Annotated in this window: 49 protein-coding genes (2 of these 49 cut by a window edge); 33 read left to right on the top strand and 16 right to left on the bottom strand. The window is 40.5% G+C overall.

Translation table 11 applies throughout. From position 1 onward, the window contains the following. Positions 1 to 1,904, bottom strand: partial view of an acetate--CoA ligase gene (gene acs, locus BMW53_RS08175; RefSeq protein WP_038562663.1) — the 5' portion only. Its footprint begins 19 nt before the window's first position; 1,904 of the gene's 1,923 nt are visible here — the first part of the coding sequence; the start codon lies at positions 1,902 to 1,904; its stop codon lies off the left edge, out of view. Between the two features lie 628 nt (positions 1,905 to 2,532). Here acs and BMW53_RS08165 point away from each other — a divergent pair. The 5 genes from BMW53_RS08165 to BMW53_RS08145 all read left to right on the top strand — a co-directional run bounded on the left by BMW53_RS08165 (position 2,533) and on the right by BMW53_RS08145 (position 8,968). Then, the gene (locus BMW53_RS08165; RefSeq protein WP_038562658.1) at positions 2,533 to 3,453 is read left to right on the top strand and encodes a phosphate acyltransferase; all 921 of its coding nucleotides are present in this window, start codon (positions 2,533 to 2,535) and stop codon (positions 3,451 to 3,453) included. Between the two features lie 8 nt (positions 3,454 to 3,461). Next, positions 3,462 to 4,544, top strand: coding sequence for a butyrate kinase (gene buk, locus BMW53_RS08160; RefSeq protein ID WP_038562656.1), 1,083 nt, complete (start codon positions 3,462 to 3,464; stop codon positions 4,542 to 4,544). Positions 4,545 to 4,960: 416 nt separating this feature from the next. Continuing rightward, positions 4,961 to 6,040, top strand: a complete 1,080-nt coding sequence (locus BMW53_RS08155; protein WP_038562653.1) for a mannose-1-phosphate guanylyltransferase — start codon at positions 4,961 to 4,963, stop codon at positions 6,038 to 6,040. 80 nt (positions 6,041 to 6,120) lie between these two features. After that, on the top strand, positions 6,121 to 7,422 hold the full coding sequence (fucP, locus tag BMW53_RS08150) for an L-fucose:H+ symporter permease (protein ID WP_038562651.1): 1,302 nt from the start codon (positions 6,121 to 6,123) through the stop codon (positions 7,420 to 7,422). A 289-nt stretch (positions 7,423 to 7,711) separates the two neighbouring features. After that, positions 7,712 to 8,968 (top strand): cation:proton antiporter domain-containing protein, encoded by a 1,257-nt coding sequence (locus BMW53_RS08145; protein ID WP_038562649.1) that lies wholly within the window; start codon positions 7,712 to 7,714, stop codon positions 8,966 to 8,968. 54 nt (positions 8,969 to 9,022) lie between these two features. On the opposite strand, the gene BMW53_RS08140 is transcribed toward BMW53_RS08145, so the two are convergent. From BMW53_RS08140 to BMW53_RS08115, 6 genes are all read right to left on the bottom strand, one after another. Then, positions 9,023 to 9,883: a sigma-70 family RNA polymerase sigma factor gene (locus tag BMW53_RS08140; RefSeq protein WP_038562646.1), complete on the bottom strand. Its 861-nt coding sequence runs from the start codon at positions 9,881 to 9,883 to the stop codon at positions 9,023 to 9,025. 112 nt (positions 9,884 to 9,995) lie between these two features. Next, positions 9,996 to 11,435, bottom strand: a complete 1,440-nt coding sequence (locus tag BMW53_RS08135; RefSeq protein ID WP_038562643.1) for a Do family serine endopeptidase — start codon at positions 11,433 to 11,435, stop codon at positions 9,996 to 9,998. A 238-nt stretch (positions 11,436 to 11,673) separates the two neighbouring features. Then, positions 11,674 to 12,255, bottom strand: a complete 582-nt coding sequence (locus BMW53_RS08130; protein ID WP_038562640.1) for an LOG family protein — start codon at positions 12,253 to 12,255, stop codon at positions 11,674 to 11,676. 141 nt (positions 12,256 to 12,396) lie between these two features. After that, complete coding sequence (gene gyrB / locus BMW53_RS08125; RefSeq protein WP_038562637.1) at positions 12,397 to 14,367, bottom strand: DNA topoisomerase (ATP-hydrolyzing) subunit B; 1,971 nt, start codon at positions 14,365 to 14,367, stop codon at positions 12,397 to 12,399. A gap of 346 nt (positions 14,368 to 14,713) precedes the next feature. Then, positions 14,714 to 16,486, bottom strand: a complete 1,773-nt coding sequence (locus tag BMW53_RS08120; RefSeq protein WP_139178062.1) for a TonB-dependent receptor — start codon at positions 16,484 to 16,486, stop codon at positions 14,714 to 14,716. An 11-nt stretch (positions 16,487 to 16,497) separates the two neighbouring features. Next, positions 16,498 to 19,569, bottom strand: coding sequence for a tetratricopeptide repeat protein (locus BMW53_RS08115; RefSeq protein WP_038562632.1), 3,072 nt, complete (start codon positions 19,567 to 19,569; stop codon positions 16,498 to 16,500). 205 nt (positions 19,570 to 19,774) lie between these two features. Here BMW53_RS08115 and BMW53_RS08110 point away from each other — a divergent pair, with 205 nt between their 5' ends. Next, positions 19,775 to 20,497 carry a cell division ATP-binding protein FtsE gene (locus BMW53_RS08110; protein WP_038562630.1) on the top strand — a complete coding sequence of 241 codons (723 nt, stop codon included), beginning with the start codon at positions 19,775 to 19,777 and terminating at the stop codon, positions 20,495 to 20,497. 155 nt (positions 20,498 to 20,652) lie between these two features. On the opposite strand, the gene BMW53_RS08105 is transcribed toward BMW53_RS08110, so the two are convergent. Continuing rightward, complete coding sequence (locus BMW53_RS08105) at positions 20,653 to 21,756, bottom strand: glycosyltransferase (RefSeq protein WP_038562628.1); 1,104 nt, start codon at positions 21,754 to 21,756, stop codon at positions 20,653 to 20,655. 185 nt (positions 21,757 to 21,941) lie between these two features. Between BMW53_RS08105 and murB the strand changes: the two genes are divergently transcribed. The 17 genes from murB (at position 21,942) to BMW53_RS20755 (ending at position 41,030) form a co-directional block, all read left to right on the top strand. Then, on the top strand, positions 21,942 to 22,958 hold the full coding sequence (gene murB, locus BMW53_RS08100) for a UDP-N-acetylmuramate dehydrogenase (protein ID WP_038562626.1): 1,017 nt from the start codon (positions 21,942 to 21,944) through the stop codon (positions 22,956 to 22,958). Between the two features lie 812 nt (positions 22,959 to 23,770). Next, positions 23,771 to 25,789, top strand: coding sequence for a thioredoxin domain-containing protein (locus BMW53_RS08090; RefSeq protein WP_038565567.1), 2,019 nt, complete (start codon positions 23,771 to 23,773; stop codon positions 25,787 to 25,789). After that, positions 25,786 to 26,832 carry an NAD(P)/FAD-dependent oxidoreductase gene (locus BMW53_RS08085; protein ID WP_038562621.1) on the top strand — a complete coding sequence of 349 codons (1,047 nt, stop codon included), beginning with the start codon at positions 25,786 to 25,788 and terminating at the stop codon, positions 26,830 to 26,832. Before BMW53_RS08090 ends, BMW53_RS08085 begins: the two co-directional genes overlap by 4 nt. Before the next feature lie 553 nt (positions 26,833 to 27,385). Then, positions 27,386 to 29,320, top strand: coding sequence for a tetratricopeptide repeat-containing sensor histidine kinase (locus BMW53_RS08080; protein WP_139178060.1), 1,935 nt, complete (start codon positions 27,386 to 27,388; stop codon positions 29,318 to 29,320). Positions 29,321 to 29,358: 38 nt separating this feature from the next. Next, positions 29,359 to 31,272: a tetratricopeptide repeat-containing sensor histidine kinase gene (locus BMW53_RS08075; RefSeq protein ID WP_038562618.1), complete on the top strand. Its 1,914-nt coding sequence runs from the start codon at positions 29,359 to 29,361 to the stop codon at positions 31,270 to 31,272. After that, complete coding sequence (locus tag BMW53_RS08070) at positions 31,265 to 32,014, top strand: LytR/AlgR family response regulator transcription factor (protein ID WP_051568070.1); 750 nt, start codon at positions 31,265 to 31,267, stop codon at positions 32,012 to 32,014. Before BMW53_RS08075 ends, BMW53_RS08070 begins: the two co-directional genes overlap by 8 nt. A 132-nt stretch (positions 32,015 to 32,146) precedes the next feature. Continuing rightward, positions 32,147 to 32,500: a LytR/AlgR family response regulator transcription factor gene (locus tag BMW53_RS08065; RefSeq protein ID WP_051568069.1), complete on the top strand. Its 354-nt coding sequence runs from the start codon at positions 32,147 to 32,149 to the stop codon at positions 32,498 to 32,500. An 80-nt stretch (positions 32,501 to 32,580) separates the two neighbouring features. Then, complete coding sequence (locus BMW53_RS08060) at positions 32,581 to 34,296, top strand: OmpA family protein (RefSeq protein WP_051568068.1); 1,716 nt, start codon at positions 32,581 to 32,583, stop codon at positions 34,294 to 34,296. 45 nt (positions 34,297 to 34,341) lie between these two features. Next, positions 34,342 to 34,809 carry a hypothetical protein gene (locus tag BMW53_RS08055; RefSeq protein WP_139178059.1) on the top strand — a complete coding sequence of 156 codons (468 nt, stop codon included), beginning with the start codon at positions 34,342 to 34,344 and terminating at the stop codon, positions 34,807 to 34,809. A gap of 91 nt (positions 34,810 to 34,900) precedes the next feature. Then, complete coding sequence (locus BMW53_RS08050; RefSeq protein ID WP_038562614.1) at positions 34,901 to 35,821, top strand: hypothetical protein; 921 nt, start codon at positions 34,901 to 34,903, stop codon at positions 35,819 to 35,821. 214 nt (positions 35,822 to 36,035) lie between these two features. Next, positions 36,036 to 36,380, top strand: coding sequence for a DUF805 domain-containing protein (locus BMW53_RS08045; RefSeq protein WP_038562612.1), 345 nt, complete (start codon positions 36,036 to 36,038; stop codon positions 36,378 to 36,380). Positions 36,381 to 36,392: 12 nt separating this feature from the next. Continuing rightward, entirely contained in the window at positions 36,393 to 36,884 is a 492-nt protein-coding gene (locus tag BMW53_RS08040; RefSeq protein ID WP_038562610.1) for a DUF3592 domain-containing protein, read from the top strand. A gap of 51 nt (positions 36,885 to 36,935) precedes the next feature. Beyond that, positions 36,936 to 37,706 (top strand): TIGR00266 family protein, encoded by a 771-nt coding sequence (locus tag BMW53_RS08035; protein WP_139178058.1) that lies wholly within the window; start codon positions 36,936 to 36,938, stop codon positions 37,704 to 37,706. 98 nt (positions 37,707 to 37,804) lie between these two features. After that, the gene (locus BMW53_RS08030) at positions 37,805 to 38,320 is read left to right on the top strand and encodes a hypothetical protein (protein WP_038562606.1); all 516 of its coding nucleotides are present in this window, start codon (positions 37,805 to 37,807) and stop codon (positions 38,318 to 38,320) included. 126 nt (positions 38,321 to 38,446) lie between these two features. After that, entirely contained in the window at positions 38,447 to 39,517 is a 1,071-nt protein-coding gene (locus BMW53_RS08025) for a hypothetical protein (protein WP_038562604.1), read from the top strand. Positions 39,518 to 39,663: 146 nt separating this feature from the next. Continuing rightward, positions 39,664 to 40,530 (top strand): DUF3078 domain-containing protein, encoded by an 867-nt coding sequence (locus BMW53_RS08020; protein ID WP_038565556.1) that lies wholly within the window; start codon positions 39,664 to 39,666, stop codon positions 40,528 to 40,530. Between the two features lie 110 nt (positions 40,531 to 40,640). Next, positions 40,641 to 41,030, top strand: a complete 390-nt coding sequence (locus BMW53_RS20755) for a hypothetical protein (protein ID WP_038562602.1) — start codon at positions 40,641 to 40,643, stop codon at positions 41,028 to 41,030. Positions 41,031 to 41,039: 9 nt separating this feature from the next. Here the strand turns inward: BMW53_RS20755 and BMW53_RS08015 are convergent, their stop codons facing one another. Then, positions 41,040 to 41,942: an EamA family transporter gene (locus tag BMW53_RS08015; protein WP_038562600.1), complete on the bottom strand. Its 903-nt coding sequence runs from the start codon at positions 41,940 to 41,942 to the stop codon at positions 41,040 to 41,042. Positions 41,943 to 42,099: 157 nt separating this feature from the next. Between BMW53_RS08015 and BMW53_RS08010 the strand changes: the two genes are divergently transcribed. The 4 genes from BMW53_RS08010 (at position 42,100) to BMW53_RS07995 (ending at position 43,793) form a co-directional block, all read left to right on the top strand. Continuing rightward, entirely contained in the window at positions 42,100 to 42,327 is a 228-nt protein-coding gene (locus BMW53_RS08010) for a DUF6132 family protein (protein WP_038562598.1), read from the top strand. Further along, positions 42,317 to 42,616, top strand: a complete 300-nt coding sequence (gene trxA / locus BMW53_RS08005; protein ID WP_038562596.1) for a thioredoxin — start codon at positions 42,317 to 42,319, stop codon at positions 42,614 to 42,616. The genes BMW53_RS08010 and trxA overlap by 11 nt, the downstream gene beginning before the upstream one ends. An 8-nt stretch (positions 42,617 to 42,624) precedes the next feature. Continuing rightward, the gene (locus BMW53_RS08000; RefSeq protein ID WP_038562592.1) at positions 42,625 to 43,365 is read left to right on the top strand and encodes a class I SAM-dependent methyltransferase; all 741 of its coding nucleotides are present in this window, start codon (positions 42,625 to 42,627) and stop codon (positions 43,363 to 43,365) included. Positions 43,366 to 43,442: 77 nt separating this feature from the next. Further along, positions 43,443 to 43,793: an arsenate reductase family protein gene (locus BMW53_RS07995; RefSeq protein ID WP_038562589.1), complete on the top strand. Its 351-nt coding sequence runs from the start codon at positions 43,443 to 43,445 to the stop codon at positions 43,791 to 43,793. A gap of 720 nt (positions 43,794 to 44,513) precedes the next feature. Here the strand turns inward: BMW53_RS07995 and BMW53_RS07990 are convergent. Both BMW53_RS07990 and BMW53_RS07985 read right to left on the bottom strand, forming a co-directional pair. Next, positions 44,514 to 46,835 (bottom strand): M1 family metallopeptidase, encoded by a 2,322-nt coding sequence (locus BMW53_RS07990; RefSeq protein ID WP_038562586.1) that lies wholly within the window; start codon positions 46,833 to 46,835, stop codon positions 44,514 to 44,516. Between the two features lie 145 nt (positions 46,836 to 46,980). Continuing rightward, positions 46,981 to 47,559 (bottom strand): HupE/UreJ family protein, encoded by a 579-nt coding sequence (locus tag BMW53_RS07985; protein WP_038565553.1) that lies wholly within the window; start codon positions 47,557 to 47,559, stop codon positions 46,981 to 46,983. Between the two features lie 35 nt (positions 47,560 to 47,594). Here BMW53_RS07985 and BMW53_RS07980 point away from each other — a divergent pair, with 35 nt between their 5' ends. The 3 genes from BMW53_RS07980 to BMW53_RS07970 all read left to right on the top strand — a co-directional run bounded on the left by BMW53_RS07980 (position 47,595) and on the right by BMW53_RS07970 (position 48,917). Further along, entirely contained in the window at positions 47,595 to 48,104 is a 510-nt protein-coding gene (locus BMW53_RS07980; protein WP_038562582.1) for a DUF6702 family protein, read from the top strand. Positions 48,105 to 48,187: 83 nt separating this feature from the next. Further along, positions 48,188 to 48,568: a hypothetical protein gene (locus BMW53_RS07975; RefSeq protein ID WP_038562579.1), complete on the top strand. Its 381-nt coding sequence runs from the start codon at positions 48,188 to 48,190 to the stop codon at positions 48,566 to 48,568. Position 48,569: 1 nt separating this feature from the next. Beyond that, entirely contained in the window at positions 48,570 to 48,917 is a 348-nt protein-coding gene (locus BMW53_RS07970) for a translation initiation factor (RefSeq protein WP_038562576.1), read from the top strand. Positions 48,918 to 49,376: 459 nt separating this feature from the next. On the opposite strand, the gene rplS is transcribed toward BMW53_RS07970, so the two are convergent. The 5 genes from rplS to BMW53_RS07945 form a co-directional block, all read right to left on the bottom strand. Then, positions 49,377 to 49,724 carry a 50S ribosomal protein L19 gene (gene rplS, locus BMW53_RS07965; RefSeq protein WP_038562573.1) on the bottom strand — a complete coding sequence of 116 codons (348 nt, stop codon included), beginning with the start codon at positions 49,722 to 49,724 and terminating at the stop codon, positions 49,377 to 49,379. A 163-nt stretch (positions 49,725 to 49,887) separates the two neighbouring features. Beyond that, positions 49,888 to 51,576, bottom strand: coding sequence for a dipeptidase (locus BMW53_RS07960; RefSeq protein ID WP_038565551.1), 1,689 nt, complete (start codon positions 51,574 to 51,576; stop codon positions 49,888 to 49,890). 78 nt (positions 51,577 to 51,654) lie between these two features. Then, complete coding sequence (locus BMW53_RS07955) at positions 51,655 to 52,836, bottom strand: aminotransferase class V-fold PLP-dependent enzyme (RefSeq protein WP_038562571.1); 1,182 nt, start codon at positions 52,834 to 52,836, stop codon at positions 51,655 to 51,657. 354 nt (positions 52,837 to 53,190) lie between these two features. Further along, positions 53,191 to 54,264 carry an anhydro-N-acetylmuramic acid kinase gene (locus BMW53_RS07950; RefSeq protein ID WP_051568195.1) on the bottom strand — a complete coding sequence of 358 codons (1,074 nt, stop codon included), beginning with the start codon at positions 54,262 to 54,264 and terminating at the stop codon, positions 53,191 to 53,193. Positions 54,265 to 54,279: 15 nt separating this feature from the next. Continuing rightward, positions 54,280 to 55,977, bottom strand: coding sequence for a M23 family metallopeptidase (locus tag BMW53_RS07945; protein ID WP_051568066.1), 1,698 nt, complete (start codon positions 55,975 to 55,977; stop codon positions 54,280 to 54,282). Between the two features lie 341 nt (positions 55,978 to 56,318). Between BMW53_RS07945 and BMW53_RS07940 the strand changes: the two genes are divergently transcribed. The 3 genes from BMW53_RS07940 to rny form a co-directional block, all read left to right on the top strand. Next, on the top strand, positions 56,319 to 56,612 hold the full coding sequence (locus BMW53_RS07940; protein WP_038562568.1) for a coiled-coil domain-containing protein: 294 nt from the start codon (positions 56,319 to 56,321) through the stop codon (positions 56,610 to 56,612). Positions 56,613 to 56,616: 4 nt separating this feature from the next. Next, positions 56,617 to 56,919, top strand: coding sequence for a cell division protein ZapA (locus BMW53_RS07935; RefSeq protein WP_038562565.1), 303 nt, complete (start codon positions 56,617 to 56,619; stop codon positions 56,917 to 56,919). Between the two features lie 94 nt (positions 56,920 to 57,013). After that, positions 57,014 to 57,671 carry the start of a ribonuclease Y gene (rny, locus tag BMW53_RS07930; protein ID WP_038562562.1) on the top strand. Its footprint extends 896 nt past the window's final position, so the window shows 658 of its 1,554 coding nt (coding positions 1-658); the start codon lies at positions 57,014 to 57,016; its stop codon lies off the right edge, out of view.

Genomic DNA, 57,671 nt, shown 5'->3' with positions numbered 1-57,671 from the left:
TTTGCTCCGTCGATAATTTCTTCAACAACGCCCGGATCAAGTAAAGTAGAGGTGTCGCCAAGGTTGGTCGCATCGCCTTCTCCGATTTTCCGCAAAATGCGTCGCATAATTTTTCCCGACCTTGTTTTGGGAAGACCGCTAACGATCTGAATTTTATCGGGTTTGGCAATCGGTCCGATAAACTTATTTACAGTAGCCTTTATTTCGGCTTCAATATTATCCAGTTCAGCATCGGTCATATCTTCGCAAATAACGTAAGCGTAAATACCGGCTCCTTTAATTTCGTGCGGATAACCAACCACAGCCGATTCAACTACTTTGGGGTGCTGGTTAATGGCATCTTCCACTTCGGCAGTACCAATACGGTGGCCGGAAACATTAATAACATCGTCGATACGGCCAATAATGCGGTAGTAACCTTCTTCGTCGCGTTTGGCACCATCGCCGGTCAGATAATAGCCGGGGAAGGATGCAAAGTAAGTTTGGTAGCATCGTTGATGATCGCCCCAGGTGGTGCGTATCATGCCCGGCCAGGGATGTTTAATGCAAAGAATTCCTTCAACGCTGTTGCCTTTCAGTTCGTTTCCTTCGTGATCAAGCAACACCGGCTGAATTCCGGGTAGCGGTAAGGTTGCCAATGAAGGTTTTGTTGGTGTAATGCCTGCCAGCGGTGTGATCATTATTCCTCCGGTTTCGGTTTGCCACCAGGTATCAACAATGGGGCATCGGCCTTTTCCAATCAGGTCGTGGTACCAGCGCCAGGCTTCTTCGTTGATGGGTTCTCCAACCGTACCCAGCACTTTTAGTGAGCTCAGATCGTGTTTAGTTACCCACTCGTCGCCTTGTGCCACCAATGCACGAATTGCAGTGGGAGCGGTGTAGAATTGGTTGATTTTATATTTATCCACGATTTCCCAGAAACGTCCTGCATCGGGCCAGGTTGGAACACCTTCGAACATAACGGAAGTAGCTCCGGTTAACAGCGGGCCATAAACAATGTACGAGTGCCCGGTTACCCAGCCAATATCGGCGGTACACCAGTAAATATCGCCATCGTTGTATTGAAATACATTTTTAAAGGTGTATTCGGCATAAACCATGTAGCCGGCGGTGGTGTGTACCACTCCTTTTGGTTTTCCGGTTGAGCCCGATGTATAAAGGATAAACAGCACATCTTCGGAATCCATTGTTTCTGCCTGGTTTTCGCAATCTACATCGGCAATCAAATCGTTCCACCAGATATCTCTTCCTTCTGTCCATTGAATTTCTTCTTCGGTGCGTTTTAAAACAACAGTAGTTTCTACCGATGGACATTTTTCCACTGCTTCGTCGGCAATACTTTTTAGCGGTATTGATTTTGTTCCTCGGAATCCGCCGTCGGAAGTAATTACCACTTTGGCTTCGGCATCGTTAATACGGTCGGCTAGTGCGGTTGCCGAAAATCCGGCAAACACAATGGAGTGAATGGCGCCAATCCGGGCACAGGCCAGCATGGCAATGGCCAGCTCGGGAACCATGGGCAGATACAGTGCTACGCGGTCGCCTTTCTTAACACCGATCTTTTTTAATCCGTTGGCAAATTGTTTTACTTTTTCAAACAACTCGCCATAGGTCAGTTTTATCTCCCGTTCTTTTGGGTCGTTGGGTTCCCAAATAATTGCAACCTGGTCTTTTCGCATAAACATGTTACGCTCAAAAATATTCTCGGTAATGTTCAGTTTGCCATTTACAAACCAATTTACATCGGGGGCACCATCCCCCTCAAATTTGTAATCAATAACCTGGTCCCATTTTTTTCGCCAATAATGGCTTTCAGCTATTTTTCCCCAGAAATTATCGGGGTCAGCCACACTTTCTTTGTACTTCTGAAAGTACTCGGCTAAACTTGTGATTTTATTTTCCATCGCAGCTATATTTTGGTTAATTACTAAAATGAATCGAGTATTGTGTTGGCCCTGCAACAATTGCAGGAGCCCTTAATAAATGCCTTGTGCACGGTATTTCCCAGGTAAAAATGTGTTTTTGCTTTTTGCAGGAAGATTTGCTTCGGATGATAGGTCGAAGAAAATCGGATATGCGAAGTATGGACGATTTGAAATCAAGTTGAACATGTATAAACAACTTAATATTACATTGTTTGAAAATAGTATAAAATCTCTTTTGACAGAAAGATTTTGATATATTGTAAAACACCATATTATTGTTTGAATAACATTGATTTACATTTGATTAAGACCGGGATTTTCCCTACTTTTAAAAGAATACACTCTGTTTAAACACATATATATTTTGTCTGGTTCATAATCTGTAGAATTGAAAAAAATAATAAGCACAGATTTTTGGGAGTAGTGAAAAAAGAAAATGCCAAGTTTTTAGGGCTAAATAATTTCATATTCATATCAAATTGTAAATTGCTGAATACTAATTCTAAGTTTAAAATTTTTAGAGGTGGTTTACAACATAAAAATTGCTGAGAAAAGTTATCGCTTGAGAACTTCAGGCGTTGTATTTTCGGGCTAAAATTGCTAAACAATGGGTATAAACAATTTTACAGAACTTCTGGAAGTTGTAAAAAATCAACCTCCGAAACGTGTTGTGGCGGTTAACGGTGTAGATACCAGCACACTGGAAGCCATGCACGATGCTGTTCAACTGGGATTTGTAATTCCTATAATAACCGGCGACAGAACAATTATTGAAGAGTCGTGCAAAAAGCTGGGGATTGATAGCTCGGATTATCAGATCTATGATGCCAAATCAATCCACGAGGCTACCGACAAAGCCGTAGAACTTATTCATGAAAACAAAGCCGATGTTTTGATGAAAGGAATGATATCCACCGATAAGTTCATGCGTGCATTATTACGAAAGGAGAACAATCTTATTCCGGCAAAAGGTACTTTAAGCCATGTTTCGGTAATGCACAATCCGAATTACCATAAACTGCTTGTTTTTGGCGATGCGGCCGTGTTGCCTTACCCCGATCTGAAACAAAAGATTTTAATGACCAATTACCTCATTTGTGCGGCAAAATCGCTGGGTATAGAACAACCAAAAGTTGCGGTAATTGCACCTACCGAGCAAATCATTATCTCTATTCAGTCGTGTATGGATGGCGCCACAATAGCCAAAATGTCGGAGCACGGCCAAATCGAAGGAGGTTTGGTTGACGGCCCAATGGCACTCGATGTGGCAATTAACGCCGAGTCGGCCGAAGTAAAAGGTTTTACCTCGCCTGTCGCCGGCGATGCCGATTGTTTGCTGTTCCCGAATATTGATGCGGCCAACGTTTTTTATAAAACAAATTCGAAACTGGCTAAAGCCGAAATGGCGGGAATAATTGCCGGAGCAAAAGTGCCTGCAGTGGTATCATCACGCGGCGATAGTAGAAAAACAAAGTTGAATTCTGTAGCACTTGCATCAATTGTAAGTTACCAGAGAAGTAATATCTAAATTATTTTATGCATCAGGTTCTTGCCATAAATCCGGGGTCTACCTCCACAAAATTTGCTGTTTATAACGAAAAAGAATGTGTTTTTTCAAAAACCATCCGCCATCCGCTTGAGCAACTGCTCCGCTATAAGAATATTGTCGATCAGTTTGCTTTCCGAAAGGGGCTAATTATTGAGGCTTTGGTTGAAGAAGGAATTGAAGTAGATGCTATAAAATACATCATCGGCCGGGGCGGGCTGACTTATCCTTTGGAATCGGGCGTTTACCGGGTAAATAATTTAATGCTCGAACATTTGCGCGAAGGTATAATGGGGCATCATGCCAGTAATTTAGGCGGGATGCTGGCCGATTATATTGCTTTGCAGATTCCAAATGCCAAAGCTTTTATTGCCGATCCGGTTGTTACCGATGAAATGGATGAGGTGGCACGATTTTCAGGCCATCCAAGGTTTCAACGGCAGTCGATTTTTCATGCGTTAAACCAAAAAGCTACAGCACGTTTTCATGCTAAAAAAATGGCAAAGAACTACACCGAAATGCGGCTGATAATTGCTCACCTGGGCGGTGGTATTTCTGTAGGAGCGCATAAAAACGGCCGTGTTGTCGATGTAAACAATGGGCTCGACGGGGAAGGAGCTTTTAGCCCCGAACGATCGGGAACTTTGCCGGTTGGTCAGTTAATCGATCTCTGTTTTAACGGAAAATTATCGCAGGAGCAAATTCGCAGAATGGTTGTTGGCGAAGGTGGTTATGTAGCGTATCTGGGCACAAACGATGCACTGGAAGTGGAGAAACGCGTGGAAAAAGGTGATGAAAAAGCAAAGTTGGTTCAGGAAGCTTTGTTCTATCAGGTGGCAAAAATGATTGGTGAAATGGCTGTTGTACTCGAAGGAAAAGTTGACGGAATATTATTAACCGGAGGTTTGGCTTACGATAAACAACTAGAGACCTACATCCGAAATCGGACAGCATTTATTTCAGAAGTGTTTGTTTATCCTGGTGAAGATGAACTGGAAGCTTTGGCCATGAACGCATTCCGTGTTGCCAATGGCGAAATTGAGGCAAGAGAATACAATCCGGTGATAAAATAAACCACTATGCACTGGAAGTACATAGGTTTAAGATTGAATGAAATTCAAAGAAGAATAATTGACAAAGCAGACATGAGTATTGAGTAATGAGTAGAGAGAAAAACTAAAATCAGTCTCAATACTCAAATCTCTGTACTCAAATCTACTTCCTTTTATAATAGAAAGTTATAGAAACTAAAGTAGCTACAATAAAATTGCAGGGTTTTAACCATTAACTAGAAAATAAACAGTCATCACAAATCCGTGAAAATTTTCTGAAATTAAAACCTCCATCTTGCCGTGGCTTATCGGGGCAATTTATTACATTGCAAATCAAAAAAAATCGGAGCATAAAAGGAGTCGGAGTATGCGTCAATACCCGCAAACTGATTTGGCTTATTTTATCCGGTAATTTGGCAAACTACAAATAAAACTATATGAAAGATTTGTACACCCTAATCATGGCGGGAGGCTCGGGAACACGATTCTGGCCACGCAGTAAAACGGTAAAACCAAAACAGTACCTGAATATTTTTGGCGACAAATCGCTTCTTCAGGACACCATTGAACGATTTGCAACCTTCACTAAAAAAGAAAATATCTACATTGTATCAAGTGCAACGCAGGCAAAAGTGCTGGAAGAGCAAACTCCGATGCTGCCTAAAGAAAACCTGATTTACGAGCCGATTGGCAGAAATACCTTGCCCTGTATTGGTTTGGCAGCGATGTATGCCGAGCGCGAAAATCCGGATGGCGTGATGGTTGTTTCACCTTCCGATCATTTAATTACCAATAATACGTTGTTTAAAGATACTGTTTTGGCTGCCGCTAAAATTGCCAGCGAGCGTGATGGTATTGTTACGCTTGGAATTACGCCAACCTATCCGGCAACGGGGTACGGTTATGTACAAACCGCCGAAGACATTACCGGCAACGAAAAAATAAAGCAGTTTAAAGTGAAACGTTTTGTGGAAAAGCCGGATGAAGCCACTGCTGCCGGTTACCTGAAACAAGGCGGTTTTTACTGGAACAGCGGATTATTTGTTTTCAAAGTATCGGTTTTCCTGAAAGCGGTTGAAGAGTTTGCCCCGGACTTGTATGCCGATTTGCGTAAAATTCAGGCTGATTTGGGCAATCCTTCCTATCCGGAGACGCTAGATACCATTTACCGCGCAGTTGAAAGTATTTCGGTTGATTACGGCATTATGGAGCACGCCAAAAATATTTACCTGGTTGAAGGAAATTTCGATTGGAATGATCTGGGAAGCTGGGAATCGGTATATCAAACCGATAAAAAGGATGAAAATGGCAATGCCGGAATGGGTGAGGCCATATTTTTAGATGCTAAAAACTCCTATGTGTCAACCGACGAAGGTTTGGTTGCTGTGGTTGGGCTCGACGATGTAATTGTTGTACGCGACGGAAATACAACCTTGGTATGCAAACGCGATAATGCCGAGGATATAAAAAAAATTGTTGAACAACTTAAAGCTAATAATAAGTCAGAGTATCTATAAAAGCTCGGTTTCTGTAATCTTACCGGGCAGTTTGCTAAAACTGTACTAACTACCAATATTTTAGTAAAACTATTAAACCAATGAATAAAACTAAAGCAATTGTTGTGGACAAGAAAATTCTTGTTCCGTTTATACTTATAACCAGTTTATTTGCCCTTTGGGGATTTGCCAATGATTTGACCAACCCGATGGTGGCCGCATTTCAAACGGTAATGGAAATTTCCAATGCAAAAGCTGCTATGGTGCAGTTTGCATTTTATGGCGGATATGCTACTATGGCCATTCCGGCGGCGTTAATTATAAAACGATATTCTTATAAAACCGGAATTATTATTGGCCTTGCTTTGTATGCTATTGGTGCCTTGTTATTCTTTCCGGCTGCGCAGTACGAAATTTTTGGATTCTTCCTGATGTCGCTTTACATTCTTACTTTTGGTTTGGCTTTTCTGGAAACCACAGCCAATCCATATATTCTATCGATGGGTGATCCGGCAACAGCAACGCGTCGTTTAAACCTGGCACAATCGTTTAATCCAATGGGATCGATTTTGGGAATGTTTGTGGCTTCAAAACTAATTCTGTCGTCGTTAGAATCGGATAAGCGGGATGCTGCCGGAAACCTGATCTTCGATACTTTAAACGCAGCCGAAAAAGCAGCTATTCGTACAAACGATCTTGCTGTAATTCGCAATCCGTATGTAATTCTGGGTTTTTTTGTAATTGTAATGCTAATAATTATAGCTGTTTCAAAAATGCCGAAACGCGAAAGTGCAGATCATGAAATTCATCCGTGGCATTCGGCAAAACGGTTATTCCGGAATAAAATATATAGGGAAGGTGTAATTGCACAGGTGTTCTACGTGGGTGCACAAATAATGTGCTGGACTTTCATTATTCAGTATGCCGATAATCTGGGTATTCCAAAAGCTCAGGCTCAGAATTTCAATATTGTTGCCATGGCAATTTTTATAGCAAGCCGATTTATAAGTACCTTTTTAATGAAGTACCTGAACGCCCGTTATATGTTATTGCTTTTTGCCATAGGAGGAATGTGTACAACGGCTGGCGTAGTTTTAATTCAGGGAATGATGGGATTGTATTTGCTGGTGGCTACGTCGGCCTTTATGTCGCTAATGTTTCCAACCATATACGGAATTGCGCTGGAAGACGTTGGCGATGATGCAACGCTTGGTGCCGCTGGTTTGGTAATGGCAATTGTGGGCGGAGCTTTAATGCCGCCACTGCAGGGGTTAATTATCGACCAGGGGACTATCGGACCGCTTCCGGCGGTTAACTTTTCGTTTATTTTGCCTTTTATCTGCTTTGTGGTAATTGCAATTTATGGCAAAAGAACATATAACGCATTTAAAACGGTTCATTAAGAATAGAGTATAAACGCTACTGAAAAATTTAAAAATATCCATGAATCGATTTAGCAGTATAAAAAAAGTAAATGTGTCGAATGCTATATGGTCGGAAGTTTTTAACAGCATGCGCGATATTGGAAGTATTGATTAGGAATTTACTTTCATGGGAATATAATTTTTGAATCTACACCATCAGTATTTACTGAGTATGAAGTGTTTCTAACTGAAAGATAAGAGCCTCTGTTTTTCATAAAAACAATTGCATTATCCAACTGTTTGTGTATCTTAAAACAAAGTTTTCTCTATGAGTGCATACCTCTTTTTGATTGGCCTTTGTGTCATCATAATATTTTCCTTTTTCACAAATATGTTTTCGCGGAAAACCAACGTGCCCAGCGTGTTAATTTTAATATTACTGGGGGTTGGAGTGCAGCAGTTAATGACCTACTTTGAAATGGAGCCCGATTATTTCTGGGCACTCGAAGTGTTAGGAATTGTTGGGTTGATAATGATTGTGCTGGAAGCCGCTCTTGATCTGGAGTTGAAGAAAGAGAACTGGCCACTTATATGGAAATCGTTTACCATCGCTTCGTTATCGCTCGGATTAACAGCCGTTTCTATCGCATTTCTTATTCAGTTTTTTATTCCCGAAATTAATTTTTTGCCGGCATTGGTTTACGCGTTGCCGCTGTCAATAATGAGTAGTGCAATCATTATTCCAAGTGTTGCCAACCTTACAAAATACAAGCGGGAGTTTTTAATTTACGAAAGTACTTTCTCCGATATTTTGGGCATTATGGTATTTTACATGATTGTGGAAAACCTGAATGTTGAAGGGATGCGTCAGCTTAGTTTTGCCATCGGAAGTAATATTGTGCTTACGTTGGTAATTTCGGTGGCACTGTGTTATGGTTTGCTGTATATCATTCAAAATATAAAAGGCGACGCAAAATTCTTCTTGTTTCTGGCGGTACTGGTTTTACTGTATGCCGTGGGGAAAATGTTTCACTTATCATCATTGATAATTATTTTAATGTTCGGCTTATTGCTGCGTAATTATAAAGTTTTGCTTTTCGGAAGACTACGGGAGTGGTTGAACGACGCAAAAATAGATGGACTTTTCGATCAGTTTAAAATGATTACTTCAGAAACCGCCTTTTTGGTGCGTACTTTTTTCTTCGTTGTTTTTGGGATGACCTTGCCGCTGGCATCGTTATTTAGCTGGAAAGTTTGGCTGATCAGTGTTATATTTCTGGCAGTTACTTATATTTTTCGTTTTGGCTTATTTTACGTAATCGAACGAAAAGATACGCTGCCGCAAACCTTTATAGCGCCAAAAGGATTAATTACAGTACTGTTATTCTTTGCCATACCCGAATCGTTACGGGCCGAAAAATTTGAAGGCGCAGTATTGTTTGTTGTTATTATTGCCACCAGTTTAATTATGGCGTGGGCTTTAATTGCAAGCAAAAGTACGAATAGTAAGAATGGGGAAGAGGAAGACGTAACAAAAAGCGATGAGGGGGATAAGCCTGATTTTATTGAAATGTCGATTGACTAAATTCTAAAATAAAAAAGGTTGCCATTTTGTAATGACAACCTTTCTTTTTTCTTCTTAGCCCAGATATGATTTTAATAATTTGCTACGCGATGTATGTCTTAATCGTCTGATAGCCTTTTCTTTTATCTGCCTTACCCTTTCGCGGGTTAATCCAAATCGTTCACCGATTTCCTCTAATGTCATTTCCTGGCACCCTATGCCAAAAAACAGTTTAATGATGTCACTTTCTCGCTCAGTCAAAGTAGCTAATGCGCGGAAAATTTCTCTAGCCAAAGATTCGTTGATAAGGCTTTTGTCGGCATTTGGCGAATCGTTGTTCACCAGTACATCCAACAGACTGTTGTCTTCACCATCAACAAATGGTGCATCAACCGATACATGTCTTCCCGATACTCTTAACGTATCAGCAACCTTATCAGCAGGCAGCTCCAGTGTTTCGGCTAACTCTTCAGGCGACGGTTTACGTTCGTGTTCTTGCTCAAATTTCGAATAAGCCTTATTGATCTTATTCAGCGAACCTACCTGGTTCAGAGGCAAACGAACGATACGCGACTGCTCAGCAAGCGCTTGAAGAATTGATTGGCGAATCCACCATACTGCGTAAGAAATGAACTTAAAACCGCGGGTTTCGTCGAATTTTTCGGCTGCTTTAATCAAACCAAGGTTTCCTTCGTTAATTAAATCGGGTAAGCTAAGTCCCTGGTTTTGGTACTGCTTTGCCACCGATACAACAAATCGAAGGTTTGCTCTTGTTAATTTCTCCAAAGCCGCCTGATCGCCTTTTTTAATCCGCTGTGCTAACTCCACTTCCTCCTCTACAGTAATCAGCTCTTCTTTACCAATTTCCTGCAAATACTTATCTAAAGAGGCACTTTCACGGTTAGTGATTGACTTGGTGATCTTTAGTTGTCTCATATATAATCCTTAAAAAATCGTGCAAATATAGAACATTAATATCTAATGATAAAGGAGAAAGCTCATCGTATCTTGTAATTAATACAAAGTTAAAGGTTATGTTGGTTGAATGTTAACGTTCAACGCCAAAAACATAGTATGCTGATTCCCCATTGGGATAAACACCTTCAACCAGAATTCCTCCTCTCGCATTTCCAACTTCTCTCTTAAAATCTGATACTTCGTAAATAGGTTTTTTGTTTACCGAGGTAATAATAAACCCTTTTTCGAGACCAGCATCTTTAAGTTTTCCTTTCTCAAGATTGGTAATCATGATGCCGTTTCTGATTCCCAAATCCTGTTTAACATTGTTACTCACTGTTTCAAACTCGGCACCCAGTACGGTTATATTGTCGCGTACTATTTCGGTGTCGCCATGTTTGTTACGCAAGGTAACGGTAAATTGTTTCTTTTCATTGTCTCTAATTACAACAATATCAACATTGTCGCCCGGACGGTACTGACTAACTTTTTCCTGTAGCTCGGCTGCTGTTTTTACTTTATCTCCATCAACGCTGATGATTACATCTTCCTCTTTTATGCCGGCTTCGTTGGCAGCTCCGTTCTCAACGACTCCACCTATATAAACACCTTCCACCTTGTCAAGGTTCAGTTCTTCAGCAATTTCTGCGTTAACATCGCCAATGTTTACACCGAGTAATGCACGTTGTACCTCTCCGAATTCTTTTAAGTCTTCAACAACTTTTTTTACAATAGAAACAGGCACCGCAAAAGAATATCCGGTGTATGACCCGGTACGCGAGGCAATTGCAGTGTTAATTCCAACCAAATTACCTTGCTGATTAACCAATGCTCCTCCGCTGTTTCCGGGGTTTACTGCCGCATCGGTTTGAATAAACGACTCGATTCGGTACTGATCCTGGTTGATTCCCAGGTTTCGTCCCTGCGAGCTAATAATACCTGCGGTTACTGTTGATGTAAGGTTAAACGGGTTACCAACGGCCAAAACCCATTCGCCAAGTTTTAAATTATCAGAATTACCATAAGTTAAATAAGGCAAATCTTCAGCATCTACTTTTAACAGGGCGATATCGGTTGATGGATCGGTACCAACCAAACGGGCTTCAAACTCGCGTTTGTCGTTCAAAATAACTTTAATATCCTGTGCATCTTCAATAACGTGGTTATTGGTAATTATGTATCCGTCTTCCGACATAATTACGCCGGATCCAAATCCTTGACGTACTTGAGGCTGTTGTCGTTGCAAGCCAAAAAATTCATCTAAAAACGGATTACCGCTCGACCATTGGCCTGTACGAACTGATTTGGTGGCAATATGAACTACCGAATGAATTGATTTTTCGGCGGCAAAAGTTAAATCGGGTAACTGTTGTTCACTGTCGGCGGGGTAATCAACAAATCGTGCTGCTTGTTCTTCTTTTACGGTTACAACTTGTGGCTTGTCGAAAAAAGTGCTGTAAGCCCAAACTCCTACAAATGCACCTGCTATAACAAGTAAAAATGTCAGCGAAATTCTTCCTACTCTTTTCATAACTTAAAAATTTTTAAACGTTCTTGTTTTCTATGGGATATAAGAACGCAAATTTATTGCCACTGTTTTGCTTGCCTGCCGGTGATTGCCGCTATTTTGCATAATTTAACACCCAATTACCGCTTGTGTTAAAAAGTGAAAATAAAATCGGTGTCAACTGTAACTATGTCAGTATGGCTTGACAGAACTTGCAAACAATACGACAATTTATCGCATTAATAATTACAGCTACTGACAATTATTTTTCGGGGACCTTAAACCATTTCGAATCGAGCTCTACTTCCTCGTAATTTTCGATGTATTTCATCGCTTCTTCAGGCGTTTCTGCCACAAAATATAATTGTCGGTAAATATCTTTTGCAAATAATTCGACATACGAGAGCTCAAATTGTTTAAAAAGGTGGTCGAAAAAATTATTTGTGTTTACAAAAACAATTGGTTTGTGGTGGTAGGAGAGTTGCCGAAGTGTAATAACTTCCAGTATTTCTTCGAGTGTACCGAAGCCGCCCGGCAATGCAATGAAAGCATCCGACATATCGCGCATTTGTGCTTTTCGCTCCATCATATCGGTGGTAATTATTACTTCGTGCGAGTTATTGGAGGCCAGCGACCTGCCAATCATTCGTTCGGGAATAATACCTACCGTTTTTGCACCTGCTTTGCTGGCAGCAATGGTAGCTGCCTCCATCAGTCCAACATTGGCACCTCCATTAATAAGGTTATGGCCGCCTTTGCCAATTAACTCGCCCAGGTTTTGTGCGGCCTCAAAGTATTTATCGTTTATGGCATTGCTCGATGAGCAGAAAACACAGATGTTCATTTAATTTTAGATATAAGTAGTGAGTAATTAGTACTGAGAAAAGAAAACCGGGCATTGCCCGGTTTTCTAAATATCGTGAATGAAATTTTAGCGTGTAAGTAGCTGTGTAGTACTACTCATTGCTGAAATCTCAAATCTTATTTACGCATCAATATTTGCGTAGGTAGCGTGGTCTTCAATAAACTTACGACGCGGTGGTACATCATCGCCCATAAGCATGGAGAAAATATGGTCAGCTTCGGCAGCATTTTCAATCGTTACCTGTTGCAGTGTACGTTGCTCAGGATTCATGGTAGTTGACCAAAGCTGCTCGGCATTCATCTCTCCCAAACCTTTGTAACGCTGCGTGTGAACGGCACTTTCGTTACCATCGGCCCATTCATCAATGAGTTGCAGACGTTGTTTGTCTGACCATGCATATGCTTCTCTCTTTCCTTTTTTTATCAGGTAAAGTGGTGGAGCTGCAATATAAAGGTGACCTTTTTTAATCAGGTCGTTCATATAACGGAAAAAGAAAGTCATAATAAGTGTTGCAATGTGGCTACCGTCCACGTCGGCATCGGTCATAATCACAATCTTGTGATACCTTAATTTTTCCATGTTTAACGCTTTCGAATCTTCTTCGGTACCAATGGTAACTCCTAAAGCGGTAAAAATATTTTTGATCTCTTCGTTTTCGAAGATCTTGTGCTGCATGGCTTTTTCCACGTTCAGGATTTTACCACGCAACGGAAGAATGGCTTGTGTTCTGCGGTCGCGGCCTTGTTTGGCGGTACCACCTGCCGAGTCTCCCTCGACAAGGAATACTTCGCATTGTGCAGGATCTTTTTCCGAGCAGTCGCTCAACTTACCCGGCAAACCACCACCTGAAAGTGCGTTTTTACGTTGTACCATTTCGCGGGCTTTACGCGCCGCGTGACGCGCCTGAGCTGCCAAAATTACTTTTTGCACAATCTGCTTGGCTGCCTTCGGATTTTCTTCCAGGTAGTTTTGCAGGGCTTCGCTGGTTGCCTGGTCAACTGATAAACTAACCTCGGAGTTACCTAATTTAGTTTTTGTCTGACCTTCGAACTGAGGCTCCTGAACTTTTACCGAAATAATTGCAGTTAATCCTTCGCGGAAATCGTCTCCACTGATGTCAAATTTCAGTTTTTGGAGCATTCCGCTTTGGTCGGCATAGTTTTTCAAGGTACGTGTTAAACCACGTCTAAAACCGGTTAAATGCGTTCCTCCTTCAATCGTATTAATATTGTTAACGTACGAGTGAATATTTTCAGAGAATGAAGTGTTGTACTGTAGTGCAATTTCTACCGGAATATTATTTTTCTCGGTGGTAATGTGTACTACTTCCTCAATCAGTTTTTCACGGGTACCGTCAAGGTATTCAACAAATTCTTTTAACCCTGCTTCCGAGAAGTAATTTTCTGATTTGAAAGAACCATCTTCTTCAATAACACGTTCGTCTATAATTCGAAGTTTTATTCCTGCATTCAGAAAAGCCAGCTCGCGCAAACGTGCTGCCAGAATTTCGTACTTGTATTCGGTAGTTAGGAAAATGCTGTTGTCCGGCACAAAAGTTACAAAGGTTCCTGTTTTGTCGGTCTTTCCAATAATTTGAACATCGCCTTGTGGTTTTCCCTTGGCATATTCCTGTACATAAATTTTTCCGTCGCGGTGCACTTCAGCTTTCAGGTAAGTAGAAAGTGCGTTAACACACGATACACCTACACCGTGCAGACCACCCGAAACTTTGTACGAATCTTTATCGAATTTACCACCGGCGTGCAAAACGGTCATTACAACCTCCAGCGCCGATTTATTTTCTTTTGAATGTCTTTCGGTGGGAATACCGCGTCCATCATCTTTTACCGTGATGGAATTATTTTCATGAATGATAACTTCGATGTTGTTACAGTAACCGGCCAGCGCCTCGTCGATCGAGTTATCGACCACCTCGTAAACCAGGTGGTGTAACCCTTTTTCGTTGGTGTCGCCAATGTACATCGACGGCCTTTTTCTTACTGCTTCCAAACCTTCAAGCACCTGGATACTATCTGCTCCGTAGTTTCCATTGCCGTTGCTTTGGACTCCATTTTTTTCAATTTCGCTCATCTCTCTTTGTTAAAATTAAATCCTCTAAAATAAAATAGTTTCCCTCGCAAAAAATTCTTTAAAACCTTTCGAAGAAAACTAGTTGATTTTCAAGCTTTTATCTCGTTCTAAAAGTGATCTGATAATCACGTCACAAATATATAAAAAATGGGCAGAAAACCGCTGCTTTTACTGTGTTAAAAGACCTTATTTTTTAACAAGATATTAACCTCAAAATGAGCATGAAGCAGCCGGTTTTTATTTTGGAGAAAATCATGTTGGAAATACGGTAATTTGTACTCTGATTTTTCCACGAAAAAAGGGAAGCTGACGCCTCCCTTTTACCGAATTGATTGATTAATGCCAATTAGAACGAATAACTTATACCGGCCAGCATATTAAAGCTTTGTACCGGGTACCCGAACCAGCGTTGATATTTTTGAAAACCAAAATTGTTGAGCTGTGCAAACACCGAAAATTGATTAGTTATCTGGTAGTTTCCTTTTACGTTTAGATCGAAAGCGGTGTCAAGGCTATTCGATCTTCTAATAGGAAGGTCTTCTGGAATGTCTGTTGCCGGTTGTTCAATCAATAACGCTTTTCTTTCTCCCATTAAAAATATATCGGCCGACAAACTAAGTTGGTCGTTTACTTTGTAGCCAATATTTAAGTTCGCATCCCATTGCGGAAGGTTCCAGGCTTCTTCCTGCTCGTCGAGTTTGTAACTGTAGTAATTTACCGATGCAGTTAAATCAACTTTGTCTGACGAGGCGTGAAATACTTCGGCATTTAACTTCAATCGATTCATGTTGTCGTACAACGGCTTAAAAGTGTTGTCCATAACAAGTTGCACCGGATAGGCTAACGATTCTCCAATTGGTGCATAGCTTAAATAGTAAAACGGCTGATTATCGATCATGGCATATTCTGCTGAAATTTTAAAGTTGGTCTTTTTCGAGAACTTACCATCGAAACCGCCATAAAAGCGGAACTTTTGGAACGAATTCATTACATCGTGCTCCGGATCGACAAATGGATTTTCGTAAGCTATTTTTGAATAATGATTGCTGATGTAGTCGCCGTCAATTCCGGCGTACAGATTTATTAACTCCGGAACCGGTGCCCAGTTGGCACGTACGTTTGGAGAGATTTTAGCTTCGGTATCCTTATCTGAAACTATGGCGAAAAAAGTATTTACGCCCAGCGTAATGTTTGCGGTTTCGTTGCCAACAAACCAGGCCGGTTTAGCGTGTATAATTATTTGCGAACGTTTGCCGGTGGTTGAGTCGGTTTGCAGGAAAATGTCGCTGGCCTGTGTGTATAAAACGCCACCTTCAAGCAGTCCAACGCCGGTAACCATTGGTTGTTGTACATCCAGCACAAAGTTGGCGTAATGCTCGCGCTGATCGGTTTTGGTACCAAAATAATGGTAGGAAAAATCAAATCCAATAGTTGCATCATCGTATTCAGCAGTCGGGTTTTTCAAACCAATATTGATACCGCCTTTTGCAAACGACTGTTTGGTATCGAAATAATTTATGGTTTGGCCGTCTTCCAGCAGTGGATCAGGAATGGCCATTAAAGGATAGCCGTAATAGTTAAATGCATCGTGTTTAAAGTCCAGATTCACTGAAAGCACATTGTCCTGAAACGTGTGTTTTACAAACAGATCAACCTCGTTCTTCATAAACGGTGCATCCACTTTGTCGCCTCCCTCAAGTTTAATATCGTCAAACGACGACAGGTGCATGGAGTGAATTCCAAACAACGAATTCCTGGAGTTTTGATTATTAAAGAAAACCTCGCCGTAAGGGCGGAAAGTTGTTCCCAGTCCGGCACGAACCAAGCCGTAGCCGTTGTCTTCCTTCTTCGAAGTTTCAACGATGGCTGCTTTTAACGGATTCACCGAAAAGGTGCTAAAAACCGGCTTACTGTTAATGTTGTAGTTAAAGGTTGGTTTCTGATGCTCCGTTTCATCAATTGTCGGCATGCTGTTTAGTTTGTTGGCATCCGAAATGGTTGGTTTGTATGCTTTGGTTACCTCAACTTCCTTGGTAAGCGTGGTATCTTGTTGGGCCTGTGAAAATACGGCAGTGCCAAGTAAAAGTAGTGTAAAAATATATCGTGCTGTTTTGAACATGTTGTGCATTTTTAGTTTTGTTTAATTTCCATTTGGAACGAACTATCGACTGCATTTTGCTGTTGCTGCGCCTCTTTTGCCAGAATTACATCAAGGCGTTGCTGTGCTTCGGCTTTTATTCCGTCGTTGTCGTCGTTATAGTTTTCAGCCAGGCTTTTCAATGTATGTTTTGCCTGAAACTGGTCGCCACCATCTTCGTAAATGCTGGCCAGCAACAAAAAGGATTTACCCAGCCAATAGGTGTATGGTGTGCCTTTGTCGATGAAATCAACAATTTCGTCCTCGGCTTTTGCCCTGTTATTGTCGCGGTAATAAATTTCGGCCAGCAGGTATTTGGCTTCGGCGCCTTGTTCCAGTTTGGTGTCTTTTGCCACGTCGCGTAAAGGGCTGATTGCTGAACTTAAATTGCCCAGTTCGTAATTCGATTTTCCAATGGCATAATCGGTTTCTTTTTTCAGTGCTTCGTTGGCTACATCCGATTTATTTACTTTTTCGGCAGCCACAATTACTGCCTGGTAATTTTGATTGATCAACTGGCAGCGCATTTGTCCGGTGTTTGCACGAAGCGAATTCCATTTACCGGTTGATTTTTCTTCCAGACGGTTAAACAGATCGAGTGCGGTATCGTAGTCGCCGGCGTTGTAGGTCAACTCCGATGCGCGTGCAAGCGCCTGTTCGGTAAAAATATTATCGGGTTGATTGGCTATAAACGAATAGTGTGAATTGGCTTCTCCGTAGTTGCCTTCTTTGTATTTTATTTCTGCCAGATAGAAATGCGCATTGGTTGCGTAAGCTCCGTTTGGATATTGATTCAGGTACTGCTGAAGTTGTACGTTGGCATCCTCGTTTCCGGCCATATAAACACGTTCTGCAGCCGAGTAGGTAAGTTGGTCTTGTTCCGATGCGCTAATGTTGACATCGCCACCCAATTGTTTCACGTACGCAAAATAAGCATCCACATCGTTCAGTTCCACATAACAGTTTTTAATCCCCTGAAGTGCAGAATTGGCCTCGGGTGTTCCTTTGTAGTTTTCGGCTACTTCTTTGTACTGGTTAAGGGCTTTGTTAAAGTCGCCGTTGTTGTAATTAACCAAACCCAGTTGCAACAGCGCATTACGGTAGTAGTTGCTGTTTGGATGGTTTTCAACAATTTCCCGGTACTGGCGAACGGCCTCGAAATTGTTACCCAGTCGTTCGTTCGCGCGCCCCAGTTCATATAAAGCGTCGTCGTAATAATCCGACTCCGGAAACTCGCGTAATAACAGGTTTAGGTTGTTAATCTTGTCTTGTTGATTACGCTGAAGCCCCTGGCAAAAAGCAATTTGCAACAGGGCATAATCGGCTTCCAGCATTTTTATGTTGTAGGCACGTTCGTAACTATCGATGGCTTGCGCATAATTTGTATTCAGGAAATAATAATCGCCAATTCGATTGTAGGCATCAGCAATTTTTGGTGTTCGTTTGCCCTGCATTTTCTGCACATACTGTTGGAAATGTTGTTGCGCCGCTTCTTTATTATCGGTTTTCAAATAAGCGTAACCCATGTTGTAATGGGCATTTAATACTTCAGCATCACTGGCGGAAGAAGAACTGCGTGCGAATTGGTTGTACGATGTGATTGAATTATCGTAATCGCCCACGCGGTACAAGGCCTCCGATTTCCAGTAAAGTGCCCGCGCTTTTATTTCCTTGTTGTAGTTTCCGTTGGCCAGCGACAGATCGAAATTCTCGATCGCCTGGTTGTACATCAGGTTATTGAACAACTCCAGACCGCGATAAAATGTTACGCGCTGGTAGGCTTCTAAAATGTGGGGCGTTTTGTTTTGTATTTTCTCAATCGATTCAATTGCGTCTTTGTAGTTTTTGGTCACCATATAAACTTCGACCAGAATTTCGTAGGCTTCAGCGTTTTTTGGCGAGTTTGGATATTCAGCAATGTAGCGGTCGAAAGCGTTAATGGTTTCGTTAAAAGGAGAGTACGAAAGCTCGTAGGTTAATTTGGCGTAACTAAACAGAGCATCTTCTTTAATGTCTGCATTAAAATCAAATTCCGAAGCTGCATTGTAAGCTGTTTTTGCTTTCTCTTTGTCGTTGAGTTTGATAAAACAATCGGCCAGATGATAGTAAGCGTTTTGGGTCATTTCATCGTTGCCGATAGCTGCTTTTTGCAGTAATTGGGCGGCTTCGGCGAATTTGTTGGTGTGATAGTAGCAAAAACCGAGGATGTAATTTTCTTCGCGGGTTTTTGTCCCCGATGTTTCAAAATATCTCTCGAGGTAAGGAATGGCATTTTCGTACTGACCTAAATGAAAATACGAATCGCCAACAATCTTGGCCAGTTCGGTTTGGTGTTCTTCCTGCACATCGTCGATAATGGTTGTGGTGTAGTTTACCACCTCGTTGTATTTCTTTTGTTTGTAGTATATGTGGCTAACATACAGCGGAATTACCGGCGAATAAGAAGGATCGTTGTTTAGTGCCCTAAAAGCTTCAATCGAGGCGTCGTAATCTTCTCTTAAATACAAAATATGTGCACAGTAATAAGTGGCAGGTTTGCTGTACAAATTGTTGGTATTTCGGATGGCCATAAACTCGCGGTAGGCAACATCGGTATTTCCTTCCTCGAGGTTTGCAAATCCATTCTGATACTGCAATTCAATGCGCTCGTTTTCCGCCAGGTCGCTTCTATCTACTTTTGCAAAAGTGCGAACAGCCAGCGAATATTGTCGCTTTTCAAACTGGTTTTTCCCCAGGTTGAATTGTGCGCTGTTCATGTACGGACTGTCAGGATAGTTTTCAACAAAAGTACGGATCAGCTCGTCGCCCGAGCGGTACCCGGAGTGAAGTGCCGAAACTGCTTTGTAATATTCGGCTTCAGAATACAATTCCGATTTAGGCTCGACACGTTCCTGAATTTTCTCGAATTGCCGGTAAGTTGAAACGTATTTTCCCTTGTCGTAAAGTTCTTTTGCGATGTCGATATCCTTTCTCACATCATCGAAATAAGCCGTTTCCTGCGCGCCGGCTTGCTGAAAAGAACCAATAATGATAAAAAGAGATAACAAAATTTGTATTGTTCTCATGCTTATTCGCTTTGTTTTGAATGAATTAATTGTTTCAAACCATTTGCTGGCTTACTTTTTACAATTGACCAACTAAAATAGCTATTCCCGACTTGCTAAACTGCCGTTAATGCTTGTAATTCTTAACAAAAAACTGTTTATTTCTTTCCTTTATTATATATGTGGGTAAGAAATTTCGAACTATTTTAGTTGCAACACATTTTTTATGGACAAAAAAACAGTTATAAAGTTGCTGGATGCCAGTATTTACCAATACGATAACCTGGTGCTGTCGGGTGTTGATGTAGAGGTGAAGGAAGGCGAATTTATTTATGTGGTTGGAAAAGTTGGAACCGGAAAAACCAGTCTGATAAAAATGTTGAATGCGGAATTACCTTTGGAATTTGGCTTTGGGAGTGTGTTGGATTTTGATTTGGTTGGACTAAAAAAACGAAATATCCCGTATTTGAGAAGACGGCTTGGCGTTGTTTTTCAGGATTTTCGTTTGCTTACCGACCGGAATGTGTATGCCAATCTGGCTTTTGTGTTAAAAGCCACCGGATGGAAGAACAAGCTGGAAATTGAAAACCGGGTTGATGAAGTGCTCGAGCGGGTTGGCATGTTGCACAAAAAAGAAAAAATGCCGCACCAGTTAAGTGGTGGCGAGCAGCAGCGTGTGGTTATTGCCCGTGCCATTTTAAATTATGCTGATATTATTTTGGCCGACGAGCCTACCGGCAACCTGGATCCCGAGACTTCGGAAGATATTCTTGACTTGTTTATCCAGTTGAATAACGACGGAAAAACCATTTTGATGGCTACGCACGATTATGCTGCAATTGCCAAAAAGCCTGCTCGAACATGGGTTTGTGTTAATGGGAAATTAAACGATTCGGCAAAAAACACAGAGGAAATAGAGTTTGAAAATCTGCTGGAGAAAAATGTGTAATTTGTCTTTCACTTAATCAGAGTTGATGAAACGTCACCCTGAACTTGTTTCAGGGGCTTTCGAAAGGAGATACTGAAAAAGAAATGCTGAAACGAGTTCAGCATGACGTTACAAGAAACCAGAATGAACTAGTCAGGAAATATTCACATTAAATCTTACAGAAACTCAGCAAAAATACCTTTTAAAACTTCCGCTTCATTTTCCCAGGTAAGTTCTTGTGAAGTCTGAATCAGGTTGGTTTTCCAGGTTTTTATTTTGTCTGAATTATTCAAAGCCTCATTAACCGCATTTGCCAGATTTTTATGATCGTGTGAATTGCAGATAGCACCAATATCGTATTTTTCAACAATCGCTTTCATTTCCGGCAAATCGCTAACCAATACGGGAACTCCGGCACCGATGTAATCGAACAATTTATTGGGCAGTGCAAAACGATAATTCAGTCCCAAATCTTCTTCAATCGATAATCCCAAATCGGCAGTGGGTGTAAGTTCGGCCAGTTCATCAATGGAAAGGCGGCCGGTAAAACGTACTTTGTTTTCCAGTTTTTCGGTGCGCACCAATTCTTCCAGTTGTTGTTTTATGTCGCCATCGCCGGCAATTACTAGTTGTGCGCCTTCAATAAAATGCATGGCTTTTATCGCTTGTTCCAGTCCGCGGCCAATGTTTACAGCGCCCTGGTAAAGAATGATCTTAGGCTGATTTTCATTTTCGATAAGCTGAAGCCTGTTTTTTGAAACAGGAATATTTCGAACTACTTTAAATGATGCTCCGTATTTTTCATGGTAAACTGCAGCAATAGAATCACAAACCGTGTAGCAGTGTTTTAAATTTGGCAGCATTCTACTTTCCAGCCACTCCCAAAATTGCTTTACTCGCGGGCGATCAATTAATTCCGGAACTTCGGTAAAATACTCGTGGCTATCGTAAACCACTGGAACTCGTTTGATTTTTGACGCAAAGTAATTGGCCGTCAGCGTATCCAAATCGTTAGCCAGCAAAACATCGGCTTTTCGGAAAAGTAAAAACAGGAGTAAGCGGAAATTGTATTCAGTATAAAAAAAGGCACCTTTTGTAAAACACAAACGCATGCGGTGAGTCAGATAGCTGCGATTAATTGGCTGACTGTTTTTTAATTTTCTACCTACAAGTAAAACCCCGAATCCCATTTCTTCCAGCGAGGTACAAACCTTATGCACCCGGTTATCGGCAACCAGGTCGTTGGTAACAGAAACAATTATTTGTTTTTTGCGCTTCAAGTGAATGAAATGAATTTGTTGTAAAGATAGAAAAAGTAGGAAGCGGGAAGATGGAAGTCGGAAGATTCTTGATGTGGACTCAATCTTATTCAATCTTTATCGATCTCCATTCAATCTTTAAATATTGTTTCTCAATCCTTCCTCATTAATCAACGGAGCTTTTATCTTTGCGCAAAATTTATTCTATGATCCGCTTTTCTGAAAATCATTCGCTAAAGGCACACAATACATTTGGCATCGACGCCAAAGCAAAATATTATTTCGAATTTACCGAACTGGAAGACCTGCAGGTTTTTCTGAATTCCAACAAAAGCTGGAAAGAGGAGAAGTTGATCGTTTTGGGAGAGGGCAGCAATATTTTGTTTATGAATGATTTTGATGGTTTGGTAATTCATCCGAATGTGCCCGGAATAAACCCGGTTTGGGAAGATCGCAATCATGAATGGTTTGAAGTTGGAGCCGGCGAAGTTTGGGATGAGTTTGTTGAATTTGCAGTAAACAGAGGCCTTGGGGGAGCCGAAAACCTTTCGTTGATACCCGGAAAAGTGGGTGCTGCACCGGTACAAAATATCGGAGCTTACGGACAGGAAGTTTGCCGTTTAGTTGAAAAAGTGAAAGGATTCGACCTGGAAAAAGGCTGTGCCGCAGAATTTAACGCCGCCGAATGTCTGTTTCAATACCGCAACAGTATTTTTAAAAATTACCTGAAAAACCGTTTTATCATCACTTCAGTAATTTTTCGTTTGGATAAATTCCCCGAGTTTAATCTTGGCTACGGACAGCTCGAAGAACGGGTAAACGAAAAAGGAGAGGTAAATCTTCACAACGTTCGTGAGGCGGTTATTGAAATCCGCTCCTCAAAATTACCCGATGTAAAAGAGTTCGGAAACGCCGGTAGTTTTTTTAAAAACCCGGTGGTGGAAGTCGCTTTGGCTGAGCAAATAAAATCGAAATACCCTGAAATTCCTGTTTATCCTGGAGGGGAAGGCAAAATTAAACTGGCTGCCGGCTGGCTTATCGAACAGGTCGGCTGGAAAGGCAAACGAATGGGCGAAGCCGGTGTGCACGAACAACAGGCTTTGGTGCTGGTAAATTACGGCAAAGCCACCGGCAAAGCTATCTACGAACTTTCTGAAGCGGTTTGTAAATCGGTGGAAGAGAAGTTTGGCGTGACATTGGAACGTGAAGTAAACTGCATTTAGGACGCAATTATCCGAATTCCTTTCAATTTTATTTGCTCGCAGATTACGCGGAATTAAGCAGATGAGAAACTGATGTTTTATCTAAAATCTGCGATAATTAGCGTAATCTGCGTGAAATCTTTTGTGGAGGACGTTAATTTCATTAAAAAGACATCAGAAGAAATTTAAGCTATAAAAAAATCCCGGCGTCCAGTCCGGGATTTTTATTTTTTGTTTGATGTTGTGTCCTAATTTCTTAGGTGGATTTGTACCTGCAAAAATAGTTGTCGTATTAAAAGTCAAAATGACCTTTGTCATGCGAAAGCGGTGTTTACACAACTTTAATATTCCCATTTTCAAATGATTCTGCAACGATTTTTCGTTCGGAACAAGCTGACCAATTCTAATATTTTAGACGCCGAACGATTTTTTATCGATCTTTTACCCGGCGCTTTGTGTCTTCGTAAACTCAGCCACTCGCACCGGGCTATTGCCTGTCGCCCGCTTCGGGGCTTTAAGCACCAAGGGTGCGTAATCAATAGCCCGGGGGAAGCACCCGCAGGGAGCACAGCCCCGGGGATAGAAGAGAAAAATGACAAAGGCGCAACTGCTTCCGGTTTTTGAAATACAACCCTACCTTGCGCCGCATATTAAAAGTCGATTGTAAAGCAGGACCTCTAAAATATTTGTGTACACACCGTATTGTCATGAGATGGGAGCCAAAAAACAAAATGTCCGAAACTAATTTCCTGTTTTATTGTTCTTCTGAAAAACAATCATTTCGGAACAGAATCAGGCTGAAAACAGTTTGTTTAAAAACATTTATTTTGATTATGCCACATACAAATGCGCTAATAGATGCTACATCGCCATATCTTTTACAACATGCCCACAATCCTGTAAACTGGCAGGTCTGGAGCGAGGAACTAATTGAAAAGGCAAAAGCCGAAGACAAATTGATTTTGGTAAGTATTGGCTATGCTGCCTGCCACTGGTGCCATGTAATGGAGCACGAAAGTTTTGAGGATGAAAAGGTGGCTGCCGTGATGAACGAAAACTTCGTTTGCATCAAGGTCGATCGCGAAGAGCGCCCCGATGTGGACCATTATTACATGAGTGCGGTTCAGTTGATGGGGCAGCAGGGCGGCTGGCCTTTAAATGTAATTGCTTTGCCCGATGGACGGCCAATTTGGGGCGGAACCTATTTCCCGAAAGAAACCTGGGTTGAGAACCTGAAAACGATTGCTGCTTTCTACAAGGGAAAACAAAATAAGGCGGAAGAATTTGCAACCCGCCTGCAGCAGGGAATTCATCAGGTTTCGTTAATGCCCGAAGTAGAAACGGCAGAAACATTCGGCCCCGAATTGTTAAAAAACGGCGTTAACGGCTGGAAAAAATATTTCGATTACAAGGAGGGCGGAAGAACCGGCGCTCCGAAATTCCCAATGCCGGTAAATCTCGATTTCTTGCTTTACTATGGTTTTATGAATTCGGATGAAGAGGTTCTGCGTTTTGTTGAAACCTCCTTGCTGAAAATGGCCCGCGGTGGTATTTACGACCAGGTGGGTGGTGGTTTTGCTCGCTATTCGGTGGATGAAAAGTGGAAAGTTCCGCATTTCGAGAAAATGTTGTACGATAACGGGCAGTTGATAAGCGTGTATTCAAAGGCATTTCAGCAGTTTAAAAATGAGGAATTTAAAACCGTTGTTTACGAAACCATTGCTTTTTCAGAACGTGAGCTGATGGACGAAAGCGGTGCTTTTTATTCGTCGTTGGATGCCGATAGCGAAGGCGTAGAAGGAAAGTTTTATGTGTGGCGAAAAGATGAACTGTTTGAAGTTTTAGAAGAAGAGTATGATTTGTTTGCCGACTATTTCAATGTAAATGGTAAAGGATTTTGGGAGCACAATAATTACATACTCCTTCGGGATCGTTCAAATGAAGCATTTGCCGAAAAGCATGGATTGAGTTTAAATCAGCTCGAGGTAAAAGTTGGAAAATGGAAATACGCTTTGTTAAAAGCACGAAGCAAACGTGTGCGTCCCGGGTTGGATGACAAAACACTTACATCGTGGAATGCACTGATGCAAAAAGGGTTGACCGATGCTTACAAAGCTTTTGGAAACGAAGAGTTTTTGAGTCTGGCAATTAAAAATGCTGACTTCATCGAAAATAACCTGATAAGAGAGGATGGTCAACTTTACCATAGTTGGAAAAATGACTTTACATCCATCGATGCATTTCTGGAAGATTATGCCTTGTTGATTGAGGCGTTTCTTGCACTTTATGAGGTCTCAGGTGATGAAAAGTGGTTAGCACTGGCCGATAAATTGGTGGATTATGTTTTTGCCCATTTTTATGATGAAGAAAAACGACTTTTTTATTTCAACCGTTTTAATGCCGACGCGGTAATAACAAATCATTTCCAGAAAGAAGACAATGTAATTCCGGCAGCCAATTCGGTAATGGCCAACAATCTGCATCGTCTGTATTTAATCCATGGAAAACCAGAGTTTCTGGAAACGGCAAAAAAGATGTTGCAATACATTACGTCGCATTTTACCAATTACCCCATGGCCTATGCCAACTGGGGAACACTGCTTTTGAAATTAACGGCACCTTATTTTGAGGTGGCGGTTTGTGGAATCAATTCTCGCTTGTTGATTGATAAATTACAAAAAGGTTTTTATCCGCATGTGCTTTGGGCATTTAACGAGCAAGAGAGTGAAGTTGCATTGTTAAAAGACCGGTTCGATCAATCCCGTGATTTGATTTATGTATGTAAAAACGGTACCTGCAACTTGCCGGTTGAAGATGTTAATGAAGCTGCCAAAAAGCTCTCGATAAAATGAAAAAGATTGAAGTATTGATTGTTGGGCAGGGCCTGGCCGGAACATTGCTGGCTTTTGAATTGCATTTGGCAGGTGTGAGTGTTCGTATCGTTAACAATCCAAAAAAAAGTACGGCAACGCGTGTGGCGGCAGGTATGGTAAATCCGCTGGTTTTTAAACGTATGACAAAAAGCTGGATGGTTGACGAGCTGTTGCCGGTAATGAAAAAACGTTATCGAGTTTTGGAAGAATTACTGAGAGAACGTTTTTATTTCGATTTGCCCATGATAAAACCGCTGTCGGAGCAGGAAACAGCACTGTGGCAGGAACGAAAAACCGACGAAAGGTTTGCGCCGTTTATTAACGAGATTTGTGAAAGCAGTCCGGTTGACCACGTTTTCAAATCTAACGCTTATGGAATTGTAAAAGGATCAGGATATTTAAAAACGGGTCTTTTCCTTGATGCTGCCAAACGATATTTTCAGCAGAAGGAATTGTTGATAGAAGCTGATTTTTCTGTTCAAGAAGACGATTTTGAAAATCGTGTTTTTCAGAATATTCAGTTCAATAAAATTGTGTTTTGTGAGGGACATTATTTAAAAACCCACCCGCTGTTTGATTTTATTCGTTTGCAACCCGCAAAAGGAGAGGTGTTGCAGATTTATGCGCCCGATCTTTCGGAAGAATATATCATTAACCGGCGTGTATTTGTGTTGCCAATCGGCGATCATCGTTTTAAAGTCGGATCAACATACGAGTGGAAAGACCTGACGGATATTCCAACAGAGGAAGGTAAAAACTCAATTGTCGATCGTTTAAAAGACCTTATTCATGTTGATTTTTCGATTGAACAACACTGGGCAGGTGTGCGGCCAACCGTTATCGACCGGCGGCCGGTTTTGGGAAAGAACCCGCAGCATGAACACGTTTTTGTGTTTAATGGCCTGGGAACAAAAGGTGTGATGCTGGCGCCTTATTTTGCGAAACAGATGCTTTGGACTTTAATGAAAGGAAATCATATTTTACCCAAAGAAGTAAACCTACAACGCTTTTATAAAAGTTAGACTTTGAGAATGTGTTTAGCAGAGTTTATTTGCGTACCTTAATTAAGGTACTAATTCATCGGTTTATAATTGTTACCGCTATTACATATACACAAGAAATCACAGTATGAACTAACGTTCACTTTAGATAAATGGCTTTCAGGCTGTTTGTAGCTCTAATTTAATCTCAAATAATTTCAATACAGATACTCCGTATTAATAGGAAGTTTATTTATTAAGGATGGGTTTGTAGTTGTCGTATAATCAGTGTGATAGCTGCTTGTGTACTTGTGTTTGTTCCTATGATTATAATAGATTGCCAATGAAGAATAAGCTTATTTCAAATAGGCTTTTTACAAAATATTGTAATACTCTTCAAAAGCTTATCATAATCAGCATAAAATAAAGTATCTTAGTTCCATATTATCCATCCATAACAATACTGAATGAAATCAAATGCAATTATTACAGTCAGATACCTTATAAGGATAAGTACTAAGCACGCAAATCGAAATTTCATTTCCAAAATTTACTCTTCTAAGTTAAGGTGAGTAGTAAAAAATCGGTAAAAATTATGCTTTTAAAGACAGGTGTAAATTTATGTGCTCTTGCGACACTGCTTTTTGGGGCGCTCTCGGCAAATGCATTGCAATCCTACCAGCAGGATACTGCTCGCATTGAATATGAAACACGGATTTCAGGAGCAACCGATAGTATTGATAAGTTGAATGCTTATTTTGATTATGGAATGTTTTTAGACGCTGAAGGTGAAACTGAAAATGCCATTACCAATCTTGAAGTTGCATTGCAAATTGCCGAAAATAGTTCGAATTATAAAGAAATGGCACGAGTGGCAAATTCTTTAGCAGCATTATACTTAATGGTTGGTGATTTAGAGGTATCAACCGCTATTTATAAAAAAGCGTTGGAGTGTGCAGAAAAAACAGAAGACAATACGGAGATCGCAAAAATTAGTATGAATCTTGCCGGTAATTATAGTTTTAACGGCGATTACAACAATGCTATAAAGTACGGTTTATATGCCCTTAAAATTAAAGAAACAACCAATAATTGGGTGCGAATATGCTATCATTATATGGCAATGAGCAATATTTTTAAGGAAACAGGGAATCTCGAAAAGCGCAAACAATATGTGCAACGGGCATACAAAATGAAGGATGTTGAAGGGTGTGCCTCGGTAAGCGACATCGCAAAAATTTACAATGGTTTAGGCGGAATAGCAGAGCACCAGTTTAAACACGAAGAGGCACTTGCTTATTACGATACGCTTAAAGTGTTTAGCGAGGAGAATGGTTTTACCCAAGGTATTGGAACGGCGTTAACAAATAGTTCGCTTATTTACATTGAACTCAAGGAATACGAAAAAGCTTTGGAAATGGTTTTGGAAGCTGAAGAATATTCGAATGGTACACCCTACGATACCGTTTTTAGCAACAATTGTAAAATTGAAATATACTGGGCCTTAAACCAACCTCAAAAGGCATTAGAACTGGCTATCGAGAATATTTCGAAAGAAGAAATGACGTATTATTCGGCGGAGCGTTTAAAATGTCTTCAGTTTTTATACGAATTAAATTTTGTTCTGGGCCATTATTCAGATGCATACAACTGGAACGATTCTTTGCATGTTTATCAGGAATATCTACGCGACGAAGATGTTCGCTCAACGATTGAAGATTTGGAGACCAAATACCAGACAGAAAAAAAGGAGCAACAAATTGAATTGTTAACTACCGAAAATCTGTTGAGAAGAAGAGTGATGCAGGCAGCTATTGTAATAGTTATAATTCTGGTATTGCTGGTAGCTTTAATTTTATACATATTACGGATTCGTCGTAAACAGGCAAAATATATTCAAAACGAATTGCAACAGCAAGTACTCCGTTCGCAGATGAATCCGCATTTTATTTTTAATGTTTTAGGATCAATACAAAACTTCATGCTAGCTAACGATTCGAAAAAAGCGGCAGGATATTTATCTCAATTTGCATCCTTAACCAGAGCCACTCTCGAATATTCATCGGAAGACACAATTTCACTAAGCGATGAGTTAAACATGCTTAAGAACTATATTGAATTGGAAAGGATGCGTTTTCAAAATAAATTTGATTATCAGATAGATTATGATGAAAATCTTGAACTGGATTTTATTAAAATTCCACCGATGATGATTCAGCCTTTTATTGAGAATGCAATAAAACACGGTTTAAAGAAACGCAACGAAGGAGGACTTTTAAAACTTCAGATTGCAGATAAAACAGATTGGATTGAGTTTGTTATTGAAGACAACGGAGAGGGAATGCCTAAAATGACAACAAAACCAAAAGGGCACAAATCGATGGCTATGAAGATTTTTGAAAAGAGAAGAAAATTAATTCAACAAAAGAATAATAAAGATTTTGAATATAGAATACAAAACCTCAAAGATTTAAACCAAAACCATTCCGGGGTCCGTATCATTATAAATATTCCTGTTCTTAACGAATAAATATCCCAAAACTATTTGTCGAAAAAAACCAACTCACGATGAAAATCACTTTCTGTTTTATATTAATTATCTGTGTTGTAGATGCAAAAATCAGTTATTGTAACTCTTCAACCGATTTGTCGGATAGTTTACGTATGCTAATAACAACGCAAACTGCTCACGATCAATTGGCAGAAACCTATCAGTTGATCAGAAAGAACCGGATTGAATTGGATGAGGACTATATACCTCTGTTAAAAGAATTCGCCGGTAAATCTCAGCGTGTTAATTATATAAAAGGTGAAATGCAAAGTTATGATATTATTGGACTGGAATACCGTTACCAGGAAATTTTTGATACAGCTTACGTTTACCACAACAAGTCTTTAAAACTTGCAATTCAGGAAAAAGACAGCACACAATTGTTTTATAACTACAATAACCTTGGGCAGGTGTTTCGCAAGCAGGATATTACAACTCTGGCTATTGATTATTTTCATAAAGCACTTGAAATTTCTGATGCTGTAGGAAATTTACGCTCGTCGTCTTATACAATGAATGCATTGGGAACCACTCTTATCCTTCAGAAAGATTACAATAGAGCAATGAGCTATTTCCGGCAGTCGTCGGCAATTGCAAAACAGCGAAACGATATGCGAACACTGGCTTATAATTATGGTTCAATGGGGGAGATATTGCTGGCAGAAAAACAAGCTGATTCGGCCATGTACTATTTCGATATTTCTCGTGATATGCTAGTTCAAACAGGTTCCGACAGTGGTATGGGAGTAGCTGAACATCTTATTGGAAAAGCTTTCTTGGCTAAAAAGGATTATACAAATGCGCGCTCTCAGTTTCAGAAAGCATTAGCGTATCATATAAAAAGTGAGGATTTACGCTATCAGGCTTATTGTAATTCGTATTTAGGAAAAATAGAAAATGAAACCGGAAATTATGCGGAAGCAAAAAAATATTTCGATTTAGCAAAATCGCAATCAGAACAGGTAAATTCGTTGAAAAATTTGATGGAAATTTATTCCGGTTATGTTGGGATGTACAAAGGATTAGCGCAGTGGAAAAATGCTTATGAAGCGAATGAAAAGCGCCATGCTTATGCCGACAGTATTTTAAATGAAAAAAGTAAAAAAACGATTGCCGCTCTCGAAATTGGATTTGAAACCAAAAAGAAAGAACAACAAATTGAACTACTTTCTGCCGAAAATAAGTTGAAAAACCAACGACTTCGTGTAGGAGTAATTTTATTAATTGTTTTAGTATTTATAATTATTCTAATTTTTTATATCCTGCAAATCAGAAAAAAACAAGCTCTTTTAAAACAAACTGATTTGCAACAGCAAGTACTTCGTTCGCAAATGAATCCGCATTTTATTTTTAATGTTTTGGGATCTATTCAAAATTACATGCTTGCCAATAGTCCGAAAGAGGCGGCCGGATATTTATCTCAATTTGCATCGCTAACCAGGGCTACTCTCGAATATTCTTCGGAAGATACAATTTCGCTAAGCGATGAAATTGCCATGCTTCGAAATTATATGGAACTGGAACAAATTCGAAAGCCCGGTATTTTTGAATTTGTGATAGAAAAAGATGATGAGCTGGAATCTGATTTCATTCAGGTGCCTCCAATGATGATTCAACCTTTTATTGAAAACGCTATTAAACATGGGTTTCAAAATATTGATTATGTTGGTAAGTTACGACTATCAATTACCGATAAGCTGGAATATGTTGAGGTTGTGGTTCAAGATGATGGTGTTGGAATTGAGACTACGAGTGAATCGAGCAAGAAACACCGGTCAATGGCTATGGAAATTTTTGAAAAAAGAAGAAAACTTATTCAACATAAATTCAATAAAGATTTTATATTTGATATTTCTAATCTGAAGAATTTAAATCCTGAAACTTCAGGAGTAAAAGTTACGCTTCAAATACCGGTACTTGATAATGATTAAAGCCGTAATAATAGACGACGAACCTGCAATGCAACAGGTTAACAGCCAGTTGTTGTCTGAATATTTTCCTGCTATTAAACTCGCAGGTATTGCTGATTGTATTGAAGAAGGTGCAAAGTTAATTCTGAAGGAGAGTCCTGATTTGGTATTGCTCGATATTGAGTTAAAAGACGGAACAGGCTTTCAATTGCTTCATAAACTAAAGCCTTACGATTTTAAAGTGGTCTTTATTACCGGTTTTCATTCGTTTGCTATTAAGGCTATTAAATTTAGTGCGCTCGACTATATTGTAAAACCGGTTAACGAAACTGAATTTCAGCAAGCAATACAACGTGCTGTGGAATTAATAGAGAAGAAAGAAAATTCCGATGCACAGCTGAATGTTTTAATGACCTCGTTGCAAAACGAAAATAAAAGCAAAAAACTGGTGCTTCGAACTGCCGAATCGCTGCATGTAGTTGATGTGGCGGATATTTATTATTGTAAAAGCGATAATAGCTATACAACGTTTTATTTTCGGGATAACGAAAAGATTTTAGTCTCGAAAAGCCTTAAAGATTACGAAAACCTGTTAAGCGATTACGGTTTTTACCGGGCTCACCAATCCTATCTTGTAAATTTAAATCACATAAAAAAGGTAGATAAAAGTGATGGTGGTTTTATCATCATGAAAAATAAAAAAGAGGTGCCTGTTTCAATGCGGCAAATGAAGAAATTAATTTCGTTGTTGAGCCAGCTTTAACAGTAGCCTTTTTTATATTCCTTCCATTTATTTGCAGTTTCAAACTCAAACCAAACGCTTTCAAGTTTGGTGCGTTTGGCACTACATAATTGTGCTTACTTGTGTATGGTTTTATAATTAATACCAGGTTTAATGCACACACCAATAGATAAATTAGTTCTGTCAACACGCGATTCCTATCACTTAATTGAAGTGGAAAGTATAATTTATTGCAAAAGCAATAATAGTTGTACTACTTTCTATCTTGTTGGAGGAGAGGAGATTAAGGTTTCTGTGTCGATGAAGAATGTCGAGAAAAGACTTGGTAATAAATATTTTATACGACCGCACCAATCATATTTGGTTAATGTGCAGCATGTTAAAACAATTCAGAAAGTAAGTGGTGGCGGCCTTGTACTCGACAATGGAAAAAGTATAACAATTAGTACACGAAAAAAGGGAGAAGTATTGCACTTTCTCGAAAATATTAAACGGATTCAAGTTTGATGCCTGCACATTCATTTTAGCCTGGTAAGCAGAACTCAATTTTCATAATTTTGAATAAACAAAACAAAAACCATACTACCATGAGATGTACAACTTTACTCATTACCGTACTGACTTTGCTTGTGTTTTCAACATCGCTTAATGCTCAGGTTAAGAGTGTTGAAAAGGAGGCTGAACGGCAAGGAACCAAAAGAATAAATCGAAAAATCGATAAAGGAGTTGATAAAGGCTTCGACAAAATAGAAGAAGGAATCGGCAGCCTTTTCGGAAAAAAGAAAAAGAAGAAGAAAAAAGGCCAGGCTGAGCAAGTAAATACTTCAACGGAAACCAGCTCAGAATCAGCAGTTGGTAATTCGTCAGCTCAATCTCCTTTGCAAGCTCAGGCAATGGATGTTCAGTGGAGCAAGTTCGATTTTGTACCCGGCGATGAAGTTATTTTTGAAGACGGGCCGGATATTATGGAGGAAAACGGTGAATTTCCAAGCCGTTGGGATCTGGAAACAGGGCAAGTAGAAATTGCACAGGTAAACGGCGAAACCGTAATGATGTTTCTCGACGGCGGCAAAATAATACCCTATCTTGAAAATTCGAAAGAAGATTACTTGCCCGATGTTTTTACCGTAGAATTTGACTTTTACACCCCTAAAGGCGGGAATAGATTTTCTTTTTATTTAACCGACACAAAGAATCAACCTAATTCAGTATCTCAAGAGTTTGAAGTTACACCAATCCGCGTTTCTACTCCGGGTGGCGATTATGTTGAACATTCAGAAAGAGATTATACGTATTGTAAAAATGGTTGCTGGACGCATGTGTCGGTGGCTTTCACTAAAGGAAAACTAAAGGTATATCTTGATGAAACACGTTTAATAAATATTCCTCATTACGAACACAATCCAACAGGATTTACAATTTACCCCTATTTTGCAGATGCATCAGAAAATAAAGCGTTTTATGTTAAGAATGTAAGAATTGCAAAAGGTGGTGTGAAATATTACGACCGTGTTCTTTCCGATGGAAAAATTATTGTAAACGGTATTCGTTTCGATGTTAACCAGGCTACAATAAAACCCGAAAGTAATGGCGCTATCAACAAAATATTTGAGTTGATGCAAAAACAGCTCGATTTAAACTTTAGTGTTGAAGGACACACCGATAGCGATGGCGATGAAGCAAAAAACCAAACACTCTCAGAACAACGTGCCAAGGCAGTAATGGATCGCTTAATTAGTATGGGCATATCAGCTAACAGATTAAAATCGGCAGGTTGGGGCGAAAGCAAACCATTAGCAGCTAACACCACTGCCGAAGGAAAAGCAAACAACCGCCGTGTTGAATTTGTAAAATTTCAGGGTAACGCAGCACCTTCTGGTTCCAGCAGTAGCATTGGGAATTCCGCTTTCGACAAGCTCGATAAGAAAGCAATAGGTGCAAAACTCGAGGAGTTACCTGAAACTATTAATATTCCAGTATCTAATCCTGATGGAATTGTGAACGGTGCCGGCACCGTAATTTTGTTCGCAACATCGGATGGAAACTTAGGTAAAATGGAAATTCTTGACGTTGATGAATCCGACAATTATAAACTTACAGTAAAATATGTAACCTATAATTACAATGGATCGATTCACAGTCAATCCGATCATTTCGAAATTCCCGGAACTTACACCTGCGATTTCGACAAGGGAACTATTGAAAATGTAATTTATTCCGAAGTAGATCTTCGTTTGGGTAGAGAAAGTAAAACAAACACAACGCTTTACCAGGGAGAAACTTCAATGCTTCGAATCTTATAATAATGGGTGTAAATGCCCCTAAACAAATCAGTTAAATAACAAATTATGAAAAAGTCAATTTACGTACTTATAGTTTTAATGTGTGTTTTTAGTGTAAGTCTTAACTCTTGTAGCAAAGACGATGATGGCGATATTACAACTCTTGATGGGAAATACACATTAGTAATGGATGGAACAACAGTTGCCAGTGGCGAAACCGAAGAAGTGGGAATGGTTGGAAATGCCATTTCTTTATCTCTGGGAGAAGATTTTGGCTTTATCGTTGCCGGAGTGCCTGAAACAGTAGGTGACGAAGCAGAAATAGGTGCACAGGGCAGTGGTGTTTCTGTATCGATTACAGGAAAAAATTTACTGAAAAGTGGCGATGATGAAATGTATTTCTCCATTAGTGGAACAGTAAAAAGAACTTCCTCCAGTAAAATTACTTTCGAAGGAACTTGCACAGAGTTTGGAAGTACAATGGTTCATACATTTAGCGGAAGTGCAGAATCAGCAGCATATAAAATTATATAAACAGTATTTGAAGAATACCTCAAAATTGCATGAGTAGTTTTGCTGGTATTCTTCTCCCCAATCTCTTTAAAACGCTTTAATTTAAACTGCTATGAAATATCTGCTTCTTGTTTTAATCATCTTCGTAAATGGATTTTCATTTGCTCAGGAAAACCAAATTGCGGGAACCTGGAAACTGACGGAGATTAGAAAAGGAGAAGAATCGAAAGAAGTTGACAGTGGTTATATTTTTGAAGAAGGAGGTGTCCTGAAATTAGGCTTCTTCAATATGGAGGAGATAATAGAAGCTGGCACTTGGAAATATAATAAAACTGATAACGCGATAGAAATGATCAGCGATATTGATACGAATTGTAACGGTAAAGCGAAAATCCTAAAGCTCTCGGCGAATAAAATGGTTTATAAAAAAGATGCCTTGGAATACCATTTTACAAGAGAAAGTGAAAATTCGGTAAGGCTTACTAATCTTGAGTTTTCGGAAGCTGATTTTTTTACCGAAGATGGCAATTACAAATACGACGGAGAAAAGGAAAAGTTGCCCTGGCAAGATATTGTGGCAATGATTAGAAACATGGAAGAAGTAGGTAGCCTGGTTTATGATTATTCTGAATGGAATGAAACCACAAAGTCTTTTGATAAAAAACAACTTACTGCTGATGTGATTGCTAACAGCGAAGAGATGGCGCTTAGTATTGATTATATTTTTTATGGTTACGATAAGTACAATCTTCCCGAAGATGCAGAACTACCATCCAACAACGATTACACAACGTCACTTTATCCCGAACAGGAAATTAATTTCAGAATTACCGTAACTGAAGAATTAACAACACCTGCCGGGGCGTTTACGTGTACAGTTATAGAAGCAGTGGAAGCTGAGACGAAAAAAATGTTGTGGATGATAAATGACCAACCGGGTGTTTATGCCAAAATTATTATTGAAAAACCAGGAATGTTTGGCGCTTTTTACCACGGAGTATTTGAGTTAAACAATATTGTGTACAGGTTTTAAAAGAGCAGTTTGATGGAAGGAACTTCTTTGAAATTAGCAGTAGGTATTGTTCTTATATTTAATATAAAAATAGTTCAATCTATTCCTCTAATTCTAATAATAGCATTGAAATTGCTAAAACAAAATTAAAATTCTTAGGCTCAAAATTACTGAAGTTTAAATGACAGCAGTTTGAGCAAAACATAATAAATAATAACCCAAAAAAACTAAAATTATGAATTGGTATTTAAAAGTATTAAAACAGTATGCCGACTTTAACGGTCGTGCCAGAAGACAAGAGTATTGGATGTTTGTTGTTTTCAATATCATTTTTTCGATAGTTGCCGGAGCTTTAGATGCAGCTTTCGGAAGCTGGGGAGCAATTGCTGGACTGTATGGGCTAGTCGTATTAATTCCTGGTCTTGCAGTAAGTGTTAGGCGTTTGCACGACATTGGCAAAAGTGGCTGGATGTTACTGGTTGTCTTAATTCCGGTAATTGGCACAATATGGCTTATCATTCTGTTTGCCACCGAAGGTACTACCGAAAGCAACGAGTACGGAGCTAATCCTAAAAATTAGAATTCTTCCGAAATGAAAAAAAGACAATCACCCTTAGGAACATTGATTTTTGCCATAGTATTTTTTGTGGGCGGTTTAATGGCCTACCAATACCTAACCAAGCCTATTGCCGAAGAAGCAAAAGCAGCTAAAGAGTGGCCAACAACGCAGGGAACCGTTACGCTTGCAAAATTGAACAAAACCCGCAATGACGATGGAAATGATATGTATTCGGCAAGTGTACAATACGATTATACTGTCGAGGGGAAGATATACAACGGCTCTGGTATTAGAACGCTCGACGGATCGACCAGCTCGAGCAGCAGCGTAAAAAAAACACTGAAGAAATATGCATTAGGAAAAGCGGTAACAGTACATTACGATCCTGAATTTCCAAATATTGCAGTACTTGAACCCGGTACAGGATTTCTCATGGGAATACTGTTAAAGTTGCCATTGCTGTTCTGTATTGTTTCTGTTCTAATGGTTGTAGCGCTGTTTAAAAGACTTCTGTTTGGCAGGTAACAAAAAGAGGAGATTACACACACTCATTAAAAATTAATAAAAAAACTTATTATGAATTCACACGAAGTAGATTATAAAATTGGTGGTCACGATATTCAATATGTAGAAATTGAACTCGACCCAAACGAAACCGTAATTGCCGAAGCCGGAGCAATGTTATACATGAAAGACGGTATCGACTTTCAAACAAAAATGGGCGACGGATCAGAACCTGATAAAGGACTTTTTGGAAAGCTGTTATCGGCAGCTTCGCGAAAAATCGCCGGCGAATCAATCTTTATCACTCATTTTACACATCGCGGAATGGGAAAAAGCCATGTAGCTTTTGCCGCTCCGTATCCCGGAACCATTGTTCCGCTTGAGTTGAATGAGTTGGGAGGAAAAGTAATTGTGCAACGCGATGCGTTTTTATGTGCCGCTCTGGGAACAAAAATAAGCATGCATTTTAACCGTCGTTTAGGAGCCGGATTTTTTGGTGGCGAAGGATTTATTCTGCAAAAACTGCAAGGCGATGGACGAGCATTTATTCATGCCGGTGGAACTTTGATTGAACATGAACTGAATGGCGAAACACTGCGTGTGGATACCGGTTGTGTTGTTGGGTTCCAGGAAGGAATCGACTTTAGCATCGAGCAGGCAGGCGGACTTAAATCGATGGTGTTTGGTGGCGAAGGATTATTCCTTGCTACGCTTCGGGGCACCGGAAAAGTTTGGTTACAGTCAATGCCAATTAGCAAGTTAATCGATCAGCTTTCTCCGGGAGGTTCAAATGCCAATAAAGGCGAGCGTGGCGGATTGCTCGAAAACTTATTGGAAGGATAAAACGCCAAAACATATTAAAATAGCTTTTTTGAGGATTGATTGCCTCAAATTCAATTATTTATAAAACAAAATCATTATTAACCATTTAATTTTTAAAAATGAAAACACTCTTAAGAACACTTTTAATTGTTTCTCTGTTTTTTGTAGTTACTAAATCGCAGGCCCAAATTAGCGTTGGCGGCGGTCTTTGGTACGGAAGCGACATTAACACTATTGGTATCAGTGCAAACGGTCACTATTCTTTTGATGAAAAATGGAGTGCGGCACCCTCGTTCACCTATTTCTTCGAAAAGGACTATGTAAAATGGTCGGCACTTGATTTTGATGCCAACTACAACCTTACCGAATTGGAAAACATTGGAAGCCTTTATGCAATTGGCGGATTAAACATTACTTTTTGGAGTTTCGATTACGATGGAGGAACCATTGATATGGGCGAGTTTGGCTCGTATGATCTTGATGTAGATGCCTCCGGTTCTGACGTCGGATTAAATCTTGGTTTAGGTTTAAATATTGCAACATCAGACAAGTTGGCTATAGCTCCCGAAATTAAATATACCGTTAGCGATGGTGGCTACCTGCGCATTGGTGCCAAAATTTTATTCGGAATATAGACATATAACGTAGAATGATTGGAAGAGGTTGGACAGGAAATTTTTTTTTGAAAAACCTCTTCCTTTAATCAACTTGCACACTTTATTTCCCACATTAATACAACCTGCTCTAAACAATATCATAAAATGAAAAAGATAATAATCCTGGTTTTGGCTATTATTAGCTTAAACGGTTTTGCCCAGGAAGCAAAAAAATATGCCATAAAATCGGGCTACATAAAATACGAGCTTACCGGAAATACAACAGGAACAAAAGAACTTTGGTGGGACGACTATGGCCTGAAAAGTTGCGAGCGCGAAAAGTCAACAACCACAACAAAAATGTTTGGTATAAAAAATACCGAAGAAAAAGATATGTGCACAGTTTTGGTAAAAGATAAGTTTTGGGTAGCCGATTATATTGAAGGCACCGGAACAAACGGAACAATGCCGTATTACCAGGATGCGCAGGATTTTGCCAGCGAAATGACCGAACAAGAGCAACAGGATTTTGCCGATGAATTGCTGGAGCAACTGGGGGGTAAAAAGCTGGGTACTGAAAAACTTGGCGCCTACACGTGCGAAGTAATTAAATTAATGGGTGCAAAATCGTGGATATATAAAGGTGTTCCTTTAAAAACCGAAGCAAAAATAATGGGTATTGAAGCCAATGAAAATTTTGTTGATTTTGATCCTAATGCAAAAGTTGCTTCATCTAAATTTAATCCTCCCGCAGGTGTTGATTCCGAAAGCATCTCCGAACAACAGCAGCAACAAGGGTTGGGCGGATTAATGTCGGCTTTTGGTGAAATGGGAGATATAGATGATTTTGAGGATGAAGACGAAGATATACTACTGGTTAATTATGATTTCGACGAGTTTACCGAAGTTATTGAAAATTGCGAGATAGCCGGGTATCAGTCGTTTGCTACGGCTAATTCTGATGGAATTTATGTAGCTACTTTTATTAAGGGAACGCAAACCATTGCCATTACAATACAAGCCGATAGAAACGTGGATAAAGATGATGCCGAATTTAAATCGTTACAACGATTTGGAAGTGGCAACAGAAATTACCGATATGGCGACCTTTCAGAAGAGGATGGATCGGCATTGCTTGTTGAATATCCCTCGCACAGTATGTTATTAACAATTGTTGCCATGCCCCGCATGAGCAAGGATGAAATGATGAAAATAGAAGATAAGCTTCAGTTTTAAACTGGCTTAAATTGGGTAGAATGATCCCTTGGCCGGATAACTTTTGTTATTCGGTTCAAGGGACTTTTTTGTGGTTACAAACTTTTTTTCCGACCTTTGTTCTAATTCCAAATTTGAGATTTAAAAAAATTACCAAACAAAAAAACATGAAGAAATTACTTATTCTACTTTTTATTATTCCTGCACTGGCATTTGCGCAACAAGAGAAAAAAGATACGCTATGGACAACAAGCGGAAATGCTACATTTAATTTCGCACAGGTATCGTTAAGCAATTGGGCTGCCGGAGGAAAAAGTTCAATGTCGGGGGTGATGATGTTTAACTACGCTGCCAATTATAAAAAAGATAAATTGAGCTGGGACAATAGTTTCGATTTCCGTTATGGATTTTTGAAAGAAGAAGATCAGAAGGTGCGAAAGTCTGACGATAAAATCGATATCAGTTCGAAATTGGGTATCGAGGCCAGCGGAAACTGGAATTATGCAGGTTTATTAAACTTTAAATCGCAATTTGCAAAAGGGTATAATTACCCTGATACCGATAATGCCATCTCAAAATTTATGGCACCGGGTTACCTTACTTTTGGTGTTGGTATGGACTATAAAACTGATGTGCTGTCGGTTATGATGGCACCTGTTTCGGGAAAACTTACTTTTGTAACCGACGATGATTTGGCTGCTGAAGGAGCCTTTGGTGTTGAGCCCGGGAATAATTTACGGGCAGAAATGGGAGCTACCGTTAAAGCGCAGCTTAAAAAAGATATTATGAAAAATGTAACGCTCGATACCAAGGTTGACCTTTTTTCGAATTATCTTGATGAGCCTAAAAACATCGATATCGACTGGACATTTAAGATCATTATGAAGGTGAACGATTATTTATCGGCCAACCTGATTACCCAAATGATTTACGATAATGATGTAAAAATTCAGGGCGACGATGAAACCCTTCCTCCATCGCCTGGCTTACAGTTTATGGAGTCGTTTGGAGTAGGACTGACGTTTAAATTCTAGTTGAATACAAAAATATTGAGAGAAGCTTTCTGCGTTTGCGGGAAGCTTTTTTTGTTTAGCTACGGGGCGCGAGCCTCTGACTTCTAGCTTCGAGTAAGACCTCACGTCGGTTGGCAAAATATTTTACCACAAAGTTTCACAAAGCAGGCACAAAGTTTCACAAAGAAGAAGAAAGCGATTCCGGGCAAGCTGCAATTTTTCAATTTGTCAGTTTTTCAATCTTTATCAATCTTTTCTTACCACAAAGTATCACAAAGCAGGCACAAAGTTTCACAAAGAGGAAGGAAGTAGTTTTCGGAGATTTACAATTTATCAGTTTTTCAATCACCATCAATCTTATATCAATCTCCATCAATCTTTTTTACGACAGAGTTTCACAAAGAGGAAGGAAGCAGTTTTCGGAGATTTACAATTTTACAATTTATCATTTTTCAATCTCCATCAATCTTATATCAATCTCCATCAATCTTTTTGCTAACGGCTTAGCGGCTTGCAGCTAGTGGCTACCCTCACAACACCGTTCCCAAAGTAATAAGTAAAATACCCGTAAGAATTCCCGCCAGGTAAGCGCCTTTCTTTTTCAGGTTTTGTTCTTTAAACAGCACACCGCCAACAACAAAAGCTACCAGAACACTTCCGCGGCGCAGTGCCGAAATAACCGAGATCAAAGCATCTTCGTTGCTGAGGGCATAAAAATACAGGTAGTCGGCAATTACCAGAAACAGCCCAATAAGCGGGATGGTCCAGCGCCATTCGAAAGTAATGTTCTTGCGTTTTCTGATCTTTTCATTCAGCAAAACAAAAGGAAGTAAAATTACCACCTGGTACACCGAAAACCAGGCTTGTACTGCCACGCGGTCGATGCGTTGTAAAATAAACTTGTCGTATAAACCACTACAGGCGCCAAGCAACGTTCCGGCAACAATATAGTAAATCCATTTATTGCGTTTGAAGTTGATGCCCTCCAGTCTTCCGGCAGTGGAGAACAGGTAGAAAAACAGGAGTGTAATAACGATCCCGATCCACTGATAGACATTTAAACGTTCATGAAAAATGATCAGGGCACCAATTAATGTCCAAAGCGGACCGGTAGCGCGAATGGGCGCCACAATGGTAATGGGTAAATGTTTCAGAGCAAAAAAGGCAAACACCCAACTTGATACTACAATGGCCGATTTCAGTAATACCTGAAGGTGCTCGAAAGTGCTGAGTTTGGGAACATACAGTCCGGTGTTGGCAAGCAGATCGGGCGACTTAAACGATAAAATAATTAAAGGTGAAAACAGCAAGGTACTGGCAACAGTAGAAAAAAACAATACCGGCATAACTGCATTGTTGTTAACCGATTGCTTTTTAAAAATGTCGTAAATGCCCAGGAATAAAGCTGATGCTAATCCGAATAGTGCCCACATAACGTTTTATAAAGCTGCCAAAAGTAGCCGTTTTCATCGAGTTTGACATTTCCTAAAAGTTATGATTTCGGCTAAATCTATTTGCAATCATTTTTTTCAATGTTTATTTAAAAACTAAAAGTGCTTGTTGTTGTTTCAAAGTAAGAAGTAAAAAAAGATGAAGTTTATAAAACAAAAGCAGTTGGGCCTGATTTTATTAGTAATTGGTGCTGTTGGAGGCTTCCTTTACTGGAAATATGTGGGATGTTTAAGCGGTACCTGTCCGATAAAATCGGTGTGGTACTGGAGTACCTTGTGGGGAGCTGCAGTTGGCTACCTTTTGGGCGATGCCATAAACGACTTTATTGTAAAGCGCAAAAAAAGAGCAGAACAAAATGATAGCTAAATTCAAAAATATTATCAATTGCAAACGTCCGGTTTTGGTCGACTTTTATGCCGATTGGTGTGGTCCGTGCAAGCAAATGCCACCCATCTTAAAGCAGGTGAAATCGGAGTTGAAAGAAAATATCAAGATCATTAAAGTGGATGTTGACCGCAACCCGAATATTGCATCGAAATACCAGATACGAAGCATTCCTACACTGATGCTGTTTAAAGATGGCGAGCTAAAGTGGAGTGGAATGGGCGTGCGACCTGCCCACGAAGTAAAAAGTATTGTTGAGCAATATTTGTAAATTTGCGTATGAACGATTCGCAAAATATTTTCTATACCTCCATCTCAAAGTATTATTCCGAAATTTTTCCGTTTAATCCCATGCAACTGAAGTTTGTAATAAACAAGCTCGGTGAGTTGCCGGGGAAACATATTCTGGATATTGGTTGTGCCACTGGCGAGCTGTCTTTTCAGCTGGCAGCGGGTGGGGCAGAAGTTACCGGAATAGACTTGAATGAAGATTTGTTGCAGCAAGCCATTGGCAACAAGAAACACGAAAAGCTAACTTTTCAGCAGGGAAATATGCTGGAACTGAAGCAGGATTTTGAAGTGCAACAGTTTGATGCGGTATTGTGTTTTGGAAATACGCTGGTACATCTCAATTCCGAGACACTTGTTTTGCAAATGCTGGAAGGGGCCAAAACCGTTTTGAAACCGGGAGGACAATTGCTGATTCAGTTACTGAACTACGATTATATTTATAACGAGCCCGTTGAAACACTGCCTGTAATCGACACAGAAAACATAAAATTTATACGCCGTTATAATTTCGCTGATAACTCTGATCTTATCGGTTTTCAAACCGATTTGGAAATAAAAGCCATCAACCGCATTGTATCGAACGAAACACCTTTGCTGGCCCTTAAAAGTGAAACTTTAAAAACACTGCTTGAAAGAGCCGGTTTCCGAAACATTCAGTTTTACGCCAACTTTAAACAAGATGCGTTTGGTGGAAAACATTTGCCTTTGGTGGTGAGTTGTAACGCGTAATTAGTGATGCTCTCACTTCAAGTGAGCGTATCACTGCCAGACAGAACAACTTTGTAAACAAAAATAATTTTAAACACATGACACGAAAAGTATATTACCTGTCTACCTGCGATACCTGCAAACGAATAATGAAAGAAGTAAACGTTGACGATAGTTTTAAGAAGCAGGATATAAAAACCGAACCAATTACCGAAGAACAGGTTGAAAGCCTTTACGCACATACAAAAAGCTACGAAGCACTGATAAATAAACGTGCCCGCAAATTAAAAGCTGCCCTTGAAGCCAACCCGGTAGAAAACGATGCCGATTACAAAAAACTGTTGCTAACGGATTACACTTTCCTGAAACGCCCGGTTTTTGAAATCGATGGAAACCTTTTTGTTGGTAATTCACCCAAAACAGTAGCGGCAATTAAAGCGGCTTTGTAATTAGCGATACCCTCACCCGGAGTGAAGAGCATCACTGATAAGGTTCTTCGCGCCAATCGTGAGAATATAAACCAGTGGGGGCAGGTTTACAAAGCACCACAAAAAACATTCATGATTCCCGGGAATCACCAACAGTGATGAAAGTGAGGCCTAACGACAGCATTTCATGAAAAAATCAGATTATGAGGCGCATACAGCAGTTGTGCGTTGAATAACTGATTATTTGCGCCTTTGATTTACTTTCTCATCAACCCCGGGTTTCACCCGAGGTTAATCATGTTTTATCCCTTCGGGATATTGAATTAGATTATGTAATTAAGACTACTTTATTGACCAGCTATGTCGGAATTGTAAATTTTTCATGACGCTGGAAGCGTCTAATATGAACCTGTCTGCCGACAGGCAGGTAACCCGGTGCGTAGCGCTGGGATGAAATGACCAAAGCGAATCGTCCGGCGAAGAAAGCAGACCGAAGCCAGATGGTTCTTCCGGACGAAACTCAAAAGGCAATACTCCTAACAAGATGGGGACTTTCAGAAAAAAAGGAAGCAAACTCCATATCGAAGTGCTTCCTTTTTGCTTTATTTAAATCGCGGTTAGGATTATACAAATTGTAATATAAAATGTCTCATGGAAAGTTTTACATCTTACAGTTGTTAATGCCGATAGACTGAAAAAGGAGTCCCGACTTAGGGATGACATTTTTGAAGCTAATCGGTATTATTTCTTTTTTGCCTTTTGCATGGGGTTTTCGCCACCTCCGGTGTAACGTCCACCGCCATATCTCGATTTATACAGTTCGAAACGAGTTGGCTCTTTGCGCTCCGGCCAGTAGTTGTTGTTCAAATCAGTGTCGGCGGTTTCGCGGTAAGGGTCGAGGATAATTTGCTCCACTTCTTTGTTAAACATAAACACTTTCGAAACTTCTTCGTTGTTTTTCCGCCAAATCTCGGCAGGAATATACTGAACCTCTTCTGTTCCGTCGGTAAATTCAAATTTCAGGATCACCGGCATTACCAGTCCGCCCACATTTTTAAAGTCGATCTGGTAGAAGTTCAGGTTGGCACCCAGCAACTCTTTCTCCTCCTTGCTCAGGCTTTTTACAAACCTGTCGTATTGCACTTTATCCTCTTTGGTTACTTTGTATTGGTCGTAAGTAGTGTAAAAATCGGCAGCTTCAGGATTTATAGACCGGTATGTTTCTTTGGCAAATGCTTTGTTACGTATGGCGGTAATTGAAACAGCGGCTTCTTCATCAGCAGCTTTTTGCAACGGTTTTTCTACCACCGGATCTTTTGTGTCGGCCTGGTACCATTTTACGTTTTCCATGGAAATATCGCAGTAGTCGGTGGTAAAGAACCATCCGCGCCAGAACCAGTCTAAATCAACTCCCGAGGCATCTTCCATAGTGCGGAAGAAATCAGCGGGGGTAGGGTGTTTAAACATCCAGCGTTGTGCATATTCTTTAAAAGCATAGTCGAACAGTTCGCGGCCCATAACGGTTTCGCGCAAAATATTAAGTGCTGTACTTGGCTTGGCGTAAGCGTTACTCCCGAGGTTCCAAACCGACTCGGAGTTGGTCATTACCGGCGAAATAAACTTTTTGTCGCCACGCATGTAAGGCACAATGTAGCTTGGTATTCCGTTCGACGATGGGTAATCCGGTTCCCATTCCTGTTCGGTTAAAAACTGTACGAATGTATTTAATCCTTCGTCCATCCAGGTCCACTGGCGTTCGTCGGAGTTTACAATCATTGGAAAGAAATTGTGTCCCACTTCGTGAATAACTACGCCAATCATTCCGTATTTGGCACGTTTGCTGTATGTTCCGTCGCTTTCGGGGCGTCCACCGTTAAAGCATATCATCGGGTACTCCATTCCAATGCGGTCGGTGTGTACCGAAATGGCTACCGGGTAAGGGTAATCGAATGTATATTTCGAGTAGGTTTTTATGGTATGAGCCACCACGCGTGTTGAGTATTGTTCCCACAGCGGGTTACCTTCTTTGGGGTAATACGACATGGCCATTACCGTACGATCTCCGAATTTTACGGCCATTGCATCCCAGATAAATTTACGCGAGCTGGCAAATGCAAAGTCGCGCACATTTTCGGCTTTAAATACCCAGGTTTTTTCTTCTTTTACTTTTCCTTTCTCCGCTTTCTCTGCATCTTCCTGCGATACGATAAAAACCGGATTTTTCGTATCGGCTTTTGCTTTCTCAAAACGATCGATCTGTTCCAGCGTTAATACATCAGAAGTATTCTGAAGAACGCCGGTTGCTGCAACTACATGGTCGGCCGGAACGGTAAGACTTACTTCAAAATCGCCAAAGGGCAGGGTGAATTCGCCGGTTCCAAGAAACTGTTTGTGTTGCCAGCCTTCCACTTCGTTATAAACCGCCATGCGCGGGTAAAATTGGGCAATGGTATAAATATAGTTGTCTTCGTTTTTAAAATACTCGTAACCCGAGCGGCCACCATCGGTAAGACGGTCGTTAATGTTGTACCACCATTTTACTTTAAAACTGAATGCTTCGCCCGGTTTTAGTGGTTCGGGTAAATCAACACGCATCATGGTTTTGTTTATGGTCGCCGGCAAATCGTTTCCTTCGGTATCCTGCACGTACTCCAGTTTAAAGCCACCGTCAAAATCGTACATCATACGTTTTAACTGGCCAAATGAAACACGTTGGTTCAATCCTGATGTCATTGTTTTGAAGGTGTCCGAATCTTTTGAACGCATATTCTGGTCGAGTTGCAACCATAAATAGCTCAGAATATCGGGCGATTGGTTGTGGTAGGTAATGGTTTCTTCGCCATAAATTCGCTGGTTTTCGTCGTCGAGCCTGATGTTCATTTTGTAATCGGCTTTTTGCTGCCAGTATTCGTGCCCCGGTGCTCCCGATGCGGTACGGTAAACATTTGGTGTTGCCAACTCTTGTTTTAACTGTCTGAATTTATTTTGGTTAACGTTTTCCTGCGCCAACGAAATTGCACAGGCACATACGAAAAAGGTAATAAAAAGTGCTAATCTATTCATTATGTAATCAATGTCTATGATCTATGTCAAAATGGTAGGTGAACAAAATTAGCAATACTTTTAACTTATTGTAAGTTCTACTGTTAAAAATGCAAATTGATTACAAAAGCTTGTAATGGCTTCGGATTTGTTAGGGAGCGCAAGGTTAAAAAACGGCTGGTGCCTTATTAATCATTAATATAACTGAAATACCAAATGCCATTCCCGATACAAAAATGCGCCAGAAATCGTTTCGCGACCTGAATGCCTGAACAGTAATAAACAACAAGGCAAAATAGATAGCAAGAATTAGTAGCTGGCCGAGTTCGAGCCCAATATTAAAGGCCAGTAGCGGAGTAAGAATATTCGATTCGCGCCCGAGCAGTTCTTTCAGGTAATTTGAAAATCCCAGTCCGTGTATAAGCCCAAAAAATAAAGTAAGTACATAAACCACGCGGTTGTTTTTTGCTTTGAACGGAATAATATTGGCTATGGCCGTAACACAAATGGTGGCCGCTATCAGAAATTCGATTAAACCGGAAGAGACATTAACCACTTTTAAAGTGGATAGGGCAAGAGTTATTGAATGGCCAATGGTGAAGGCCGTAATCAGTATAAGTATTTTTTTAAACTGGTTTAAATTGTAGCCGGCACATAAAGCCAAAACAAAAACAATGTGGTCGTAACCATGAATGTCAATAATGTGTTTGAACCCCAATTGGAGGTACATCTCAAATAAACTCATAAAATTTTTACTTTTGCCCAATAATTTTGAAGGGCATGAAAATAAGTAAAAAATTAATTCTACCGGTTTTGTTTCTTTTTTTAGGGGTGTTTTTCTCCAATGCTCATCCATACTATGTAAGTATTTGCCAGGTTAATTTCAATCAACAAAGCCATTCGCTCGAAATTTCGGTGAAGATTTTTGTTGATGATCTGACAGCGGGATTGGCGGCAGAAGGGCACAATAAATTATACATTGGCGAAGTACAGGAAGATGCACATGCCGATGAATATATTTATGCTTATTTTAAAAAGAGTATCCGGTTTAAGGTAAACGACAACGATTTTGAGCCTGAATTTATTGGGAAAGAAATGGAAAAAGATGTGGTGTGGTCGTACCTGGAAATTGGAAACGTAACCGGCCTTTCCACAATAGAAGTAAATTGTAACTTGCTAACCGATGTTTTTAGCGATCAAAAAAACATTATACAGGTGAATAAAAACGGAACGATAAAAAACCTGCTGTTGAGTAAACGCGACACAAACGGCCGGTTAAAATTTGATTAAACCGGAACCTGCATGTAATTTATATGTTAGCCAGAGTAGTGATAATAATAAAATTACCTTTACATCTCAAATAAGCGATTAGCATGAATCCATTAGCCATTGTTGGAGCATTTGTAATTACCCTCTCGTTTCTTTCCTACGGTATTGGAAGCATTTCGTTGGTGCGATTTAATATTGTTGGACGAATTGTAGTTGCCTTTTTGTCGATGGGAGTGATATTGGATATTATTGCTATTACTTTAATGATATTGGGCTCGAAGGGATCTCCGTTTACCTTGCACGGTTTTCTTGGAGCCACAGCGTTTATCGTCATGCTGGTGGATGCAATATGGAGTTGGAAAATGTATATTGCCAATGGTCGCGACTGCAAGGCGCGCAAAAATCATATAATTTATACGAAAGCCGCTTACGGGTTTTGGGTAGTGGCTTATTTAACAGGAAGTTTAATTGTAATTTGGAGGTGACATGTCGAATAATGACTGGAAAGAACGATTAGGGGTGGTATTTTCAACCAATTCTGATTTTAACTACGATAAAGACGAACAGGAAGAACAGGATACTTTGCCTGCTAACCAACAGGATTTGCGTGTAATGCTCGATCGTAAAAAGCGAAAAGGCAAAGCGGTAACGCTGGTAACCGGCTTTGTCGGATCGGATGATGACCTGAAAGAACTGGGTAAAAAACTGAAATCGAAATGTGGGGTAGGCGGCACCGTTAAAGATGGCGAGATCCTTATTCAGGGCGACTTTTGCCAACGTATTATCGAGCTGCTAAAAGCTGACGGTTATAAAGTAAAACGATCAGGCGGTTGATCGGGCCCGGTAATTCCTCGCCCGAAGAACTAACCGAAGTTCATTTCTGAACTTCGGGAATTCCCGGTGGCCTGTTTTAATTTTATTTCTGCTCGCCGGGTGGCCCCGAAAGCTTGTTTTCAATTTGTTTCTATTTGTCGGGAAGCCCCGAAAGTCTGTTTTTAAACTGTTTCTGTGTTTCGGGAAAGTCCGGAAGTTTGTTTTTAAATTCAGGCAAGCTTTCCGAACATTCGGAAAGCCTGTTTTCAACTTTTGAGAAACTTTCCGGAGCTGCGGAAGTATTAAAATAAACTTCAGGCTAACTTTCCGCGATTGCGGAAACCTTATTTTAATTCTCTGGGAGAGTTTCCGCACGTGCGGACGGTATGTTTTTAGTTTGTCAGAGGCATTCCGGGCGAGGGGACGGCATAAAAAAAGGCCTCCTTAACGGAGACCTTTTTACTATTGCGATGCAATTTTTTAGAATCTTTTTTCTTTGATACGGGCTTTTTTACCTGTTAAGCTGCGTAAGTAGAAGATACGCTTACGGCGCACGCTACCACGTTTGTTCAACTCGATACTCTCGATGAAAGGAGAGCTGATTGGGAAAATACGCTCAACACCAATGTTTCCTGACATTTTACGGATAGTAAAAGTTTTGGTGCTGCCGCTTCCGCGTAGCTGGATAACAACGCCACGGAATTTCTGAATCCTTTCTTTGTTACCCTCTTTAATTTTATAGCTAACAGTGATGGTGTCACCTGCGCTGAATTTCGGGTGGTTTACTTCCACCTCAAATTCTTTCTCTACTAATTTAACTAAGTCCATTTTCTTAATTTTTAATAAGTTGGCAATATATCCCGTTGTTTACCGGTAAAGAGATTGCATTAAATCGGCTGCAAAAATAGTGTTTTTTTCAATTCCTCAAACACTTTTGCACTTTATTTTGCAATTATTTGATTGGTTTTCAGTCTGAAAACGTGCATCTCGTTTAGTGGCTGCTTCCTTTTACTTTAAAATGATCGCCGGTAGCTTTAATAATTGCTTCGTACCACCATTCAGGGTAGCCTGCAAAAATTGGCGATGCCGGCATTCCTGTTTCTGTGCGGGTAAATTCGCCATTGCTTTCGCGTTTTATGTTTCCATCGGTGTATTTTACCACTAAATAATGGAAAAGTTCTTTCCATCTTTTGGTCATATTTTCGGCTTCATTCCGCGAAAATTCGGTAACAAATTTTCGTGCCTCTTCTTCATTAACGGTGTTATACAGGTTTTCGGCCGCTTTATCAATCGATGGTACGTAGGTTACAAACTTATCTTCCAGCTGACGCTGAACGATTTTTACATCTTTAATCATGTCGCTGTAACGTAAATAAGCGTAGTTGGCTACCTGGCTAAATGTCCAGAATGCCGATGTTTCGCTGTAAGTAAGCAAATCGCCGTTACCCACTGCAAAACACTCCGGAATTTCGGTAATGCCACAATACATTGGTGCGTAGCAGGTTGAGTAGGTATCGTCAACACCAAACCACAGGATTCCTCCAATTGGATTGGGCAACCAGCTACGGCATTGTGCTACAAACGAAAACCCGGTTTGCTGTGTTGAAATTGCGCGTTCGTTGCAGTATTCAACCGAATCAACTTCCCAGGTTAATCCGCGCCAACGGTAGGGTAGTCCGTATGGTCCGGCTCCCAAATCCTGAGTCATGTCCAGCTCGGTTCCTTCGTAATGATCGCGCATCATGCCCATCACATCCTGAACGCTCAGTTGTTTATCGGGTTTTACCCACAAGGGCACACGATTTGTTGCATAATTATTTTCTTCGTTCTTCTCCACAATTCCCTTTGCATACTCCGTATATTCTTCCATCCCGCGGGCTACTTTGTTAAAACCGGCCCAAACGCGCGCATCGCAAAAACGTGCTGCACCAAAATCAACCGGAGCATAAACGTCCGAAAAGCTAAAGTCTTTGTTGGTGCCCGTGAACCATCCTTTTTCGCGGGCAAACGAAATTACATCTTTCGAGTACAGGCAGTTTTTCGAGTCGTTTAAGGGGAAAGTTGTAATGCGAGCCTGGTTGGCATGTCCGCTTATGTAACCATCAGGGATACGTTGGGCTACCCAAACGGCACCCTTTTCGCCTTGTCCTTTGCCGATCATTTCCAAAATCCAAACTTCTTCAGGATCGGCAATTGAAAACGATTCGCCCGAACTGTGGTAGCCAAATTCTTCAACTAAACCGGTCATTACTTCAATGGCTTCGCGTGCTGTTTTGGCTCGTTGTAAGGTTACATATATCAAACTGCCGTAATCCATAATTGCACCCGCCTGGCTCGATAACTCGCTGCGGCCACCAAAAGTGGTTTCGGCAATGGCCAACTGAAACTCGTTCATATTGCCAATTACACTGTAGGTGTGTGCCGGTTGCGGAATTTCACCCAAATAAATGCCGGTGTCCCATTCGTAAATTTTGCGCATGGCACCTTCGGGGTGATCGGCTGCCGGTTGATGATATAACTCGCCGTAAAGCACATGCGAGTCGGCTGCGTAAGTGATCATTGTTGACCCATCGACCGAAGCGCCTTTTGAAATTAAAAAATTGGTACAAGCATTTGTTCTCTGCTGGTTTAAAAGAATGAATGCCAGAACCAGCATTCCTACAATCTTAATCTTCCTCATTTGTAAGTTTGTTTTTATTTCAATCATTGAGGCAAAGATAATTAAAAGACAAAACTGCCTAATGATTTTTATTTTGTATTACAGGCAGCTTTTTATGCGGTTAAAAATATCCTCAATATCGTTGTCTAAACCAACAGAAAAACGTACAAGTCCATCAGACAATCCCATTTCTTTTTGCACTTCTGCCGGAACCTCGGATGAAGTGCTATGCCCCGAGCAGCTAAAAAGTGTACGGAAATAGCCCAATGAAACTGCAAGGTAGCCCACATTAGCTTGTTGCATTTTAAACATCACTTCGTTGGCGTGTTTTTCCGTTTTCAGATCGATGGAAAGTATGCCTCCATAACCATATTCGTTGTTCATTAGTTGTGTGTGAAGCACGTATTGTGGGTGACCGGGCAATCCGGTGTATTTTACTGAGACACCTATTTCGTGGAGTTTTGTTGCCAGGTACATCGCATTTTTGCTGTGTTGTTTCATGCGCAAATGCAGCGTGTGCAGGTTCTTCAGAATGCTTGACGAGCGTAAAGGATCGAGAACAGGCCCCAGCAACATGGCCGTGCCGTCGTTTACATTCGATAGCTGACTGATAAATTCGTTCGAGCCGCAAATAGCACCGGCTACACAATCGTTTTTGCCGTTTATAAATTTCGTCATGCTATATACCACAAAATCGGCACCCAACTCAGCGGGAGAAAATATCATGGGCGTGAAAGTGTTGTCGACCATAACTTTAGCCTGGTGGTCGTGCGCAATTTTTGCCAGCTCGGGAATATCAGAAACCTGAAGCAGCGGATTGGTAACCATTTCGGTGTAAATGATTTTGGTATTCGGGCGCAAAGCATTTTTCACCTGTTCCAAATCGGTGATGTCGACAAACGAAACTTCAATATTGTATTTTGGCAGCCAGTTCTTAAGAAATGCATAAGTGCCGCCATAAGTGGTTACGCTGGTTATAATGTGGTCGCCCGAATGGCAAAGTTGCAAAATGGCGCAGGTAATGGCCGCCATTCCTGATGATGTTATCCACGCCGACTCGGTACCTTCCATAGCGGCCAGTGCATCGGCCAGGTATTTATTACTTGGGTTCCAGTGGCGCGAGTACAAAAAACAGCCCTCCATGTGGCCGAGAAATGTTTCTTCCATGGTTTCGCCTTCCAGAAAAGTATAGGTTGAGGAATCGGTTATGGATGGATTTACACCGCCAAATTCGCCAAATTGCTGAATGTCGAAAATTCTTTTTGCAGGATCTGAGTTCATTTTCAAAGATTTAAGTTATACCAATTGTTTTTCAGCGTGAGCCTTAAGCGAAACTCTGAAATTACAATGGTTAATACCGATTGAAAGCATTAAGGCTCAATTTGATTTCACATCGGTATTTGAGGGTAAGGTAGATGGAATGAAAATACGAGAGAATGATTTTTGTCTGCAAACGAACTTCCCTGTTGTAGAATATCTTTTGTTTGAGGTGAACCCGGTTCTGGTGTTAAGTCAAGCCTCAACTTTCGGGTTCGTCATTCCGAACTTGTTTCGGAATCCCGATTGATTAAGAGATGCTGAATCCGTCAGTTGACGGACAGCATGACGTAGCGAAGGAACATAGTTGACTTGACACTATGGCAAAAAGATCACACCGCCGCAACTGTCCTTTCGTGCCCCGGTTACGGACGCCAGACAGTTTACCTGCTCTCTCAGCCGAAGTACGCCCATAAATGCAAAAACGATGGCTTCTTTGTAATCTATCAGATCCGGTTCCGGAAGTATGATTTCAGTTGTTGTTAATGCCTGCATGCGTTCAATTAAAAAAGAGTTGAAAGCACCGCCACCGGTTACCAGCATTTTCCCTTCGCCCGACAAATCTTTTGTTATTTGCACAGCAATGTGCTCGTAAATGGTGCGCATCTTATCGTGTGTATTCAATTCCGTTTCATTCAGAATGGGGAGAATATCAGATTCAATCCATTCTCGTCCCAGCGACTTTGGAGGCTTCTGGTGATAGTGGGTGAGTGCATTCAGTTTCTTCAGCAGCGATTCACTAACTTTTCCTTTCCGTCCCAGGTCGCCGTTTTTATCGTAGGGCAGGCCAAATTCTTCGGCCAACGGATTTAAAACAATGTTTACCGGACAGTTGTCAAAAGCTACGCGAATACCTTTCTCATTGTACGAAATATTGGCAAAACCACCCAGGTTGAGGCAGTAATCGTATTCCGAAAAAAGCAGGCTGTCGCCGATGGGTACAAGGGGCGCTCCCTGGCCTCCTAATGCTACATCGCCGATTCTGAAATCGCAAATTGTAAGGCAATTACTTTTTGATGCAAGGTGTGCACCACTGCCAATTTGCAGGGTGAATCCATTTTCAGGTTGGTGAAAAACCGTGTGGCCGTGTGATGCGATTAAATCGGCTGCGAATTTTGTATTATCGATAAACTGTTGGGCTTGTTCGCCCAGGAATATTCCGTATTTAGCGTTAAGTTTTGCAAGTTCTGTTCCGGGCAGCAAATGAGCTGTTTCAAGGAGCTTTTTCCATTCTGTAGTGTACGAAATGGTTTCGGCTTCCTGTAATTTGAATGACCAATTATTGTCGTGTTCAAAAAACTCAACAGCGGCAATGTCTAATCCGTCGAGCGAAGTACCCGACATCATTCCAATGGCCTTAATCGCATTTTTATTTTGCCAAGAACTTGTCATATCTTTCATTTTTTATCACTTCCAAAAGTGCGATTCATAAACCGCATTGTTATTTCGATAGTCGGTAATTGTTAACTTAAAGGTGTGGTTTTTACCCAGCTCAAATCGCTCTTGGTCGAAATAGTGTGTTATTGTTGCTGTTTTCGCATCGTATTCAAAAAGTGCCCATTTCCCGTCGAGCAAGCCTTCAATGCTTTTTATTCCGGTAAGATCATCCTTAATTTTAAAACGAATCCGACTCGACTCGGTTAGTTTGTTATCCGCAATACTGAGTGGTGTTATTTCCGGCGGAATCGTGTCAACCGTAACGGCATAAACGCCCAGATTACGGGTTTCAGTTGTTACCCAGCCATTTTCGTAGCGCCCGCCGGCAGCGCTGAATTCGCCGGTTTCCGGGTTAACGTATGCCATAATAACTTTTGATTCGAGATAATTTGGAAGACTGTCGGTGCGAATGGCAACCGTTGCATTTTTATGTAAGGGAACGGTATTGTTGTGGAGGAAATGATAATGGGAGTAAAACTGATCAGAAGCCTTTTCAGTGCGGTAATCAAATCGAAAATCGGAATATAAAGCTCCCGCAGTAATTTCCAGCCGGACCGAATCGTTTTGAAAACCATTAAAATGGTTATAGGAAAAAAGTTCTCCTTCTTGTGATTCAGGTTTTACAACTGTGTTTTTACCCATAATGGTAAAATCGATCAACGAGGTATTTCCATAAGAGTCTTGTAGTTCTATTTCAATTTTTCCGTTTTGCCCGTTGTTCGCCGTAATGCGTCCTTCAGAGCCGTTGTGCGTGTAAATGGGAAGTTTATTCCCCGGATCAATCCATGTTTTTATGTAACGGCGTTTTGTTGTAATATATTCGCTGTAAACTATATGACTGTTCAGATAACGCGTATCGGCAAACGAAAACCGGTTAAGTGTAAACGAGAACTGATCTTCGTTATTCAACGACATACGAAGCAGGTTGATGCCGCATTTGTTGTAGGTGTCGTTAAAATAGTCGTTGGTTTGTATGGCAACACCAATTTCTCCCCAAACCGGAATGATTGGATTGTTTTTTAAGTGGTATTTGCCCTCGTAAAAAACCACGGGATAACTTTGGGGTTTGCGCGAATAAGCCACATGCGAACTGTCGGTGAGCGGAACCAGCAACACCGAAAATAGTTTTGGTGCAATATCATCCTTTACCGGAAAACCAAAATTTAAAGGATTTAGCGGCTCTTCCGTTCTTGTATCCCGAATTTCGAAATGCAGATGCGGTCCGCCCGAACTGCCACTGTTTCCGCTTTTGGCAATTTCCTGGTCTTGTTTAACAGGGAATAGATACGAAGGAATTTGGAGATCGACCCGGAACGAATGTTTTTTGTATTGCTGTTCTTTCACGTAGTTCGCTATCTCAGAACTAAAAGCTTTTAAATGCCCGTAAACCGAAGTGGTTCCGTTGGGATGGTCGATGTACAAAGCGTTACCGTAACCTGTTGGGGAAACCACAATGCGCGAAACATGTCCATCGGCAACCGCATAAACCGGCAAGCCTGTTGTGCCCTGGGTTTTAATGTCGATTCCCGAATGAAAATGATTGCTTCGCAGCTCGGCAAAACTTCCGCTGAGTAGCAATGGGATTTTAACAGGATCAGTGTAAAGGCGTTGTTGCGCCATTCCAAACAAAGCGAAAAAGAGAGCAAGAGTTGTAAAAAATGTTTTCATCGTTGTTTAATCCATATTATTATCTCCACAAAGCAAACAGTACAATGCGACAACGTTTCGTTTCCATTTTCGGTATTCAAAAATGGACTTCACTAAGTCGGGATTAACCCGGAAAACCTACTTATTACTCGAATCAACTGATTTATCCGGGCTAATTGGAGGCACCAAATTTAATTAATTTATATTGGCTGCAAGTCTCGTTTTCAACTTTGTGCTATAATCTTCATTCAACTTCAGCAAACAACTAACATCGGTTTGTTAGCATAAAATGAAAGCAATCGATTTGATTTCCTTTTACAATCAGGAAAAAAAGTTAACTTTGTTCGCGAAATGCAGCTAAAATGACCGAAGAGGATCACTTGCTACTTAATGATTTAAAGCGCAATACACAGCAACTGTTCGAGAAATACAATGAACTGGAACAGAAAAATAAGATGCTGAGTAAACAGGTAGAGAACCTGAAGCAGGAAATTGAATTAATGGAGCATGAAAAGATCGAATTGGGTCGGAGTTACGAGCAACTAAAAGTAGCCAACCGGATTTTATCTGAACGGGATGAAAACGGTGAAGCGAAACAGAAAATTGATTTTTTGATACGGGAGATTGATAAATGTATCGCATTACTAAACAGGTAATGTTTTGAAAGATAAAGACTTTAGAATACATATTAAGATTGATGGACGGGTTTACCCGCTAAACATCAATCGCGACGAAGAAGAGAGATACCGAAAAGCTGCAAAGATTGTTGAAGAAACGATTTCGTCATTTCGAAAAATGTTTCATGATAACGACAATCAGGATATTTTGGCAATGACCGCATTTCAGGTAGCACTACGTTACACCGAAGAGCAACAGAGCCGCGATTACTCTCAATTCGTTGATGATATAAAGGATATAAAGGATGATATTTCTGATTTTCTTAAGGAAAAGGAGAAGAAATAGAGTCTGAATACATAAATAATCAAAGCCCGTATTAGGCCGGTTCGAACGTGAATCCGGTTTATTACGGGTTTTTTAGTAACTAATTATTTGAAATATGGAAATAATAATAGGAGTAGCCGCGGGGTTTATTGTGGGAGGCGCTTTAGCTTATCTGATTTGGGATAAGGCCCTGAAGGCGAAAAAAAATCGGATTATCGGCGAAGGAAAAGCCGAAGCCGAAGTGATTAAAAAAGATAAAATATTGCAGGCCAAAGAAAAATTCCTGCAGTTAAAATCGGAACACGAAAAGTACATTAATGAAAAGAATTCGCAGTTAGCGAAGGAAGAGAACAAGTACAAACAGCGTGAGACAACTTTAAATCAACGTCGCGATGAGTTAAATCGCAAAACAAAAGAATTTGAAACTACACGCCGCGAAGTGGAAGCCATTCGCGAGAATTTGAATACACAATTGCAGCGTGTTGAGCACAAAAGCGAAGAGCTGGATAAAGTACACCGGCAGCACCTCGAAAAACTGGAGCAGATTTCAGGACTTTCGGCTGATGATGCAAAAGAACAGTTGGTAGAATCGTTACAGGAAGAAGCCAAAACTGAAGCCGTTGCATACATTAACGAAATAATGGAAGAGGCAAAACAGACTGCCAACAAGGAAGCCAAAAAGATCGTTGTGAAATCGATTCAACGTGTGGCTACCGAAACGGCTATTGAAAATGCTGTTACAATTTTCCACATCGAAAGCGACGAGATTAAAG

This window comes from Draconibacterium orientale, from assembly GCF_900111425.1.
Lineage (GTDB): Bacteria > Bacteroidota > Bacteroidia > Bacteroidales > Prolixibacteraceae > Draconibacterium > Draconibacterium orientale.
This window is presented reverse-complemented; position numbering and strand designations above follow the sequence as displayed.

What these genes read in the sequence shown, in the direction of transcription:
- BMW53_RS08165 (WP_038562658.1), top strand. Translation starts at nt 2,533, where the DNA reads ATGGGTATAAACAATTTTACAGAACTTCTGGAAGTTGTAAAAAATCAA.
- buk (WP_038562656.1), top strand. Translation starts at nt 3,462, where the DNA reads ATGCATCAGGTTCTTGCCATAAATCCGGGGTCTACCTCCACAAAATTT.
- BMW53_RS08155 (WP_038562653.1), top strand. Translation starts at nt 4,961, where the DNA reads ATGAAAGATTTGTACACCCTAATCATGGCGGGAGGCTCGGGAACACGA.
- fucP (WP_038562651.1), top strand. Translation starts at nt 6,121, where the DNA reads ATGAATAAAACTAAAGCAATTGTTGTGGACAAGAAAATTCTTGTTCCG.
- BMW53_RS08145 (WP_038562649.1), top strand. Translation starts at nt 7,712, where the DNA reads ATGAGTGCATACCTCTTTTTGATTGGCCTTTGTGTCATCATAATATTT.
- BMW53_RS08140 (WP_038562646.1), bottom strand. Translation starts at nt 9,883, where the DNA reads ATGAGACAACTAAAGATCACCAAGTCAATCACTAACCGTGAAAGTGCC.
- BMW53_RS08135 (WP_038562643.1), bottom strand. Translation starts at nt 11,435, where the DNA reads ATGAAAAGAGTAGGAAGAATTTCGCTGACATTTTTACTTGTTATAGCA.
- BMW53_RS08130 (WP_038562640.1), bottom strand. Translation starts at nt 12,255, where the DNA reads ATGAACATCTGTGTTTTCTGCTCATCGAGCAATGCCATAAACGATAAA.
- gyrB (WP_038562637.1), bottom strand. Translation starts at nt 14,367, where the DNA reads ATGAGCGAAATTGAAAAAAATGGAGTCCAAAGCAACGGCAATGGAAAC.
- BMW53_RS08120 (WP_139178062.1), bottom strand. Translation starts at nt 16,486, where the DNA reads ATGTTCAAAACAGCACGATATATTTTTACACTACTTTTACTTGGCACT.
- BMW53_RS08115 (WP_038562632.1), bottom strand. Translation starts at nt 19,569, where the DNA reads ATGAGAACAATACAAATTTTGTTATCTCTTTTTATCATTATTGGTTCT.
- BMW53_RS08110 (WP_038562630.1), top strand. Translation starts at nt 19,775, where the DNA reads ATGGACAAAAAAACAGTTATAAAGTTGCTGGATGCCAGTATTTACCAA.
- murB (WP_038562626.1), top strand. Translation starts at nt 21,942, where the DNA reads ATGATCCGCTTTTCTGAAAATCATTCGCTAAAGGCACACAATACATTT.
- BMW53_RS08090 (WP_038565567.1), top strand. Translation starts at nt 23,771, where the DNA reads ATGCCACATACAAATGCGCTAATAGATGCTACATCGCCATATCTTTTA.
- BMW53_RS08085 (WP_038562621.1), top strand. Translation starts at nt 25,786, where the DNA reads ATGAAAAAGATTGAAGTATTGATTGTTGGGCAGGGCCTGGCCGGAACA.
- BMW53_RS08080 (WP_139178060.1), top strand. Translation starts at nt 27,386, where the DNA reads ATGCTTTTAAAGACAGGTGTAAATTTATGTGCTCTTGCGACACTGCTT.
- BMW53_RS08075 (WP_038562618.1), top strand. Translation starts at nt 29,359, where the DNA reads ATGAAAATCACTTTCTGTTTTATATTAATTATCTGTGTTGTAGATGCA.
- BMW53_RS08070 (WP_051568070.1), top strand. Translation starts at nt 31,265, where the DNA reads ATGATTAAAGCCGTAATAATAGACGACGAACCTGCAATGCAACAGGTT.
- BMW53_RS08065 (WP_051568069.1), top strand. Translation starts at nt 32,147, where the DNA reads ATGCACACACCAATAGATAAATTAGTTCTGTCAACACGCGATTCCTAT.
- BMW53_RS08060 (WP_051568068.1), top strand. Translation starts at nt 32,581, where the DNA reads ATGAGATGTACAACTTTACTCATTACCGTACTGACTTTGCTTGTGTTT.
- BMW53_RS08055 (WP_139178059.1), top strand. Translation starts at nt 34,342, where the DNA reads ATGAAAAAGTCAATTTACGTACTTATAGTTTTAATGTGTGTTTTTAGT.
- BMW53_RS08050 (WP_038562614.1), top strand. Translation starts at nt 34,901, where the DNA reads ATGAAATATCTGCTTCTTGTTTTAATCATCTTCGTAAATGGATTTTCA.
- BMW53_RS08045 (WP_038562612.1), top strand. Translation starts at nt 36,036, where the DNA reads ATGAATTGGTATTTAAAAGTATTAAAACAGTATGCCGACTTTAACGGT.
- BMW53_RS08040 (WP_038562610.1), top strand. Translation starts at nt 36,393, where the DNA reads ATGAAAAAAAGACAATCACCCTTAGGAACATTGATTTTTGCCATAGTA.
- BMW53_RS08035 (WP_139178058.1), top strand. Translation starts at nt 36,936, where the DNA reads ATGAATTCACACGAAGTAGATTATAAAATTGGTGGTCACGATATTCAA.
- BMW53_RS08030 (WP_038562606.1), top strand. Translation starts at nt 37,805, where the DNA reads ATGAAAACACTCTTAAGAACACTTTTAATTGTTTCTCTGTTTTTTGTA.
- BMW53_RS08025 (WP_038562604.1), top strand. Translation starts at nt 38,447, where the DNA reads ATGAAAAAGATAATAATCCTGGTTTTGGCTATTATTAGCTTAAACGGT.
- BMW53_RS08020 (WP_038565556.1), top strand. Translation starts at nt 39,664, where the DNA reads ATGAAGAAATTACTTATTCTACTTTTTATTATTCCTGCACTGGCATTT.
- BMW53_RS08015 (WP_038562600.1), bottom strand. Translation starts at nt 41,942, where the DNA reads ATGTGGGCACTATTCGGATTAGCATCAGCTTTATTCCTGGGCATTTAC.
- BMW53_RS08010 (WP_038562598.1), top strand. Translation starts at nt 42,100, where the DNA reads ATGAAGTTTATAAAACAAAAGCAGTTGGGCCTGATTTTATTAGTAATT.
- trxA (WP_038562596.1), top strand. Translation starts at nt 42,317, where the DNA reads ATGATAGCTAAATTCAAAAATATTATCAATTGCAAACGTCCGGTTTTG.
- BMW53_RS08000 (WP_038562592.1), top strand. Translation starts at nt 42,625, where the DNA reads ATGAACGATTCGCAAAATATTTTCTATACCTCCATCTCAAAGTATTAT.
- BMW53_RS07995 (WP_038562589.1), top strand. Translation starts at nt 43,443, where the DNA reads ATGACACGAAAAGTATATTACCTGTCTACCTGCGATACCTGCAAACGA.
- BMW53_RS07990 (WP_038562586.1), bottom strand. Translation starts at nt 46,835, where the DNA reads ATGAATAGATTAGCACTTTTTATTACCTTTTTCGTATGTGCCTGTGCA.
- BMW53_RS07985 (WP_038565553.1), bottom strand. Translation starts at nt 47,559, where the DNA reads ATGAGTTTATTTGAGATGTACCTCCAATTGGGGTTCAAACACATTATT.
- BMW53_RS07980 (WP_038562582.1), top strand. Translation starts at nt 47,595, where the DNA reads ATGAAAATAAGTAAAAAATTAATTCTACCGGTTTTGTTTCTTTTTTTA.
- BMW53_RS07975 (WP_038562579.1), top strand. Translation starts at nt 48,188, where the DNA reads ATGAATCCATTAGCCATTGTTGGAGCATTTGTAATTACCCTCTCGTTT.
- BMW53_RS07970 (WP_038562576.1), top strand. Translation starts at nt 48,570, where the DNA reads ATGTCGAATAATGACTGGAAAGAACGATTAGGGGTGGTATTTTCAACC.
- rplS (WP_038562573.1), bottom strand. Translation starts at nt 49,724, where the DNA reads ATGGACTTAGTTAAATTAGTAGAGAAAGAATTTGAGGTGGAAGTAAAC.
- BMW53_RS07960 (WP_038565551.1), bottom strand. Translation starts at nt 51,576, where the DNA reads ATGAGGAAGATTAAGATTGTAGGAATGCTGGTTCTGGCATTCATTCTT.
- BMW53_RS07955 (WP_038562571.1), bottom strand. Translation starts at nt 52,836, where the DNA reads ATGAACTCAGATCCTGCAAAAAGAATTTTCGACATTCAGCAATTTGGC.
- BMW53_RS07950 (WP_051568195.1), bottom strand. Translation starts at nt 54,264, where the DNA reads ATGACAAGTTCTTGGCAAAATAAAAATGCGATTAAGGCCATTGGAATG.
- BMW53_RS07945 (WP_051568066.1), bottom strand. Translation starts at nt 55,977, where the DNA reads ATGAAAACATTTTTTACAACTCTTGCTCTCTTTTTCGCTTTGTTTGGA.
- BMW53_RS07940 (WP_038562568.1), top strand. Translation starts at nt 56,319, where the DNA reads ATGACCGAAGAGGATCACTTGCTACTTAATGATTTAAAGCGCAATACA.